This window comes from uncultured Paenibacillus sp. (assembly GCF_963515335.1).
GTDB lineage: Bacteria > Bacillota > Bacilli > Paenibacillales > Paenibacillaceae > Paenibacillus_I.
Genome location: NZ_CAUPYC010000017.1, coordinates 1 through 57,671, shown reverse-complemented (window position 1 = coordinate 57,671; position 57,671 = coordinate 1). Strand labels below are relative to the sequence as shown.

The following is a 57,671-nucleotide window of genomic DNA, read 5'->3' as shown; positions in this document are numbered from 1 at the left end:
CCGAGTATTGGCCATCTTCGCCGATGCAGGCGTTGACAGGCGATCATACGCAGCATGCGACGACGAATTCGACGAGCGGCGATATTCACTTCTGGTCGGTATGGCACGCTTCCGAGCCTTTCGAGAACTACAACCTGAATATCGGGCGCTTTATGAGCGAATACGGGTTCCAGTCGTTCCCCGAATACCGTACCGTCCGCACTTATGCGGCGGAAACGGAGATGGAGCTGGAGTCCGAGGTCATGCTCCATCACCAGCGGCACAAAAGCGGAAACCGGCTCATCAAGGAGTACTCGGATATCTACTGCAAAGAACCGAAGGATTTTCCCTCGTTTCTGTACATGAGTCAAGTTTTGCAGGCTGAAGCCATGAAGATGGCCATCGAAGCGCACCGCCGCCGCAAACCGTTTTGCATGGGCACGCTGTATTGGCAGATCAATGACTGCTGGCCGGTCGCTTCCTGGTCTAGCATGGACTACTACGGCCGGTGGAAAGCGGTCCAGTACTACGCGCGCAAAAGCTGCAAGGACGTTCTTCTTTCTATTGCGGAATCGGAAGGGGAAACGGGTTTCCATCTCATTTCGGACCTGCTCTCTCCGCTTGAAGGCAGCTTGTCCGTCCGGCTTCTCGATTTCCAGGGCCGTCTGCTGAAAGAAACCTCCCAGCCGGTGTCTATGGAAGCCAATACGGCCGAGCGGGTATTTGCGATCCCGACACAGGAGTGGATCGGCGGCGAAGCGGCGGAAAGCCTGGTGCTGGTCGCGGAATTCTCCGTTATGTCCGGCGAAATATTGGATCGGACCGAGCATTATTTCGTCCCGGCCAAGCAGCTGGCGCTGGAGGAGCCTCACATCACGGTCACGGAGAATGCCGGAGCCGCAGGCACTTTCTTCACGTTCACCGCTTCCCGCCTCGCCAAGCAGGTTTATCTGGAGACTGGAATGGAAGGCATTTTCAGCGATAACTTTTTTGATTTGGTGCCGGGCCTTCCCACAACCGTCACCTTCCGCAAACGCGACGACGGCGCCATCCCGTTCGTTCCGGCCGCTCCCGTCGGGCTTTCCGTCCGGTCCATGTTTGATTTCATCAAACGTTAATTCCATTGCAAGTACGAGAAAACCTCCCCGTGACCGGGGAGGTTTTCTGTGTCTGGGCTTCTCTTAGTAGCCGAGAGCCTTGCGGGAGTCCGCCCATTTTTTGTTCAGCTTGTCGTATTCCGCCTGCAGGTCTTTGGCTACGATCAGCGATTGGGTCGTTTTGCCTACATAGAGATCGATTGCCGCTTTGTTCGCGATCTCGTTAAATCTCGGATCGGTGGCTTCGTCCTCCAGGAACGTCGGGTTGAACGACTTGAATTCGGCCAACTGCGGCACCTGCGGCTCGACGGTTTTGTCGACCGGCATGAATCCGGACTGATCGACGTAACCGGACTCCTTCACAAAAAATTCAACCCATGCGATCGCTAGCTCCTTGTTCTTGCTGTCCTTGCTCACGCCGATGAAATAGTCCGGTCCGAGCGGGGCATTATATTTGCCGCTGTTGTCATAAGGCAGCGGAAAGAATCCGATATCGTCCGGATTGGCGCCTGCGCCGATGACTTGCGGGATGACCCAATTGCCCAGGAAATACATCGCAGCTTTACCGGAAGCCACCTCGCCCTTGGACATTTCCCAGTTGTTCGTCGCCAAATCCTTTTCTACCCAGCCCTTCTGAACGAAAGTTCGGGCAATGTTGATCATCGTGCCCCATGGACCGTCAACCTTGAAAGGAGCATCGTCGGTGACCAGTTTGTCGAACCATTTCATGTCACCGGCAACATATTTCACGGAGCCTTCCGCCCAGTTGCCGATCGGCCATTGTGCGCCATAGTTCATATAAAGAGGAATAATGCCCGCGTCCTTCAGCTTTTGCGCGGCTGCGTAAAGCTCATCCAGCGTCGTCGGCACCTTGTCGACGCCCGCTTTGGCGAAGGCCTGCTTGTTATAAACGATGCCTTGCGTGTTTACGCCGGTCGCAATCGCATAACGCTTGCCGTCAACCGCTCTGTAGTCCGCAAAATATACATTCTCGAACATCGAGTCGGGCAGCGGCTCATAATAATTCGGCATTTCGTTCAAAGCCAGGCTGGCATCGACCATATTGACGTCGCCCGCTTCGCCCGTGGTCAAGCGGACTTTGATGTCGGCCGCATAGTTGGTTAAGGCTTCAAATTCGATTTCGGCATTCGGATATTTTTCCTTAAACTTCTCTACATACTTGTCCATCGTGCCGTCATTCACATAATCCGTGCGGTGGGTCAAAACTTTGATTTTTCCGCCGACTTCGGCGGAAGCTCCGGAGCTTGTCCCGTCGGGTTCGGGCTGGGAAGCCGAAGAGGAAGCGTTCCCATTGGCGTTGCCGCCGCTGTTGCCGCCGCTGTTGCCGCCGCAAGCGGCAAGAAGAGACATGGCCAGCATGAGCACAAGAACTGCTAGAGCATTTTTCTTCATTTCATTCTACCCCCAAAATCTGATTTTCGCGTACCGGTCGAGTTTCAAACCCGTATTGGCATCGCTTACATTGTTCATTATATCTGTTTTGTTTCTAAAGAAAATGCTTTAAATTTGTTTTTATTGTCACCTAATATGATAACAATAAAATAAATTTAGGTTACAGAATTGGGGGGAGGTTAGTCTGACAGGAAACTGTACTCCTGTTTTTTCATCAATTCCAGGTTTCGGGTTATCAACTCGTAACGCTGCTCCACGCAAGCCCGGGAACGAAGCGCATCGGCCGGCGTGTGCATGCAATAATTCACCAGCTTCTCGACCGTGCTCGAAGCCACGTGCATTCGGGTATCGGAGGATGCATAATAGATAAAGACGTCCCCGTTGTCTTTTGCGATCACACCGTTACAGAAAACGACGTTCGATACATCCCCCACCCGCTCGATTCCTTCCGGCGCGATCAGGTGACCCCCTGGCGCATAGACAACTCGCTGCGGCTCCTTCAGATCCGTCATGAACGCATACAACACGTAGCGCAGACCGGCAGCCGTATTGCGCACGCCATGGGCAATGTGCAGCCAGCCATGGGCGGTGCGGATCGGCGCCGGGCCTTGGCCGTTCTTCACTTCTTTGACGGTGTGGTATTTCTTCTCGTCGACAATGATTTCCTTGTCGATCACCGCCGGGTTCATGCTGTCGGACAAGCCCCAGCCGATGCCGCCGCCTGCACCCGTATCGATAAATCCGTCCTGCGGGCGCGTGTAGAACGCATATTTGCCGTCGACGAATTCCGGATGCAGCACCACGTTTCTTTGCTGCGGGGAAGGTGTCTGCAAATCGGGAAGACGCTCCCACGTTTTCAGGTCCCTCGTGCGCGCAATGCCGCCTTGTGCCGTGGCGCTGGATGTGTCGGAAGGAGGCGCGTCGGGATCCTTGCGCTCCGTGCAGAAGAGCCCGTAGATATAGCCGTCCTCATGCTTCACCAGCCGCATATCATACACGTTGACGTCCGGATCCTCCGTTTCCGGAAGGAGCACCGGATAATCCCGGAACCGGAAGCCTTCCGTCGGGCTGTTGCTTTCCGCCACTGCGAAGAACGATTTGCGGTCGACGCCTTCCACCCTTGCCATCAAGCAGTACTTTCCGTCAAGCTCGATCGCCCCGGCGTTAAACGCCGCGTTCACGCCGAGTCTCTCCATGAGAAACGGATTGGTTTCCGGATTCAGATCATAGCGCCAGTGAAGCGGAGCATGCCCGCTCGTCAATACCGGATGCTCGTGCCGGTCGTATTGCCCGTTTCCGCCCGCCACGCGGGGATTGGGGCGGTTCAACAGCTGCTTGTGATCGGCCGCCAGTCGCTTCAGCCGGTTCATAAAATCACTCATGATTTCACTGTCTCCTTTGTGATGAAATGCTCGAGGCGCTCCATACCCTCGATGCAAGCCCGGCTGTTGTGATAGGGACACTTCCATGGATCGACCTTGGCGTACGCGGGATTGGGCACGCCTTCCCTGGATACCTGCCAATGCCATTCTCCATGCTCATCATCAATAATGAACCGCTTCGTAAACGCCCAGCTCTTGCGGGCAGCCTGCCAATAGCGCTCATCGCCGGACAATTGATAGGCGTTCAGGAACCCCACCATGGCCTCCGCTTGCGGCCACCAGTCCTTCGTGTCGTCCAGATGCCCTTGTCCGTCCGACTCATTCAGCACGCCGCCGTCGGCATCCACGCCCTCCGCCAAGGCGGCTTTCGCCATCGCAAGCGCCTCCTTGCGGACTGTGTTGAGCCGTGCCTGATCCCCCAACACCTCGGCCGCTTCACACAAAAGCCAGCTGCCCTCAATATCATGCCCATACGAGACATGCCCGGACTGAGCATTCCAATTATCGTCGAAAAACAACTGAAAGTGATGATTATCGGTGTTCACAATATATTGAAGGTGTACGTCGATCAACTCCGCCAGCTTTGCACGAAGCCCTTTCGGCTTCCAAACCCGGTACAGATTCGTATACGCCTCCAGCACATGCAGATGAGTGTTCATCGATTTTCTTTCGTTCAGGTCCTTGCCGCTGAGGGACAGGTCATCGGTCTCCGACCAATCCCTCGCCAGCGCTTCTACGTAACCGAGGTAAACCGGGTCATAAGCATGCTTTTCAAGCAAACGGTAAATCTCGATCGCCCATTCCAACGCTTCCCCGGAACGAGGCCCCTTGGCCCTGATATATTCGGCAAGCGCATAAATCACGAATGCTTGGCCGTACACCTGCTTCTTGTCCTGAGAAGGCCGGCCCGCCGCATCCGTCATCCAGTATAACCCTCCGTGCTCCCGGTCTCTGAATACACAATCAAGCGCATCAAACGCCCGCTCCGCCATCTCCAGGTATACCGGGTCGCCGTATAGTCGGTAAGCGCTGGCGAACGACCACATAATACGGGCATTGAGCACAAGCCCTTTGTCCGCATCGGGCACTCTGGTCATATCACTCTTGATTTCGCCGATGAATCCGCCGTTGCTCTCATCTTTCGCATGTCGAATCCAGAAATTCAGAATATTTACCTTCAGCTCGCGCTCCAGCTCGGACCGCCACTCCCCTGCCGACCGTTCGGTTGCGATCATTTCACTTCACCAGCCTCTCCGATTTTCGGAACACGTTCCGCGTAAAAATCGCGAACCGTCTTCATCGCCTGCTTGCCGTACATGCAATAATCATCATTCGCCGATGCCTCTGACGAATCATACAGCTTGGTCGGCCAATCCCACAACATATAACCCCTCATCCAATCCCTGCGGGAGCATGCCGTGAACATCTCTTCGTACCAGTTCGCCTGCTCTTCTTCACTTGGCTCTCCTTCCAGCGACCAGTCATTCGGCCTCAGACTCGAACCTGAGCGGCTCGGACAGCCGGTCTCCATGAAAAAAAACGGCTTATTCCAGCGATTAAGCGTATTTTCAATCCGGTCCAGTTGAATCTCCCATTGACCGGAGGGGTAATAGCCGCTCGAAGAAATGATATCGACCGCATCCCACCAGTTGACCCTGTCTTCCTGATATTTATCGCAGTTATAGGTGATCAGACCACCGTATACCTTGCGCACTTGAGCAATCAAGGACCGCCACTCCGCTTCCCTGCTGTCTGCCTGCACCATCTCGCAGCCTACGCACAGCATTTCACAGCCTTCCTGCTCGGCGATTTCCGCATAGTGCACAATGAATTCTCCATATGATTCAAACCAATCCGCCCAGCTTGGCTCACCGGGGACCTCCTGCCGGAAAAACCCGATATGCGCTCTCCAGGTTCCATTCGCGCAGTTGACCACAGGTTTCAGGCAAACTTTCATTCCCAGGCGCTTTGCATTCCGGATAGCCCAACGGACTTCGTCATCCGTCACGGTAGGCGCCTCGCGGAACGGAATCGCAGTGGATTGCGCCGTTTCCTGGACGGCCGCCAAGGCAAGCGCGATCCAGTTGACGCCGAGCGCCTTCAGTTCCGACATAGAATGCTCCGCATCCGTCCCCTGCCAGGTACCGCGGATACCCGTCCAACCCCAAGTCATCCCGTTTACCTTCTCCGACCAAGTGTTCATTCTCTCTACACTCCCATGCCGCAATTTTTGATAGCATAAAAATCAGTTTTGTTAGCAAAATAACAACATTTATTAGATAACAATTGAATTGTATCATCACAGGATTCGTTGTCAACTGTTTATTCCCGAATTTTATCCGGGTGCAATTTTCCTCACCCTATGCTTAAAAAAGCGCGCAAAAAAGCCCGCATCGGATGCGGGCTTCCTGCCATCCCTGCGTATGAGCGGGCTTATGGGGCAGCCGTCGCCGATTCCCTGATCAGAAAATCGCCGGCCAGCAAAATTTTCTCTTTAGGTCCGTCCGGATGGCCGATTCGCCGCAACAAGGTTTCCACCGCCCTTTGGCCCAGCGCTTCCTTGTTGACATGAACCGTGCTCAATGAGGGATTGGAAAGCGCAGCATCGTCGATGTTGTCAAAACCGGTAACCGAGCACGCTGCCGGTATGTCGATGTTCATGTTTATGAGCAGCCCCATGACGCAAATGGCGATCGAATCGTTCGCGCACACAAACGAGGTCGGAAGCTCTTTCCGCACCGCCATATCCTTCAACACCGGCTCAAGCACAGCCGTAATCTCAGAACGGTCGTGCCCTTCAAATTCAAGTAGACGCGGATCCTGAACGAGCGGGACCTCATTCTCTTCGAGCATCGAACGGAAACCGAGCCAGCGGTCCTGGAAGCTCCGGGAAAAACGGATGTTTCCGACAAACTGCAGCTTTCGATGTCCACGCCCGAGCAAATAGTTGGTAACCCGCCGCATACACTCATAATTGTTCATGAAAAGCACATCGGAAGGAATGAGCGGATCCTCATGGTCCACAAGCACGAACGGCAGTCCCATATTGCGGACCTCCAGCAGCTGCTGGTTTGAGATCAGACCTACGCCGACGAGTCCGAGCACCGCCTCCGGATTGATCAACTGGGCGAAGTTGTCAGCGATCTGCTCCGTAACGATCATCATGCCGAGTTCGTGCTGCTTGAGCGCGTTGGTAATGCCGTCCACGATACGGCCCCAATAGACCGATTGCCGGTTTTGATAACGGACGTTCGGCAGCAGCACGATAATGGTGTTAGGCTGCCCGGCTTGTGATTTGTTCTGTTCTGCACGGCGGGAAGCGGGCTTGTTCCTCTTCTGCGCCAAATAGCCGAGCTGCGTGGCCGCTTGAATGATCTTTTCCCGGGTTTCCGGGCTTACGCCGGGTTTGCCCGACAACGCCTTCGAAACGGCAAACTTCGAAATCCCGATATGATCTGCAATTTGTTGCATCGTCACTTTTTTCGACAATTTAAACACTCCGTCCGGATCCGAATCATAACAAATTATTTGTTATCATAACATATTGAATCCGTTAGCGGAAAGCTTATTTCACCGCGCCGCTTGTGACACCGGCAAAGATATAACGCTGCAGGAACAGGTACAGGATAACGGTCGGAATAAAGATAATCAGAATGCCCGCCGAGATCACGTTGAACTGTGCGGCGTTAGGCCCGACGAAATTGTAAATCGCAGTTGAAACGACCTGCAGCTTCCGGTCCGGCATATATAGATACGGAACGTAAAAATCATTGTAGATGCCGATCGTCTTCAAAATGACTAATGTGGCGGTTGCCGGCGCGAGCAGCGGGAAGATGACGGACCGGTAAATGTTGAACAAGGATGCCCCTTCGATCATGGCGCTTTCGTCCAAATCTCTGGGGATGCTGTTCACGAACTGCAGATAGATGACGATCTGCAGCACATCGGCACCCATATACAAAAGCATGGGGGCATACATCGTGTTGTATACGCCCAAGGCCTTGATCACCCCGAACGTTGCAACCTGAGTGGTAACCAGCGGCACAATCTGCACGATGAGATAAAGTCCCATAATCGGCTTTTTTAATTTGAAATCGAACCGTCCCAGCGCATACGCCACCATCGTGCCGATGAGGATATTGCCGGCCAGTGAGACGGCAATAATAATAAGGATGTTTTGAAATCCGAGCGCGAGCTTTCCGACCTCGAACACTTTCTGAAAGTTTTCAAAATTGAGAAAGTTTTCCGGCAGCCTCAATCCGGAGTTATAGTATTCGACCTGCGTTTTGAAAGCCCCCACCACCACGGAATAAAGCGGAAAGAGGACGATAAACACGGCAAGCGCAAGCGAAAGGTACTTGATGATCTTTACCCACAAGACATCATTCTTTTCCATGACTAGTCCCCTCCTTTAAACAGCAGTTTTCTCTGAACGAGGATGACGAGCAATACGATCGCCAGCAGGACGACCGCCATGGCGGAAGCCAGGCCGTAGTTCTGGAACTTGAACGCCGTGTCCACCGTCTGGATGACGAAGGTCGTAGTGCCGTTAGCCCCGAGCATCATGACATAAGGAATATCGAACGCCTCCAGGGCGCCGGTCAGCGTCAGGATCAGCATCAACTCGATAACCTTGCGGATGCTGGGAATTGTAATGAAACGAAAGCTTTGCCACCCGGAGGCCCCGTCGATTTTGGCGGCTTCATACTGATCCCTCGGGATGGACTGCAGCGCTCCGATAAAGATGACCATGCTCAGCCCAAAATACTTCCACATCGAAATAAAGGCCAGCGAAAAGTTGACCAGATTCGGGTTGCCGAGCCACATCTGCTGCCATGACTCGAGCCCCAGAGCACCCAGCAAGGTGTTCAGAGAGCCGTATTCCGCATGATAAACGTTTTTGAACATGATAACGGTTGCTACACTGTGCAGGATATATGGAAGAAAAAGAATGACTCGGAAGAAATAGCGGCCCCGCAGTCGCTCACTCAGAATAACCGCGAACCATAACGCAACTGCGGTCTGAATCAACCCTCCGAAGAAATAGTAGAGATTGGTCCGGAACACCGCGAAAATATCCGGCTGGCTAAAGATTTCTTTGTAGTTTTGCAAGCCGATCCATTTCATGTCGAACCCCAATCCGTCCCAATCCGTCAGGCTGAAATAAAACAAAGCCAATGCCGGATAAACGGAGAAGGTAAAGAGGAGCAGCAGAGGCACCGTTAGAAAACCGAAAAGAATCACGTATCTCTGCGCCTTGTAACTCAATTGAAACATCAGACCCTTGCCCCTTTCTTCACTTAGTGTAACTACAAGTAAGTAAACGCTTTCACTCATTATACTCCAATAGGTTAGGCATTTTAAGGGTCTGAGTTTGTTTTCATTGTCTTTATTTTAGATAATAATCACCTAACACGTTCGCGAAACTCCTTGGGTGTACAGCCCACCACTCGCTTGAACACCTTGTTGAAATACGCGGGATCGGAGTAGCCGACCTTTTCTCCGACCTCATACGTCTTCCATCCCTGCTGTTCGCGAAGCAGCGCCTTTGCCCGCTCCATTCGCACGGCAATCATATAATCCGTAATCGTCTTACCGGTTTCGGTCCTGAACAATTTGCTCAGGTAGCTTGGCGTAAGAAACACTTCCTCGGCCAGCGTGTTCAGCTCTATTTCCTCGGCATAATGCTTATGAATGTAAGACTTAACGGTATCGATGACGCGGCTTTCCTGCTTTTCGTCCCGAATGCTCAGGATCATCAGGTCCACAGCGGTCATAAAGGACTCGACGAAGGATTCCTTATCCGGGTATTGCCCAGGGTCGAGTTCCGCCGAGTCGACGCCCGCCGGACTGTGGCTCCGCAGATAAGCGATGACCGTTCCGCAACCGTTTCGGAGTTCCGGCCAAGGCGGCCTTTGTTGCACGAAGTCATCCAACCAATGCCTGACGGAAATGGACACTCGGGTAAAGTCCTGCAGAAGCAGAGCCTCCCCCGCCTCCCGGTCAAGCGCGACAAGGGATTGGGCGGCATTCCTCCTGTACCCTTCCTTCGGCAGACGACCGTAAAGCTCAAGCAGTCGTTTTCCGTCGGCATACCAGGCCTTCTGCACCGCCGCGACCGCTTGCCGGTATGCCTCGCGCAGCCGGATCGGCATCCGGTGTACCTCTCCGGCACCCACTCTGCCCCTGAATGAAGACGGCAGCCGATGGAGAAGAGTTTGCCCGAGCTCGCTTACCGTCCGGGCATGATCATGTTCGCCTATGGTTACTATCACGGCCACTTCCCGATCGCTGAGCGGTTCGGCCGTCCACTCACGTTGCCAGACACCCGCTGCGAATCGGATATCCCGGAGCAAATCGGAAGAGGAGCCGTGCACTGCGAATACGGCAAAATGATCCTGAAACAAATGCGTTTGTTCCAGAACACGGCAGGCATCTTCCTGGAGCTGACGGGGCAGGTTATCCGGATCATTGAACAACAGCAGCCGCAATTGGTCTTCCTGTCTAATCTCTCCGCCGAGGGACTCCCTTTCCAGTTCCTGCATGACTTTCAGAAGCAAACGTCCCAGTTCGCCGGTATCCACCGGTTTCAGTAAATAGTCCTCCACGCCCAAACGCAAAGCCTGCCGGGCAAAAGAAAAGTCGTCAAAGCCGCTAAGCACCGCTATCCTAAGCTTCGGCCGAAGCTTCTGAAGCTTGCCGACAAGTTCAAGTCCGCTCATGTTCGGCATTTTGATGTCGGTGATGAGCAAATCCGCTTCCATGGAATCCAGATCATCCAGGAGCTCATTTGCGCCGGAATAAACGGCAGTCACTTGATAGTCTTTGCCGGCCTGCGAAATCAGCTTCGCAAGTCCAAGCCGGATTCTTTCCTCATCGTCCACCAGCACAATTTTAAGCATCCGGACCTTCTCCTTCCTCCGTAACTGCCGGAAACCGCACGGTAACCAATGTTCCCTCGCCGGGACTGCTTGCGATCGCAATCCCGTACGTCGGCCCAAACAGTAATTTCAACCTTTCATTCACATTCCTGAGCCCGATCCCTCGGTTGCCGGACGCCGGGACGTCCTGCAGCAACCGGTGCCGAAGCCGTTGCAGGGTTGCCGGATTCATGCCGGCTCCGTTATCCCGGACAGTGAACACATGATCCTTGCCTTCGAACCGGTACGATATTACAATTTCCATGGTCGATTTGGAATGATCCAATCCGTGATAAACGGCATTTTCAACAATCGGCTGAAACAGCAGCTTCATGATGGGCATGTCCAGGTCGACCGAATCATCCGGCAGCTTGAGTATGAATTTATTGCCATAGCGGTAGTTGAGCAGCTCGACATACATGCTCAAATGCTCGAATTCCTTGGCAAGGGGCACGGTCTCCATGCCCGTTCCGATTCCGTACCGCAGAAGCTTGCCCAACAGTTGAGTCATGGAACTCACTTCATGATCGTCGTTCATAACGGCTGTCATGCGAATGGCCTCAAGCGTGTTATAAATAAAATGCGGATTGATCTGGCTCTGCAAAGCCTCCAGCTCCGCTTCTTTCTTGCGCTGGCCGGCCAAATAAACGTCCTCGATCAGCGACTTCACCCGGTCGATCATCCGGTTGAACGCGTTGCCGACCAACCCTGCCTCATCTCTCCTTTTCACCGTAAAGGTGACGTCCAGATTGCCCGTTTGCACTGCTTTCATCGCGCGCACCAGCGAGCGGAGAGGCCGGGTCAGCGTGAACGTCAGCACCAGAGAAATCAGAAGGGCAAATACGATGACGCCAAGCGACATCAGCAGCGTAAAATTCCTGTTGCGGTAGGCCTCTTGCACCAACTGCTTATGGGGAATGATCGTCAGCACTTTCCATCCTGTATTGTTCGATCGCTTGTAAATGGTCAAAACAGGCTGCCCGTCCACGACAGCACGGAAACTTCCCTCCGAACCTGTCGCGCGTCTGAGCAGCTCGCTTCTGCCGATGTTTTGGGTCAAAAATTTCTTTTCGCTGTCAAAAACAACCCGTCCCGCATTATCGATGATCAGCGTTGTACCTTGGGTCACCCGGTCCAAATCCCTGACGATGTTCTCGATGACTCCGATATTGGCATCAACCGCGATCAACCCCAGCGATTCATAGGTCGTATCGATAATCTCCCGCACCACCGTGAATACATAGCGCTTGGAGGATTGGCCGGCAACCTCTTGCGTACTGAGCAGTACGGCGGTTCCACCAGCTTCGTAGGCCGCGTTCTGCCACGTTTCGTAGATCGAATCCAGGTCTCCCCGCACGCTTTGGTTTTTAAGCACATAATAGGAATGTCCGTAACGGTCGAATAAATAAACCGTATTGGTCCCTTCTTTAATATTGTTCATAAAATAGATGCTGCCTTCGACCTGGGAGCGAATCTTCAGGCGCATGAATTCTTCACCGGTCAGAATCCCGTCTTCCGTTCCTTCCGCGTCTTTCTGCAGAGGGCGGCTTTCGTAGAAACGGTTCGACATCCGGAGTCCTTCTTTAATCGGATCTAGATAGGAGGGAATAATCGATATTTTCTTCATATCTTGCATATAATCGTCAAGCTTGCTGATCATTTTATCAGACACCTGGGACATATAGGACACGGTATTTTGCTCAATGGAGGCGGTGTAACGCTGCGCCGAGAAATATCCGAGAGCCCCGATCGGCAGAATGATCAGGAACAGAAACACCACGAACAACCTTCGTTCCATCCGTTCGGCGAACCAATCCGTTATCCGTTGAAGCGTGCGAAGAACGAACCGCATCGGTATATCCCCTTTCTCTAGACTTTTAGCTAAAAAATATATTAATATAATAACATATAAAATAGTTTGGCTAACATAATGCCCTTCACATTGTTGTCGTTGTCCGGCAAGGCCTGATTTGTCACTCCCATTTGAAAGGAAGATATCATGGTAAACATTAAAGGAAGATGGGCTCTTATTACAGGCGCCAGCCGAGGCGTAGGTTATCAGACTGCCCTTTTTATGGCCGAACGAGGGTGCAATCTCCTTCTGCACAGCAGGCATCCGGAACATACAAAACAAATAGAGAAAGAAGTAAAGGCACTTGGCGTCGAAGCGCACAGTGTCCATGCAGAGCTTGCCGACCATGAAGAGGTGGTACGCATGCTGGACGAAATTGAAGCTAAGGGAATACCCGTAGACATCATTTTTAACAATGCGGCCGTACAAATTGCCTACCGAAAGGATTACTGGCAAACGCCGATTGAGGACTTTGAAATGAGCTTTCGGATCAACTTTATTTCCATCATTACGATTTGTAACCGTTTGATTCCCAAAATGCTTGAACGGGGTTTTGGAAGAGTGATCAATACGACAAGTGGAATTAAGAATGAACCGGAGCAGGCAGGATATTCCGCCAGTAAAGCGGCCCTTGATAAATTTACAAAAGATTTGGCATCCAAGCTCGACGGAACCGATGTGATGATCAATTTAACGGATCCGGGCTGGTGCCGAACCGAATTAGGCGGCCCGCAGGCACCTAATGCGGTAGAAAGCGTGATTCCCGGAATAGCTGTCGGCGCCTTTGTAGATGATAAGAGGAGCGGACGATTTTTCCATGCACAGAAATTCACCGGCATGTCTTTGGAAGAAGCGGTTGCAAAAGCGGAAACGATGGAAGCTTCTCCTTATGTAATTTAGGCTTGCTCTTTGTCGCCATGCACACAAAAAGCTGACTCCGGTTGAAAAAAAACCAGAGCCAGCTTTCTCTTAATCGACTGCTTCTTCGCCTTATAAAACTTCTCGTTCAGCCTTCCTCGTTGCTCATAAGGTTCGTCAAGGCGCCCAGTTTCTCGATTTCGACGGTTACGACATCTCCGTCCTTCAAATAGACCTGACGCTCCGTAGGGTAACCCATGATCACGCCTTCCGGAGTACCGGTAAGAATCACATCGCCCGGTTCGAGCGTCATGTGCTGCGACAAGTAGCTGATGATTTCGTCGCAAGCAAAGATCATGTCCGAAGTATTCGAGTCTTGGCGGACTTCTCCGTTGACGATGCATCGGATGCGCAGATCGTTCGGGTTTCCGACTTCATCCGCCGTAACCAGGTACGGGCCGAGCGGGGCAAACCCGTCGCAGCATTTGCCCAGTGCCCATTGCGAAGTGCGCATTTGCAGGTCTCTGGCGGATAGGTCGTTGGCGCTGCAGTATCCGAAGACATGTTCCAAAGCCCGCTCTTTGGGAACGTATTTGGTCTGTCGGCCGATCACGATCGCCAGTTCGGCTTCGTAGTCGACTTTATCGCTCGTTCGGGGCAAGAAAACCGGATCCCGGTGAGCGCTCAGCGCGTTGTTGAACTTGTGGAAGACGACCGGATGCGCCGGAATCGGCGAATTCGTCTCTTCCGCATGACGGCGGTAATTGAGCCCGATGCAAATGATTTTGTTCGGCCGCGTTATGCAAGGGGCCCATTTCAGGTCTTTCTCGCTTAACATGACGCCCTGCGTCTCGCCGGACGATACCCCCGCCTCCGCCAGACGGCGCAGCGTTTCCATCGCGCCTGCACCACCGTTTATGACTTCCAGCGCGTCTTTGGGTACCGAGCCGAGGGCGCCATACTTCAAGGCAGCGGCTTCAACGTCCAGCACGCCTGCTTCCGTCAGCACGCCGAGCCTGGTTTGCCCATCAAGTATAAAATGAAGTATTTTCATTCCATCAATCTCCTTCCTCCGTAATGCCGGTTACGCTCCCGTCTTTATCGACGGACGATACCCCCTTCACTCCTTCGTATACGGTCGCCGTGACCTCGCAAGCCAGGGACGCGCCCGGAGCCAGAGAGGCGTGAGTCCCTTGGCGCCTGCCTTCGTTCACGCTGACCGGATAACCGGAGCAAGGCTCCAGTATCACGGTGTTCAAGCCACGCCAGCCGCCATAAGAGGCGAACAGCCAGCAATGGGGGAGCTGAGACTTGTCGTAGGAGAGTGCAAAACCGACTTCTTCCTTGGTATGGGTGATCGCGCACCAGCCTTCCCTCGTGTCGGACGCGTATTGGAATTCGCTGGCGCCCGCAGAAGCGGGCAACGCGCGGCGCATGTCGTGGCGGTTCCCCTGTTCGTCACTCGCATACGGCCATAAGTACGTTACTCCGCCCTTTCCGGTGCGCGGCGAACCGAACTCCTCCACGTAAACCTTCGAGGCAGGCAAATCAATGCGGGTATCCCTATCGACTTCCATTGCCGTGTGAAGCTTCCACAAATAAGGCAGTTCCTTGTTGCCGTTATTCACGATGCGGTGCCGAAACCGAATCTTCGGCTCTCCGGCCCGCAGAGTGACCGTTTTCTCGATCCGGCTGTTGCTGATCGGCGTCTCCGTCCACAATTTGACGACGGCCTCATCCGGCTCCGACTTCTCGACCGCAAACTGCCAAGGAAGCGTCCATATCTCTCCATGATCCGGATACGCCTCTCCCGCCAACGTCTCCGGTATGTCGTTCGGAAACAATTCGTCCCAGCCGCCGAAAAATTGATCGTCATACACGGCATGAAACGGCAGCTGCCTCGGCTTCAAACGCGGGTTCTGCCAGAGCAGGTCTTTGCCTCGCGGCTTGTAGGTAATCTGCCAAATTTTCGCGCCCAAATCCGGCATGATCACGATCTTGAGCAAATCATTCTCCATGATGAGAGTCCGAATGTCCCGGAAACTCCAATCCGTATCAACCCGCACGTTCATAAGAGCTCCTCCCTCGGTCAATGTTCGGTAATCGATGCGAGCAGATCTTCACGCAGCGGTGTAAAAATCTCCAGGACAAGGGAATCTTCCAACGCTTCCACCGAGTGGACCGCGCCGCCCGGAACATAAAGTTGCTCCCCGGCTCCGATCTCGTATACGATGCCGTTGACCGTCAGGGCCAAACGGCCGCCGACCACGTGTGTAATCTGCTCATGCGGATGCGAGTGGGCGGCTCCGGACGCGCCGGCTTGGAACTCGATCGCCATGCTCATGATACTCTGTCCCGGCGGGAAAATTTTGCGGCGAATCCCTTCGCCGGCTTGCCGCCAAACCCCGTATTCAATCAAGGCCGAGCACCCCCGGGTTTCAGCAGCACCTTTGAAACGTTTCCCGGCTGGCGGATCAGCTTGTCGAACCACGCCGAGCCTTCCTCAAGCGGAACTTCCACTACGCCTTCCGGCAACCCGATCCGGTTCCCGGCCAGCCAGCGGAGGGCGGTACGGAAGTTCAACTCGGAGTAGGCGAACGAGCCGGTCAGCCGTACTTCGCTTCGGATGATCAGGTTCACCGGCAGCGACGATTCTTCCTCGTGCAGGCCAGTCAAAACGACGCGGCCTCCCGCGGTGCAAGCCGACACACAGTGACGGCGGGTAATTTCCGCGCCTACCGCGTCCACCGCGACGTCCGCCCCGCGTCCGCCGGTGAGCGACCGGACGGCTTCCAGCGGATCGCCGTCCGCGGGACAAAGCGTTCGGGAAGCGCCGAGGCGGCCGGCCAAAGCCAGCCTGTCGCGGTTCATGTCCACCGTAATAATGGTACGCACACCGTACTGCCGGAGCGCCTGAAGCGTCAGCAGGCCGATCGGACCCATTCCGAATATCACCGCCGAATGAGACGGTTTCGCATCCGCGAGCTCGGCCGCGCGCACGGCGCAGGCCGCCGGCTCGGTCAGCGCGGCATCGCGGAGCGACAGCCCGTCCGGGACTTTGTGCACGAAAGAGGCCGGAATCTTGACGTACTCCGCGTTGCTTCCCGGAAGCGAGGCGGACAGCAATTGACGTTCAGGGCACAATTGCTGACGCCCGCTCAAGCATTTTTCGCATCGGCCGCAGGTGACCAGCGGATTGGCTGTCACGAGATCCCCGACGGCCCACTCTCCTGACGATTCCGTCCGGCTTCCCATGGCGGCAACCGTGCCGGAAAACTCATGCCCGAATATCATCGGAGGCTTTCGCAGTGCATTTTTGCCCAGAAATCCGCTCAACTCGGATCCGCAAATTCCCGAATACGCCACGCGGATCAAAATTTCATCCTCTCCGGGAACGGGCGTGTCGATCCGGCGGACGTTCATAACCGACGGACCTTCATAAACAAGAGCTTTCAACATCGCCGCCTCCTTAGAACGTGATCGATAAACCTCCGTCGACCGCCACCACCGCCCCGCACATGTAGGATGCGTCTTCGGAAGCCAGAAAAGCGATCACTCCTGCCGCTTCCTCCGGCTGCCCCGACCTCTGCTGGGGAATTTTCTTCCGGGCGACGTATATGTCGCGAAACCAGTCCGTCTCATGCTCCTTGACCCCGTCCACTACCGACATCGGCGTATCGATAAAGCCGAGCGCGACGGAGTTGATTCGGATCCCCCGGTCGATCAACTCCAGCGCGGTATTGCGGGTCAATTGATCCAATGCGCCCTTCGCGGCATTGTAATGCGAAGATTCCTCCAGCGCCCGGGTGGAGTTGATCGACGACACGTTGACGATGCGTCCCTGGACGCCTTCTTTGATCATCCGGCGCGCAGCCTCTTTTGTGCATAAATAAGCGCCGCTCACGATCACGTCGAATACCCGGCGCCAATCCTCCCAAGAAGTATCCATAAACCTTCCCGGAGTGAAAATCGCCGCATTGTTGATGAGAATATCGATCCGGTCATAAAGCCGAACCGCCTGATCCATCAGATCCCGCACCTGATTCGCGTCGGCAACGTCCGCCCGCACGAACGCCGCTTCCAGACCGGATGCGCGCAGCCGCTCCACCGCCTCGGAACCGGTATCGGCCCGTCGTCCGCCGATGACGACGCGGGCTCCCTCGCTCGCCAGCCGATGGGCGGTCGAGAAACCTACGCCCGTCGCGCCTCCCGTGATAACGGCGGTTTTCCCTTCAAATCTCCGCAATCCCTGTTCCATCCGTATCATCCCACCCAGCCTTTCGTTTCGGTCATCGAACCCGATATTGCTCAATGATTGCTTCGTTCACCGTAATCCCAAGCCCCGGACGATCCGGGACATGCACATAGCCGTCCTTGAACTCAATCGGCTCCTGTACGAGGTCCCGCGCGAGCGGAGAGGCGGAAACCGTATGCTCGATCAGGAACCCGTCCGGAATGGAGGCCGCGAAATGGGTGCTCGCCGCCACCAGGACGCCGGTCTTGAAGGCATGGGGCACCACTTTCTTGTGCCTCTCGCGTGCCAATTGCGCGATCCTGCGACCCTCCGTCAAGCCGCCGCAGCGGCCGAGATCGGGCTGGATGATGTCCAGATGCCCTTCGTCGAGCAGTCTGCGGAACGCCATACAACCGCTCTCCTGTTCCCCTCCGGCGATATACAGTCCGGTTCGGCCGGACAACTCGCGGTAACCGGAGAGGTTATCGGGATGAAGCGGCTCCTCCAGCCAGAACACCCCGTACTTTTCGTACACCTCCGCCATTCGAAGCGCGCCTTTCAAGTCCCACGCCAAGCCGCCGTCGATCATCACATCGATGTCCGGGCCGACCGTCTCCCGGATCACCCGGATTTGCTCCTCGTCGAACCTGGCGTTCCGGCCGATCGGCCCCCACCCGAACTTCATCGCCTTGTAGCCCTGCGCGGCGTAGCGCTCCGCAAGCGCCGCGGCTTCGGATATCGTATCGGGCATAAGCGAGCTTGCGTAAGCTTTCAACCGCTTGCGGTATGTTCCGCCCATCGCTTCGGACACAGGTATCCCGACATGCTGCCCGATGATATCCCATAGCGCCATGTCGATGCCGCTGATGGCATGAACAGCGGGACCGGAACGGCCGAAATAGATCGTGCCGTTGTACATCTTTTGCCAGAGTCTCTCCACTTCCATCGGGTTCTCGCCGATCAACAGGCTGCGCAATCCGGTCGCGATGGAATGGGAGGCGGGAGCTTCCACCGCAGCCTTGGCTACGAGCGGCACCGAATCGACTTCGCCGACGCCGGTAATCCCTGCGTCCGTATGGATCCGGATCAGCAGTGTGTCTTGGGTGCCGTCGCACCTGTTCGCATCCAGATCGGGAATCTTGAGGTAAATGGCTTCGATTTCAGTAATTTTCATACGGCTTCTCTCCTCTAAACCGGTCTTGTCCCGGTGACTTCAATCTTCCGGAGCAGCAGCAATTCCGATGCTTCTTCCTCCAATCCGGAGAACGCGATTCCTTCCTCCAGAAGCGAGCGTCCGCTCTTCCGGAAGACGCGTCCGCTGTCCACCGAGCGGATTTCGTAGTCGGAGGAAGCATCCAGACCAAGCATCGGAATCGTCCGTTGCGCTTCCGCGCCCGCTAGCCGGAATACACACAGCAACGCTTCTTCGGCACCCCCCATGACGTACAGATAAGCGTTCCACGAGTCGCCCGTGCCGCCGCGCAGCGTTTGCCCGGTTAAGCGGTGCATGTCGCCGGATCCGACGAACCGTCTTGCTGTCCCTTTAAAAAAATCGATCAACTCGCGCAAGCGGATTTTCGACCATTCCGGAAGCTCGGGCAGCCGGTACGAGCAGCCGAACCCGTTCAGCATATTGGCGCGGATGATGTGGTCGAATTTGTGAAGCGGCATGTCCGGCTTGATCGGATCCTTGTCCACGTTGCTGTCGTAATGGACGATGTTCTGCGACCATGAGAAATGAAAGCAGGCCGAAGGATGAAGCATCAGGGAAGCGCCCCAGAAAAGCTGCAAATGATGGCGGGTAAAGTCCGGATCGCTCAGAAACGCTCCGTGCGTATGCCGGGCCAAACCGAGATCGATACGAAGACCGCCGGAAGAGCAATTCTCCAGGTAGACGTCCGGATGCTTCTCCCGAACCCTCTCAAGCAATTCGTAGTAACCCCGGTAGTGCTCGTACAGTCCGTCGCCGTCCGCGTGACCGTGGTCCGTCCGGTTGCATCCGGCCTGCGGATCGAGATTGAAATCCAGCTTGATCCAATCGGCTTTATATTCTTCGATCAAGCGTTCCAGAACGTCGAACGCCCAATCGCGGGCGTCCGGATTGCCGAGACAAACGTAGCCGAGATGCTTCCCGTCCCGAAGCGCGGGCAGATCCGGACGCCGGGAAGCCGCCTCGGATTTGATCCCCAGAGCTTCGATTTCGCACCATAGTCCGAACTTCAATCCTTTGGCGTGCACGTAATCCGACAAGGCCGCGATTCCCGAAGGGAAACGGATCGTGTTGATCTTGTGCCAGTCTCCGCGCTTCAAGTACCAATCCACATCTTCGCTCCAGCCCAAGTGGTCGTTGCAGTGCGGATCCGGCTCGCCGAACCAGCCGGCATCCAGCGTGCACACCTCGATCCCAAGCTCCGCCGCCTCGTCGACGTTTTTCTTGAAAACATCCTCGTTGATCGCCGAATCCTCGTAAGGCCACCAATGGTTCCAGGTAACGGGCACGCTTCGGGATATCGCGTTTTCGGGGTACCAGAAACGTTTGCCCCACCGGCCGAACTCCACCGAGATCCTGTCAAGCCCGCCGTCCGCCAGCTCCGCGTACACGACAGGAACGCTTTCCAGCGTCTCTCCCGGGCCTAGAATCTTGGCAAACTGCCAATCGCTTATGCCGCCGCTGACCCGGTAAACCCCGCCGTCCTGCGGCTCAAAGCGGAAAATCCAGTTGCCGGACCAAGCGACAGCCGCACCCAGCATGCCGCCGTCGCCGGCACGCAATGTGAACCAAGGGTGCATGCCTTTGGATGAACGGCCGGCCGTCGATTCCAGCACCTTCGTTCCTGTCAGCGGCATGGACTTCGGCGTGTATTCCAGCCCGTTCGTCGATTTGAAATAATCCAGCATATATTCCATTTTCGGAAGCACGCCATGAAACGGATCAATCCTCGTGATCCGGATATTGCGTTCCGTGCGGTTGATCGCGCAAACCCGCCGCAAGATGACGGCGGATTCCGGATAGGTGACCGTAATGGAGTCCACATCCACGATCCCGTCGTGCGACACATAGGTTTCGATTTGGGCCGTCGAACCGTCCGCTTGCGGAACTACCGTTGTTTTCTTCCGGTTAAAGCCTTCTCCTTCCGATCGGCAAAAGCCGTCGTACGTAACGACGAATCCATTCATATCTTCGTGCACTCCCAATCCATGCCGTAATAGACTCTCTTTCCGTTATTCCTTCACCGAGCCGAGCGTAATGCCCGTGACGAAGTACCGTTGCAGGAACGGGTACACGAGCAGAATCGGCACAAGACTAACCAGGATTTTCGCCGAATTGACGGTACGGTCCGACAGCTTGGCCAACTGTTCAATTTGATCGGGCGTCAAATTGGTCCGGGGCTGCGAAGCCTGCACAATAATCTGATTCAGGTAAGTCTGAAGCGGGTACTTCTCGGGACTGTTCATCAGCAGCATGCCGTCAAAAAACGCGTTCCAATGGCCGACAAGGCTGAACAACGTGACCGTCGCGATCGAGGGCAGCGACAGCGGGACGTACAAAGCAACCATCCGATACCAGGGTCCCGCGCCGTCGATCAAGGCCGCTTCGTCCAGTTCCTTGGGCAGGCTCTTGAAAAAGTTCATCAGCACGATCACGTTAAATACGGGTACGGCGGTGGGAAGCACCAGAGCGGCCATCGTGTCCAGCATCTGGAGGTCGCGAATCGTCAGATAAAACGGAATCATCCCGCCGCTGAAAATCATCGTAAACACGAGCATCCACATGTAAACGTTGCGCGACCTGAATTCGGACGTCGGACGGGACAAGGCATAAGCCGTCACAATGGTGAGAACGAATTGAAGGCCGCCTCCAAGCAGCACCCGTTGAACCGATACCCAGAAAGCCCGGAAGAAGGCTTGGTCGGACATCACGGCGTCATAGGCGACGAGCGTAAAATCAATCGGGTAAAACGTGACCGCCCCGCCCGATACGGCGGTCTTGTCGCTGAACGAAACGGCCAGGATATGAATGAGCGGCAGCAATGTGCTCAGGGCGAGAAGGGACAGAACGGCCAGAATGGCGCTGTCTACAACGCGGTCGGATATCCGGTAATTTTTGACCATAGCCGCTCCCTCCTTAGAAAATTCGGTAATTGGCAAACTTGGACGCCAGGAAATAGGAGATGGTAATCAGGATAAAGCTTACGGCCGATTTCATCAGACCGACAGCCGTCCCGAGCTCATATTGGAACTCCCGAAGTCCGGCGCGGTACACGTAGGTGTCGATAATGTCGCCCGACTCGTAGACCATCGGGTTGTACAGATTCAGGATCTGTTCGAAGCCTGCGTTGAGCACGTTCTGCAGGTCCAAAGTCAGCAGCAGAATGATCGTGGCCGCAATGCCGGGCAGGCTGATATGAAGCAGTCTCTGGAACCGTCCGGCGCCGTCCATGGCGGCCGCTTCGTATAAGCTGGGGTTGATGCCCGTCAGAGCGGCCAAATAAACGATGGCGGAGAAGCCGAACTCCTGCCAGACATGCGTCCCGACCATCACGCCCTGGAACCAATCGTTGCTGCCCAGGAAGAAAATCGGGGGAATGCCGATCGCCTGCAGCGCCATGTTCACAATGCCGTCAAGCGACAGAATGTTGATGACGATGCCGCCCAGCAGAACCCACGATATGAAATGGGGGAGATAAACGATCGTCTGAACGCTTTTCTTAAAGAACATCTTTTTCACTTCGTTCAGCAGCAGGGCGAAAACTATCGCGAACATTTGCGTGAAGACAATTTTCATGACCGCGATCGATATCGTATTGTAAAAAATCTGTTTGATGTCCGGAAGCATAAACATGTATTCAAAATTGTCCCATCCGACAAACGGGGATTGCCATATTCCCCGTCCGGGCTTGAAGTCCTGGAACGCGATCATTAATCCGAACAGCGGATAAATGCTGAACAGGCCCAGGATCACAACGGCGGGAATCATCATGATGTGGTAGTGGATCGCCAGCTTGTTCTTCATCCTCAAACCTTCTTTCGACGCGGCGGGATAAGGAAAGCGCAGCGCATCACCGCGCAGCGCTTTCCGTCCGTTGCCCTGTATTCGTGACGTTTGGCTTTACTTCAACGCTTCATTGACTTCTTCCGTTATCTGGTCGCCGCCGAGCTTTTTCCACTGGGAGACGAACTCATCGAAATAGTCGAGCGGCATCTCGCCGGTAATGATCTTGATGAACGAGTCGATTTCGAGCTTGTCGAGGTTCGTCATCTTCTGTTCCATCGTTCGCGTCACACCGTAGAACTCGCTGTACAAAGGCTGGGTATTGTTTTCGATAATCGGGGCGACGCCATAAATCCGGGAAATCGGTTCACCGTAGACATCCGGGTTTTGGCGCAACCAGTCCACGCCTTTCTTCCAGTACTCGCCCTGGGTGCGGTAGTTTTGCAGCGTCGCCTCCCCGACCTTCGGCAGCTCTTCACCCTTCGAAGCGGCGAGAATGCCGTTGTGGTCGAGGATTACGGAATCCGCACGCCACAGTGCCATCGGCACCGGCAGCGTTTGCCAGTTCGGCAGCGGAAGCCCTTGGTAAGGATCGCCGCCCACCACGCTCGGATCGTCCAATTGCACTTGGTAGCCGTAGTTGATCATTTTGATCATCGCTTCCGGATATTTGAAGCCTTTTTTGACGACCGCGATGGCACCGACCGGCATCTCCTGCTTGGAGACCGATTTGCCGTCTGTATCCAGCAAGGTGTATGCCCGCCAATCCGCCGTGGGGTCGTTGCGGATGGCGTCATTAAGCGGACTCCAGCCGGCCCACCAAGGTCCGAAGAAAGCGCCGGCTTTATTGGAGATGACTTTCTCCGCCGCTTGTTCAAACTTCAAGATGGCGAAGTCCTTCGGAATTAAGCCCGCCTTATACATTTCGTTCAGCTTGGCCAGCGCGTCCTTCGTCTGCGGCTGCACCGAACCGTATTGGACAGTGCCGTCTGCCGCTTTAACCCATGTTCCCGTATACGACTTGTACGCGTCGAAAATGGCGTCGTAGCCGAACATGGCGGGGGTGGCCTTCTCAAAGTCCGCAACGCCGGGAAGACCGATCGTATCGTTCTTGTTGTTGCCGTCCGGATCTTTCTCCACGAAGGCCTTGAGGATCGCCACCAAGTCATCGGCCGTCTTGGGAGGCTGCAGCCCGAGTTTGTCCAGCCAGTCCTTCCGAAGCCAGAGCAGCGGGTTCGAGTTGTGCAGGGTACCCATCGTCGGGATGCCGTACAGCTTGCCGTCAACGGTCGCCAACTCGAGGGCTTTGCCGTTGTCGGTCTGCAGCACTTCCTTCAGTTGCGGACTGGCAAAGTCGTTGTAGGCTTGCGTCAAATCTTCCAGCATGCCGTTGTCGACCATCTGCACGTACTCTTTGTAACCGACGATCATAACGTCCGTGATATCGTTGCTGGCGATCATGAGATTGCCTTTTTCCCGTCCTGCGGCGTCGCCTTTCACGACGACGGGGAATTTCACCTCAAGGTTGAACCGCTCGTTGATCTCCTTGATGTAGCGATTGTCCGTAATCGTCTCGCCTTCCGGCAAGGCGAGGAACTCAGGGCCGCCTTCGGGTTCTACCTTGAAAATATTGACGGTCGTCTTCTCCGGAAGAGGTCCGAAAGGATCTTTGGCCTCCTGTGAAGCGGTCTCGCTTGTCGAGGGACTTTCGGCCTGGCCGGCCGACGGAGAGCTTTTTTCGGAATTGTCCCCGCCCGAGCACGCGGTCACAACGAGCAGCAAGGCCGACATGACAGGCAGCGAATACTTTCTCCACTTGGATATGCGCATGCGACTAACCCCTTTGCGAGTAATGTTTTTTGAAAACCCTTACACTTTGAATTGTAAAGGAGTGCCCACAGAGGCCGATAGGCATTGGTGCGACCGGTTCGGTCGATTCTTGTAACCGGTTGCGCATACATTATTCACACCTGCCGCGCACCAAAATCGCACAACAGGCCTGCGGCTATTCCACAGAGCCCGCCTTCCGAAAATCGGTCGGCAGTTTTCCGGTATAATCCCGGAAAACCCGGCTGAAATGCCGGTAATCGCTGAAGCCGCATGATTCGGCCACCCGCGTGATCGGCTCGTCCGTGCGCAGGATCATCTCTTTGGCCCGTTCAAGCTTAATGAGACGGACGTACTCGCCGTAGGATTTTCCCGTCACTCTCTTGAAACTTTTGCTGAAATGGCCCCGGCTCATATTGACGGCCTTGGCAATATCGGCCTCGCTCGCTTCGGAGTCGATCGCCGACCGCATCAGCTCGATGGCGCGAAAGACAGTGTCCGCGATATGCCGGGTTGCATTCCTGCCGACCGTTCGCCGGATCTCGTTCCGGAACCCGCGCAGCCAGGACTCCCATTCTCTCCAATAGAGCCAGTCGTCGGCCAGGACGAGAAGCGTCTTCAAGGCACCGGAATCCAGGAGCCGTTCCCATTCCAACGCCGCCGGATAGAGCATGTTCCTCAGTTCCCCCGCATCCATGCCCGCTTCCGCCGTGCGTCGAAGCAGAGACTCGAAGCGGTCGTCGCTATATACCCAATCCGGAGCGTTCCAATCGTTCCGGATGCGCGCGACGGTTTCATCATCGTACGGCTTCGCCTCGGAAATCGCCGTCCATTCCCATACCTGCACCGGATCCGCCGGACGATAGAACAGAACGCGCCTTCGGAACCCTTTGAGCTTGGCGATCGCCGCTTGGCCGTCATCGTTCCCGATTCCGGATATCCGAACGCAAGTCCATGACCCGGTCTCCAGGGCAGCCGAGATTCTCGCCATCAGTCGATTCGCTTCCGCTCCGTTCACTCGAAGCAGCCAAGTCGCGGCATCCACTTCCGCCAGGCGCCCGATCCATCCTTCCCGGTTGTCCAGGCCCAATAGTTCGACCGGCGCGCTCGATCTGGCAGGCCCGCATAGCAGGAGCCCCTCCTGCGCCGGTCCCTCGGACACGTCGCCGGTTGCCGCCCCCCTGCCCGTCTTCTTCCCGCTCTCCAGCTTGCCGGCGATCCGCATTAACGTCTCGTCCACCACTTCGTCCTCGATTTCCGTCTTGACGATATAATCGAGCACTCCCAGCCGCATCGCCTCTTGAATGTATTTGAAATTGTCATGGCAAGTCAGAATGACGACCGGCAAATCCTCGCGAATCTTCCTCGCCCGCTTGATCAGCTCAAGCCCCGACATGCCGTTCATGGCCAGATCGGTGACCAGCAGGTCGATGTCCTCCCGCGCAAGAAGCTCCAGCGCCTTCTCGCCGCCGCCTGCGTCGCAAGCCACCTCGAAGCCGTGCCTCCCCCAAGGAAAGGTTGTGATAATGCCTTGCCTGACAAGCTTCTCATCATCCACAACCAATACTTTATTCATTCCGGACAACCTCCCCTTCGCATTTAATCGAACGGATGTATGCCACGATTCCCTCGATATTCATGGCGCTTTCCCAAGGACGGGCGCGGCAGCAATCCGCCGGGCGGTCATCATCGTAATATTCCGCCCATGCGCCGGTCGGGTCCAGCAGACCCAGCACCTTTTCCAGAAGCTGCTCCTTGATCGGTTCGTTCAGAACCACTGCGTTGTATAGCATAAGTCCGTAATCGTAGCCGAGTGAACGGGTGCCCCCGAGGTCCGAGGGAATCTTCCCGCTGCGGCGGAACCATTCGATCCCGGATTGCATGATGGCCGCCGCTTCCTTCAACGTGAACAAATCGCTGCCGAGATACAACGGGAGAAGGTTGACGGAATTCAGCTCGTACAGCTTGCCGGGATCAATCTCGGGATCCGGCATTGATCTGCCCTTGCACTCCGCGCACAGGTAGTAGCCTTGCGCTTGCAACTCCAGCCAGCGATTCACCAGTCGGCCATCCAGTTTGCCGTGCGCATCGCAAAACCCGAACTGAAATCGCGGCTTGCCTGCGGCTTGCTCTCTCCTCGGCTGGTTGGCGTACAGCACGCCGTCCGGCATGAAATTGCTCTTGAAAAGACCGGCAGCTTTGTCGAGCTGCGCGCGGTAACGCCTTAGCTTAGTGCCGGACCAACGGCCGCGCCGCTCGGCCCAATCGGCCAGTTTGTTGCCTCCCGTTACGAACATCAGGGTGGATTCCGCCGAGCCTTGGAACATCAAATGACGGGGAAAGACGCCGCCCGCGATATAGGTCTCGTCGCTGCTGAATTCGGTCATGCCGCCCTCCAAATGCGGCAATTGCACGGCAAACGCCCAATCCATCATCGGCCACAATTCTTCGAGAACAGACTCATCATTCGTTTGCTCGTAATATTCGAAAGCGCACAGGATCACGTACGCGGGAATCTCCACCTCGTTGTTTCCGCCGCTCAGCCGGACCGAATCATCGCCCATGCCTTCGGCGTTCTGCAGATTGCCGAAGCGCTCCCATTTTCGTTTCCAGAACTGCAAAATCGCTTTCGCTTCACCAGGGTAACCCAATGCCAGGAGCCCGCGAAGAACGCCCGCCATATCCCGCACATACGCCATCGGGCTGTACCGGTGTCCGGCCATCATGCCTCCCGATGAAGATTGCTGGCACTTCACAAGGACGGATACGCTGTCGATCGCCTTCAGCATGGCAGCACGATGCGGATGTTCGCGCGCGATCAGGGCGGCAAAATCCGGGCGGCCGGCGGAAAATCGCCTCCAATATGCCCCGGTTTCCGCCAAAAGCCTTCCGTCGCGCTCGGCCAATACGGCTGCCGTATCCCGCAGCAAGTCAGGAAATCTCGGACCGGCGGCGAACAGGAGCCGACTCCGTCCGCTCCGAACACGCACGCATAAGCTGCCCTCCGCCGCATGCTCGACATCGGCCCGGCCTTGCGTAGTGATGAGCAAGTCAACTTCTTCCGTCACCGGATCGTAGGCCAGGAACGTCGGACCGTTCGTGCAGCTCAAGAGGACCGACGTAACGTCGGGATGAGTTTGGCCGAAATCGTTCCGTATCCCGTTCGCCCGCCGGATACCGGGAGCCGGATCGATTCGAAATCGAAGCTCCGAGCATGCGTCGATTTCCCGGATAAACACATTGCGCGCGGGCAGCATGTAATCGGTCATATGTGCCGCCAGGACGCCTTTCGGACCGTAAATCCGGTGGCTCCATATGGCCGTCCCGTCCTCCCGTTCGGAATCGGATCGGATTTCCGCGCCATCCGTCTCGATTGCCAAACCCAGAAACGGAGGACTGCTATAAGGCGGGCCATACAAATATTCGATGTTAGGTCCTACCCCATAAACAAGCATTTCTCCGTTTCCGATCACGTGACGGCTTCCTTCGTCCATTCCGCCGCCGTTCCAAATTCTCATGCGTTATTCCCCCTCAATTTCAGGAACGGTAAAACGGTAAGTGGTGCCGCCCCCCGATACGCTCTCGATCGACAGCTTGCATCCTTCCCCGTAATGGACTTCCAGCATTTTATTGACATAACTGAGGCCAATGCCGAGCCCGACGTCATTGCGCCCTCCCTCAAGCATGTATTGCCGCTGCTCCTCCGACAATCCCGCTCCGTTGTCCCGGACTTCTACAGCAACGAGATTAGGAGCTTCCTGTTCGATCCGCACGACGATCGTGCCTTCGCCCTCATTTAAGCCGTGGTAAATCGCGTTTTCAACGAGGGGCTGCAAAATAAATCGTGGAATGGCAACGCCCGTCACTCCCTCGTCCACCTCGAAGAGAACCTCAAACTGATAGTCGTTGCGAATGAGCTGAAGGGAAACGTAATCCTTGAGCGCCGACACTTCTCGCTCAACGGTGACGACGGAACCCTCCTTCCCGAGATTGTATCGCAGCAGCCGGGTCAACTCTGCCACCAGTTTGACGATCTTGGCCTGCCCCTCCGCCTTGGCGATCCATTGAACCGTATTCAGCGTATTATACAGAAAATGCGGGTTGATTTGGGATAACAGCTTGTCGACCTCTAACTGTCTCTTATCAAACTCCTTTTGCTTCACTTCCACCAGAAGCGATTGGATCCGCTCTTTCATCAGATGGAATTCCTTCAGAACCTTATCGAATTCCGCTACGTTCGTCCGTTCGGCACCGGTGTCGAACTGGTTGGACGCCAGAAAGCTGATTTCTTTCTTGAATATACGGATCGGAACGTATACGGTGCGCCACACCATATAACCGAGAAGCAAGCTGACCAGCATGAGCCCGATGCCGAGCATCGCCATTCGGAAAGCCCAATTGCGTATCTCCATATTGAAAGCGCTTTTGTTGAACGCGGCCACAAGTCTCCATCCGTAGCGGCTTTCACTCTCGAACACGTAATCATCGGATATGTTTCGAATATCCCCGCGGTACTCGGATCCCCTTGTGAACATATTGGCAAGCTCGCTGTACACCACTCGCCCGCCGTCGTTCACAATCGCGTAGGCAACCGGCATGCCGAGCTGCTCCGTTTTCAGATTTCGCGGCAATGTGGCCGGGCTTGATTCCAGGTAAAGTTTGAGGCTGTAGTCTCCCATTATGTTTACCGGACGTGACAGGGAGATCACCATGTCTTCCGGAGCGCCTGACAAGGACGGATGAGGGCCGTAAAAGGCAAACAGCGTTTGATTGGTCAACAAAGGAAGGCCCTCCAGGCTAAATTCTTTGTTCAAACGGCCATTCGCGAACAGAGTCTCACGGGAATCGGACCGGTAATAGAAATGGAGGCCGGCGGTCGGATTCGTATAGTCGATCAGGTTCAAATAGGTATTGATATTGTCGTAATGGGTTCTCTTGCTGGAATAGCTGTCGGTGGAAAGAAAATTTGCCAGATCGTTCGAAACGATTCCGCCGTAACTGAGCTGGGCGGAAACGGACAACAAATTGTCCATGGCCAAATCGATATCCCGGGACACCTGGTCCAAGGTAAGCTGGATGTTTTTCTCTATCTTGTTATAAAGGATAGAATAAATCGTGTAGTAGGATGCGGCGCTCACCAGTACGAACGTAATCATGGAACTGAGCAGGAAGACGGCCGTCACCCGATTTTTCAAAGAATAGAAAAGCTTATGCTGCCGGATCGACGTCAGAAACGCCGCGCCGAGAGGACCCATCATCTCACCCCGGTTGCTCTGTCTTGGTCATTCTTCTGTAAATCTATTATAAAACACAGGAGATATTTTCGGGTACGTTTCTTGAGATAAAAGGCTTTCCACATACAAGAAAGCGGCCCTCTTACTTGAAGAAGCCGCTTTCTTGTCAATCTTCTTTAAAAACCGGCATAACCGACAATTCGAAGTGAAAATGCTTTTCCCGAAGCCGGTATTTCTCCGCGAGTTCCGGCCCGCATGAATTCGAGCCGACTCCGCTCATGCAAAAATCGAGGTGAACGATCGTCTCCTTTCGTTTCACGAGTTCATAGTGATGAGCGGCCAGCGTCAAGTCCTCCGGCGTATAATGCGCCGCGTTGAACGAAAAGGCTTCGGGTCCCTCGAACCGCAAGCCCATGCCTAGCTCATTCGACACGATCGCCCATTCCGTCCCGAAGCGGGAACCGTTTTCCTGCGGCATGATATAAGGCTCGAGAAGCTCGTCAACCGCACTAAGGAAACGCCCTCTCTTCACGCTCTGACGCTTATCGATATAGCTCTCGTGAGGTCCGTAGCCGAAGTATTCGACCTCCTCGTTGTTCTCCGGCATCGTTAGCTGCAGGCCGAATCTCGGCAAATAAACGAGCCCTTCCCGGACATCGACGTCCGTTGTGAGCGTAATCTCCCCTGTGCCATCGACCGACCAAACCGCCATGCCCCGCAAGATCGGAAACCGGGAGTAACCCGCCAGCGCGAACGAGACGGTAATCTCCACGCGAGACGGCGTCAACTGGCGCCACTCGCAGCCGTATACCTTCATCTCCGCGCGGTCGTAACCTTCTTCAATCCACTTTTTCCGGATATGCATATCGTTATCGGCGGGCGCCCGCCAGATCTGAAAACGCGTCGGAGCTGCCAGCATAGGGATGCCGTGCTTGGCGATTTGCGTAAAGGCTCCGCCCATCAGATCGAAGGTATAGGAAAAATCGAAACCCCGGACAACAAGGCGCCCGTCGCTTTCGGTTGCCGTAACCGTCTCGCCTGCCGATAGAGCCGGAGGAGCCGACAGCTTCGCGGCCGACAGCAGGAACTGACCGAAAGCCGCCTCGTATCCGGGCTCCGCCCACACGGTTTCTTGCTTGCAGCGGCAGGAGAGAGTCAATACAAGGGAGCCCGCGGCCTCCCCGGGCAGCTCGTAAGGCAGCGTCACGGTTGCGCAGCTCTGGGGCTCCACAGTCAACTCCGCCAGCGAGCCCTGCGCCAGAATCGCGCCATTCTCCTCAAGTTTCCAATACAATGCAAGGTGGGACAGATCTTGAAAATCGTAACGGTTATACAGCTTGACGCTGCCTGCAGCCAGGTTCACCGCTTCGAACCATACGGGCGCGAGCACCTGTTTGAGCTCCAACAGCCCCGTATGCGGCTGCCGGTCCGGCGCCACCAGGCCGTCGATGCAGAAATTGCCGTCGTTCGGCTGATCCCCGAAATCTCCGCCGTAGGCGTAGAAGGAACGGCCGTCGGACGTTTGTGCCGCGATTCCGTGATCGCACCATTCCCACACGCATCCTCCCATAAGCTTCGGATAGCGGTAGATCACATCCCAATAGTCCTTCAGGTCACCCGGGCCGTTGCCCATCGCGTGGCTGTACTCGCACAGGAATAACGGCTTCCCGTTGCTGCCGTTGCGGGCGTACTGTTCGATATCGTCCACCGATGCGTACATTCGGCTCTCCACATCCAGACACGCCGTGTCGGGATTCCCTTTATAGCCGGATGCAGCCCCTTCATAATGAACCGGTCGGGACGGATCGCGGCGCCTTGTCCACTCCGCCATGGCGATATGGTTATCTCCATAGCCGGCTTCATTGCCCATCGACCACATGATGACGCACGGGTGATTCTTATCCCGTTCCACCATCCGGACGGCGCGATCGACGAAGGCTTCTCTCCAATCCGGATGAACGGAAAGCCGATGGAACGCTCCATCCTCCCAATTGCCCGCACTTCCCATTCCATGGCACTCGAGATCCGCCTCGTCGACGACATAGAAACCGTATTCGTCGCAAAGTTCCAGGAAACGCGGATCGTTCGGATAGTGCGAAGCACGAATCGTATTCACATTGTGGCGTTTCATCAGGTTCAAATCTTTTTTCATATGGTTGACCGGGATCGTTTGTCCCAGCTTCGGATGGGAATCATGACGATTGACCCCTTTGAGCTTGACGGCTCTGCCGTTGATCCGGAACACGCCGTCCACGATCTCGATATGTCTGAGTCCGACAGGGAAACGCAGCACTTCCTCTCCCGCGTACACAAAAAGCTGGTAAAGATAAGGCTCTTCGGCACTCCACAGCCGGGGCCGGTCCACCTGAAGGCGAACGGTCCCTTGTCCCTGTACAAGAAGGCTCCCGGCGTCTACGGCTGCTCCTTGCGCGTCGATCAGCTCCGTTCTGATCTCCTGCGTTCCGCACATATCGAGTTCGATCTCAAGCTCCGCACGCGTCAGATCGGATGACAGCCGCTGCTTGACCTCCACATCCCGCACGTGCGCTTGATCCCGCGCCAGCAGATATACATCCCGGAAAATCCCGGAGTATCGCCACAAATCCTGATCCTCCAAATAGGTGCCGTCGCACCACTTGAGCACCATCACCGCCATCCGGTTATTCCCGCTGCGAAGATAAGGCGTCAAATCAAACTCCGCGGGCACCCGGCTGCCTTGGCTGTACCCGATGAAAACGCCGTTGACCCACAGGTAGAAGCACGAATTGACCCCCTCAAAGACAACGTACTTCGCTTTATCTTTCCAACGCTCGGATACGTTGAAGTCCCGAATGTACAATCCCGCCGGGTTCCGGTCGGGCACATAAGGCGGGTCGCAGGGTATCGGATAATTTAAATTGGTATAATGCATCTGATCGTATCCGTTCACCTGCCAGCATGCGGGAACAAGCAGTTCCTTCCATGAATGGGCGTCATAGTCCTCCAGATAGAACGGTTCGTTTACCTGCCGGACGCTTTCCTTGTATTCGAATTTCCAGGCGCCGTTTAACGTTTGATAGAACGGGGAGCTGCCCCGTTTGCCTCTCTTGGCCTCCGGCCGGCCGGCAAAGGGAATATAGTACGCGCGCGCGCGCTCCCGATTGACCTGGAGAACGCCGGGATTTTCCCATAAAGGTTGGATAGGTATCAAGGATCTCACTCCATGTCGCGTTATTTGATCACTTTTTGTTCGCACGATATCCGAGCGTGAGGATTTCGAAAGGACGAACACCGATCTCGAAGCGGCCGTCGGCACCGACGGGTTCCAGGCGGTCGTCAAGCATTTCCTCAAGCACGTTACTCTTATACCAATGAGCTGCGGGGTCGCCCGCAGGCATCGCAATCACCAATCGCGTTTCCGCACTCGACATGTTGTACCAGCGCAGGATCACGTCTTCCGTTTGTTCGCTCACTTTCGCAGCCGTCAAAGCCAGGCCGGAACCTTCCCATCCCAGCAGAGCATACCGGGGCGGAATCGTTCCGGCGTGGACGTCCGTTTGCCGGGCCGTCCAAGGAACTTGGAATTGATAAGCCAATGTTGCCGCTTCACAACGGTCGTTTGAACCGTGATAAGGAATCAGGGCTAACTCCATGATATGGGTTCCCAAACACTGGGCTTCCGGCGTCGGGAAAACGCCCCAATCCCCCAACTCGCCGACGGCCCGGAGCAGCGTTACCGCTATCGTGTTTCGACCATCTCGCAGCACCTCATATTCGTTCAAGCCGCAATTGGCCACCATCAACCCTTCCTTGTCGTTGTCCACAGCCACAAAAGCCTGCTGGTGCTGACAATTGCTCGGATTTTTCCATTCCGGCGCCGGCGCGTTCGGTCTTTCGGCCAATTCAAAAATCGAATCGGCATAATGAACACCGGCATGAATGTCAGTCGGAATCAATACGCGAAGACGATGGTCTCGGGCTTGGTTATCGAACGAAACCGCAATCTTGACCAACCTCGCATCTTTCTCCAACATGACCCGGGTGCGGAGGACCAGCGGCACCTTCTCCGTCCCTCGTTGCGCCGTTCGGTCGGTAAACGGAACGAACGCTTCCATTTCTTTGGCAAGCAGAGCCTCGGCCGCGCCCGGGATTTCCCATTCGTGCGTGATTTCCAAGATGGCCCGGAACGGACTGTCCTCGACTACCTGAACGTCCGCTTCCAAACTTTTTGTAGTCAGAGGCTTGTCGCCGTCCGGTTGCCGGAACATATATTCGTTTCCGACATCGCCGGCATCCTCGTACTCGCACAAACCGGAATAAGATCGGCCGCTGCTTTTGTCCAGCAGCGTTAATGTTCCGTTACCGGCAACGCTGACGCGGAGATGCTCGTTCTCCATCGTACCGGCGCCCGTCAGCAGAGAAGTTTCCGGCGGGCCGGATTCGGTCTTGACGGGCACCCAAGCATAGGTAGCATATCCCAGCGCCGGTATATCCGCGACGTGCAAATGAATCCTGATTACCCGGGCCCAATAAGGCTGACGAAAACGGTCGTCGGGCAGCTCGTACCCGAAGCGGACTCCCAGGTCCTCCATTTTGCAATCGATGGGTTCGCCCTTCGCATTGATGACTTGGCCATCAACAGCCAATTCCGCCAACGCAGCTTTACATTCGGAAGAACCGTCCTGCAGCAAGAACCGCCCCACCTCCAGCTCGACGCTGAGCGTTCCGCTGCGGCTCCGCCCGGACGTGTTAAAGACGACGAACGGACGCGCTCCGCGGTATGCCGCATAAACCGACGTATCCACGGCAGAAACGACCGATCGGCTGCTTTCCTCCACCAAAGCTTCCGTCATGTGAAGGCTTTTGGCAAAGCGGGTCATCATTTCCCGGTGAACCTCATCCACACTGCAGCCGCAAATGCTATCATGCGGATGATTCTGCATCAAGGTTTTCCATGCATAGCCGAATAAATTATGGGGATAGGGGACACCATGCGTCCCGGCCAGCGTGGCCAATGGCTCCGCTACCTTCTCCAGCAGGGTCTGGCATTTCTGATTCTCCTGCTTGATATACACCCGGGCCGAAGCCGTATTGACCAACGTTCCCCAGCCGTCGGTGCGCTGGCTGCGCAGTTCTCCCTTCACGACGGCCAAGTCCTGTCTCAGGGTTCGGCTCAAGGTTTGTGCGTATTCCGGGAAATTGGAATGAATGAATGCATAATCCGGAAACAAATTGCGGGCTGAGGACAGAGCGTCGGAAATGTCGGTCTGGACCGGTTGATGGTCGCAGCCGTTCATCAGAAGCAAATGACACGTCGAAGCGTAGCGTTCCGCATCGGCGATCTTCGTTTGCCAAAACGCCTTTGCCTTCTCGGGGTCGGAAGGAATCTCCATCCCGTTGTGGTACCAATTCGCAAACAGGATGCCCAGCACTTCCGAACCGTCCGGCGATTGCCAAATCATCTCCGAGAAGGGGGACTCGTAGTGCTCCGCGTCCGCGACCGAATTGTTAAAGCCGGTAGGCTTGACTCCCCGGCCGAAAACGGCGGTTCTGATTCCTGCCTGACTCAGAATTTGCGGCGCCTGTCCGATGTTCCCGAATGAGTCGGGAAAATAGCCGATTTTCGTAACGCCTCCATAGCGTATGGCATCCCGGTGACCGATCAGCAAGTTTCGGATATTGGCTTCGCTGCTCGTCAGAAACTCATCCTGCAGAATATACCAGGGACCGATCCTCAGCCTGCCGTCGATGACATGGCGGATGATCCGGCTCCGCCGTTCGGGATGAATCTCGAGATAATCGTCGAGAATGATGGTCTGGCCATCCAAATGGAAGCTTTGAAACTCGGAGTCCCGCTCGAGAACCTCGAGCAGGTCGTCCATTAACTTGACCAAGCGGATATGGTGTTTTTCGTAGGGCAGATACCATTCCCGGTCCCAGTGAGTATGCGAAATCACGTGTACGATCTTGTTCAATAGCCGCCACCCGCCAAATCTATATCTTTTAAACAAGTCAAGTATACCAACTATTTACGCCTATCATAAGCGATGAATCCGATTCTGTAAACGTTTTTTTATAGAGCAGCATTGTTGTATTGCTTTTTTCGGAAACTTTTTTTATACTCCCCTTAATGGTTGTATATTGGTTATATAAATTGTATTTTCATCAGAATGGGGAACAAGGATGAATAAACGTTCGAAAAGAATCCCGCTTTATTCCAGAATCCATGAATATGTGCGGGACCAAATAAGCAACGGCGTTTGGCGGCCGGGAGACCGCCTGCCGTCCGAGAATGAATTGGCCCAACAATTCCAGGTCAGCCGGATTACCGTGAAGCAAGCGATGTCCGCTCTCGTAAAAGAAGGAATGATTTACAGAATTCAAGGAAAAGGTTCGTTTGTTTCCCGGGGCGAAGAGGGCGAACCAGCCGTTTTCCCTCCACGGGTACAGCCCGATTTTATCTTGAATTGGGTCGCCTTTCTCCTGCCGAGCCTGGATTCGAGTTATACCACCCATCTTCTGAAGGGCGTGGAAGGTGCTCTGGCCCATGCCGGGTACAGGCTGATGTTCTGCAGAACCTCGGAATCGCCCGAACGGGAGAGCCGGCTGATCGCTGAAATGGTACAATCCGGGGCTAAAGGCATCATCATTTATCCGGCAGAAGGAGAATCCTACAATGAAGAAATTTTACGGTTGACGCTTAACCGCTATCCCATTGTAGTCATCGACCGGTATTTGAAGGGAGTGGAAACCAATTGCGTCTGCTCCGACCACTTTGGCGGCGCCAGCCGGGCCACCTCCCATTTGCTCCAATTGGGCCACAAGAAAATTGCTTATTTGACGACCCCCTATGCCGACACGAGCAGTTTGGAAGACCGGCTGGAAGGCTACAAACACGCGCTCGCCGAGGCTATGCTTCCGGTTGAAAAAAGGTTGATCGTCACGGATCTCGACAAGCCGCGGTTGGTTCGTTTCTTTCATCAAAACGCTGACGTTACAGCCGTGTTTGCGGCGAACGCCGGGATCGGGTTAAAAGCGATCGATGCGATTGAAGAAGCTGGCCTGCGTATTCCCGATCAGATATCCATCGTCTTTTTCGATACTTTTGAATATGCGGCTTACGCTCGGGTCCCCCCCACTTCCGTCGTACAGCAGGAAGAAGAAATCGGCCGTCAAGCCGCCGAGCTTCTTCTGTCGGTCATCGAGGAGCCGTACCGCGAACGTCAAAAAATCATATTGCCGCCGAAACTCGTCCTCGGCCGCTCGACCGGTGCTCCGCTTAAAAAACCGTAAGGCAAGTAGAAGCAGGATGCCGCCCCGCCTGTTCCTTCAGGTATAACAGCAACTTTTGTTGTTTATTAAGCAACTATTGCTATAGCTTAGAGTGATTGCATCCTATAAAATCGAATTAAATCAACCGAATGGGGGAATTGAAAATTGAATCTTCATGAACTTTCCATTGAGCAAAAATTAGCGTGGAATTGCAACGGATACTTGGTGTTGGACGGCTTCTTGTCCGAGAGCGAATGCGATTTCTATAACGCCCGGATGGATGAAGCATTCACGCGTTGGAGAGCGGACGGCGGCGCGAATCCGGAGCTCGGACAGCTGAGCCACGTCGAGCAAATTTGCGGGATCATCGAACACGACGACGCCTTCCTTGAGCTGATGGAGCATCCGCGAATGATGGGCATCATGCGCGATCTGATCGGCGACTCCTTCGTCATGATCGATAACGATGCGATGCTGAAGCCGCCACGTAAGGAAGCGCACACCGCTTGGCACCGCGACACCTCCAGTTGGTTAACGGTCAACGAAAAGCCTGTTCCGTTCATGGTCAAAGTGTTCTACTTCCTGTCAGATGTCGGAAACGACGGCGGCTGTCTGGCCTTCCTGCCTGGAAGCGTCAACATGACCAACGATCAGCTGCCCAGGGTCGGCAAGCAAGAGGATATGCCGGGCCACGTACGGATGGCCGTGAAGAAAGGCACGGCCGTCGCGTTCCACGGCTATACGTATCATTCGGCGCTGAACAATTATTCCGATGACACGCGCCGCTCGCTTATTTACAATTACGCTCCATCCTTTGTACGTACCTGGCCGGGATACGAGCCATCCGAAGCGTTACGCGCAAAAGCGACGACCAACCTGCGCAAAATGCTGCTCGGAGTGACAGCGTGGGTATCGAATCCGAAAGCGTTCGAAGACCCGGCGGCTGTAACATGACGCAAATTCGGCGAATTGAATATGTAAATTCACCGAGCGGGTTCGCCCGCTCGCGTCTTTTTTTCGCTTTGATCGGCGGCATCGAGCAGATGGCGCCTACGTTTTCATTTGAAAGGGAGCAATATAACGCATTCGAGATCATCTACATTACGTCCGGCAGAGGGTGGTTTCGGTACGGAACCGAATGGATCGCGCTCGAACGCGGCGACGGACTCGTCTATAACATGCGGGAGCCGCACGCGTATCGTTCGGATCCGGAAGACCCGTACGAGATGAAGTATGTCGTCTTTCACGGCAGCGAGTTGGATCGGCTGTGGCATTCGTGGTTCGACGCTCCTTATTTGCTGTTGCCCGGGGCGGCGGATGACGAGCCCTATGTGCGCACGCTGCAAAGCGTTTTGGATTGGATGTCGAAGGAGGGCCCCGAAAGTGAACCGAACATTTCCGCTCTGCTGTATCAGCTACTGATGCAGCTGCTGCTTCGAAACCTTCTAAACCCTTCCGAACGAAAGGAGACGAAACCCGCCGCTTTAGAACGCGGGCGTCTTTATTTGGAGGAGCGTTACGCGGAATCGGCGGACATCCACGGGGCGGCGGGAGCCGCCGGCTTAAGCTACTATCATTTCATTCGCCAATTCAGGCGATATTATGGTTACGCGCCGAAGGAGTATTTGACGAAAATTCGCATCGGCCATGCAAAGCATCATCTTCTGCATTCCGATATGCCGATCGCCGAGGTGGCGGACTCGGCCGGCTTTGGCAGCTATAATGCTTTCTTACATTCGTTTCTACAAAATGAAGGCTGCTCTCCCACGCTTTACCGCAAATTGTGGAAACGCAGCCCATTGGAGTGAACCTCCCCACCTTCGGGGCTTCCGCAGTTCCCGGATCACATGGCGGAGGCCGATATGAGGGTACCGCCCGCCCGATCGAATAAAGTAAGCCCGATCTCGTTCGTCATGAGCGTATGCGCCTTCCTCTTACGGTGATTGCAGCAATGCGTTGATCTCCTTCTCCGCTTGGGCCAGCGCATCCTGCACCGATCCGTTGTTGAGGAAGATCTCGTCCTGCATCGGCACAAGGTACTTGTCGTACGCTTCTCTCCACTTGATGTGGTAAATGTCGCCGATCATGCCGTCCTTCATCCATTCGAAACGAGCCTCCTTATAGCCCGACGGCGTCCAGTCCGGCAGCTTCGCCGCTTCGCGGGACGGATTGTGCACAGCGATCCAGGATTGCTGGCCCGCGAGCGTCTTCTGGTTTTCCGTCATCGTCCACTTAATGAATTCCCAAGCTTCTTCCGGATACTTCGTGTTTTCCGCCATGACGTAGCCGCCAACGAAATACGGCGTCGCCCGCCCGTCCTCCCATTTCGGGAGCGGAGCCATATCCCATTCGAAATCGGTAATTTCCTTCAGCGTCCCCAAATCCCAGTCGCCGCCCGCGTACATTGCGATTTTGCCGGTTTGGAAGTTCATGCCGAGCGAATCCTTCGTCGCCACGTCCGGCGACACCTTATACTTGTAGATCATGTCCTGCAAAAACTGTAGCGCATTGGTCGTTTCCGGCGTGTTGAGCGTAATCGCCTCCGGCTCGTTGATGTCCTCGGCGATTTTCCCGCCTTGAGCCGCGCTGAGTGACATCCATGCCCACCATGTGCCGAAAGCGGTTGCGTCGAAACCGTATTGCGTGACTTGGTCGCCTTCTCTGACCGTCAACTTCTCCGCAGCCGCACGCACGTCTTCCCACGTCCAATCCCCCGTTGGATAGTCAAGCCCCGCTTGATCGAAGGCCGTTTTATTATAGTAGAATACCAGCGTCTGGTAATTTTCCGGGGCGACGAACATGTTCTCCCCGTCGAATTTAAACGGCTCGAACAGTCTCGCGTCGTAATCGTCCATGTTCAAGTCTCGGTCGAAATACGGCTGCAGGTTTTTAAACAATCCTTTCTTGTACCATGCATAAGCCGGAACGTCCCAATAGAACAAGTCGACCGGGTTGTTGGAGGCGAGAGACAGCTCGATCTTCCGGAACGTTTCATCCCAAGGCAGCAGCGTCATCTTGACTTCGATGTTCGGTTGGCTCTCGTTGAACCGTTTGACTTTGTCCTCTTCCTCTGCATCGAGCGCCGGACCGTTCGACCAACGGATGAACTCCAGCGTCACCTTTTGGCCGGATGCTGCATCGCCCGATCCGGAATCCTCCGGCCCGGGATCGTTCACGCTCCCTGACCTCTGCGAACAACCCGCCACGACGATGATGAGCATCGACATCACGATCAACAACATCCAAACCGCTTTGTTTTTCCTCATTTTCCTTCGACCTCCCTCATGGTACTAGCCTTTAACTCCAGTAAATACGATCCCCTTGACGAACACCTTCTGACTGACAAAGAACAAGAGAACGCATGGAATGATGGAATAGATCGTCGCCGCCATCAACAGATGCAACTCCGGAGACGAACGGGCCGAGCCTTGGAAATACGACAGTCCCAAAGCGATCGTCCGCTTCTCCTCGCTCGTCAAATAGATGAGCGGACCCATAAAGTCGTTCCACGTCCACATGAAGGTGAACACCGCCACGGTGGCGAGCACCGGCTTCGTCATCGGCATCATGATGCGGACCCACGCGGAATAGGCGTTGCACCCGTCAATTCGGGCGGCGTCCTCCAGCTCTCTGGGCACGCCCATATAAAACTGGCGCATCAAGAATATGAAGAACGCGCTCCCAAAGAACGACGGCACGATCAGCGGCAGGAACGTGTCGATCCACCCCAGCCGATTGAACAGCAAGTATAAAGGCACCATTGTCACGGCCGTCGGCAGCATCAACGTGGACAACAGGACGATGAAGATCAAATCTTTGCCCGGCGCCCGGAGGCGCGCGAAGCCGTAAGACGAGAACGAACAAGACAGCAGCGTGCCGATCAGCACGAAGATGACGATCGTAAAGGAGTTAAGCGTATAAAGCGGAAACGGGAACGTCGTCAACGCGTCCCGGAAATTGCTCCACATGACGGGGTCCGGGATCCATTCCGGCGGAAACACATAGACATCGATCTTCCGCTTCAGCGATGTGGATATCATCCACAGGAGCGGCGCCATAATCACGATGGCGCCTGCCCCGAGCAGCAGGTACGAAACGAGCGTCGTCAGCTGCCCGCTCAATCTCTTGCCCATTCTTCGGCGCGTCCGCGCGACGCCCTCGCTGCCACTTCCGGCCGGCACCGTCATCGAACATTCCCCCTTGCCTTCGTTTTTGGTTTGCTCTTCTGCTCCTCATAAAACACCCACATCGGCGATGAGCGGAACACAAGCAGCGTCAACGTCAGGATGATCAGGAACAACACCCATGCCATGGCCGACGCGTAGCCCATCGATAAATAGTTGAACGCGTTGCGATAGAGGTACAGGACGGCGAATAACGTCGAGTTGTTCGGTCCGCCGGACGTCATGACGTAGCCTTCCGTAAACACTTGAACGGAGCCGATAATGCCCATCACCAGATTGAAAAAGATAACCGGAGACAGCATCGGAATCGTGACGCTCCAAAATCGTCGAATGCGGTTCGCCCCGTCGATCTCGGCCGCCTCGTAGAGCTCGGACGGGATGCCTTGCAGACCGGCCAAATAAATCAGGATGCTGCCCCCGATGCTCCATAGGCTCATCAGGATAATGGACGGCAGGGCCCATGTTTCACTGAATATCCACAAGGGTCCCCGGATCCCGAACAAGCCGAGGAACCAGTTCAACAATCCGAATTCGGGGTTGAAAATCCATTTCCACAACAGCGCGACCGCGACGCCCGAGATGACGGCCGGCAAGTAATAGATCACTCGAAAGAGATAAATGCCCTTAAGATTTTGGTTCAACAGCATGGCGAGCAGCAAGGAGACGGCCAGCCCGAGCGGAACGCTGACGCCGGCGTAGACGAATGTAACTTTGAGCGACAACCAGAAGAACGGGTCGTTCACGAGATCGATGTAGTTCTGAAGTCCGATCCACCGCGGCGAACCCAGGATGTCATAATCGGTAAAGGAAATGTAGGCGGAGAAGACGATCGGGCCCAGCATAAACAGCAATAGGCCAACGACGGCGGGGCTAATGAATACGTAACAATCCAGTGCTTCCTTCTGCGTTCGCGACAGCCATTTTCTTCGGATTAAAGCCATCTTGCCATCCCCCCTCAAGCCTTGAAGCGGGCTTCGATTTGCGGATCGATGTGAATCCCTAGTCCTGGACCCTCGGGGAGAATGACGTAACCGTTTTCAAAACGCACCGGGTTTTGCACCAAATGTCTGGCGAGCGGCGATTCGGAGACGGTGTATTCGAGCAAAAAGCCGTGGGGCATGCTGGCAACGTAATGAGTGCTGGCTGCGACGAGAATTCCGGTTTTAAAAGCGTGCGGGACAACTTTCTTGTTGCGGTCATAAGCCATGTACGCGATTTTCTTCCCTTCGGTTAGTCCGCCGCATCGGCCCAAGTCCGGCTGCAGAATATCGATGCGGGCATCCCGCAGCAGCCGTTCGTATGCGTTTCGTCCAGCCTCCTGCTCGCCGGCGGCAATATACACGTCCACCGAATCGGCCAAATGCGCGTATCCTTGGTGATCGTCCGGCGGGAGCGGCTCCTCAATCCAAAACACCCCGTATTCCTCAAACCGTTTCGCCATTCGAATCGCCTGCTGCGCGTCCCACGTGTGTCCGATGTCCACCATAAGGTCGATATCGTTGCCAATGACGGAGCGCAGTGTCTTGATCGCGTTCACATCAAACCGATCGTCCCTGCCGAGCGGCCCCCATCCGAACTTTATTGCCCGGTAGCCTAAACCCATGTACTTTTCCGCTAGGGCGGCGGCCCCCTGGATCGTGTCCGGCATCACAAGGCTGGCATACGCTTTGATCTTGTCGCGGAACGTTCCACCCAGCATCTGGGCTGTCGTGCGCCCCGTCGCTTTCCCGATAATGTCCCATAACGCGATGTCGATCCCGCTCATCGCATGAAGGGCCGGGCCCGATCTACCGAAATAAAGCGTTCCTTGGTACATCCGGTGCCAGAGCCGCTCGATGTCGAAAGGATCCTCGCCGACGAGAAGCTCCTTCAATCCGTTCGCAATCGAGTGGGACGCTTGCGTCTCCACTACCGCTCTTGCGACGGCCGGAGACGAATCGATTTCGCCGATGCCGGTAATCCCATTATCCGTATGTACTCGAATCATGAGCGTATCTTGCGTGCCGTCGCAACGAGAAGCGTCAATAATCGGCAGCCTCAAGTAAACGACTTCTACATCCGTTATTTTCAACGTGTGATCCCCCTAGCGTGAAGAAGTAATTAAAGATGTTAATTAATAAAGCGCTTACATTTATGTATTCAAAATATACCTTGCCTGATTGTAGATTGTCAACAATGTATTGTTGACGTTATTTTGCCGCAAGATATACACTATGGATATCCAACATAAAGGGTGGGAGGGGTATTATGCCGCCTTTTCGCTTCACGGAACAAAAAGCCGTCTCTCTTCGCCACCGGATCGCCGACGACATTCGCCGAGCTATCTTGGAAGGCAAGCTCAAGCCTGGGGACCGTTTGGTAGAGCTCGAGATGTCGAAACAAATGGGCGTTAGCCGCGGACCGATCCGGGAAGCCCTCCGCGTTTTGGAGCAGGAAGGCTTGCTGCATTCGCAGCCTTTTAAGGAAACCGTTGTCGCCGAATTTTCAACGGAGGAAGTCGTCAACGTCTTGATTCCGATCCGTTTGACGGTGGAAACCTACGCCTTGCGGAAGGCGCTTCCGGCGTTTGCTCAGGAGGACTTCGCCTTCTTGGAGCAATGCTTGGAGAATATGCGCAAGAGCGGAGAATCGAACGATGTAGTAAACTTGGTGGAAAGCGATCTGGCATTTCATGAATATATCGTCGTCAAATCGCAGTTGTCGAATTTGATGAACATTTGGTCCAGCATTTTCAATCGCATCCGGCTCCACTTCTTTATGCAAGATGAGAAATACGAGGACATCACCCGCGTGTGGGAGCAGCATCGGCCGCTGATCGATACGATGCGAACCGGGCAAATCGAGCTCGCCGTCACGGAGTTGACCAAGCACATTTACGACATGAACTTGCTGTCGCTCGGTTTGCCGATGCACCGGAAATGACAGGCCAATGCTAGGGGAAAGGGGTTGCCTCCCCTAGCATTGTGAGATGTAACTTACGATTTCTTCACAATCGAAGATCATATCGGACGTATTTGCGTGTTGTCTTACCTCACCGTTGAGAACAAAGTTTTCAACGGCCCTCCCCCGCCGTGCGATCTGCGGTTCTCTCGTACACGAAATCGACCAGATGTTTGACTTCCATTCGAGAACCGCCCTCGTGCCGCTTGACGCCAAGCTTCATCTGCAGCAGACATCCCGGATTGCTGGTGAGCAAGTAGTGGGCGCCGGTTGAATTGACGTGTTCCATCTTGCACTTCAACAGCTGGCCTGACATGTCCGGCTCCGTGATATTATAGATGCCCGCCGATCCGCAGCAGCGGTCTGCTTCCTTCAACTCGATGAACTTGACGTTTGGCACCAGCTTCATCAATTGCCTCGGAGCGTCGGAACTCTTCATGACATTCCTCAAATGACAGGAGTCCTGATAGGTGATCGTCACCGGCCCGCACGTATTCGCTGTCGGATCGGCAAATGACGGAATTCGTCCTCGTTCGACCAGCAATCGGCTGACGTCGATCACGCGGGAGGCAAACCACGCCGCCGTTCCCCGGAGTTCCGGGTAATCCTTCACCAAATGATCATATTCCACAAGCATCGCGCCGCATCCGCCGGCGTTGGAGACGATATATTCAATACCGGCTTCTTTGAAAACTTTAAGATTGATAAGCGCAAGATCTCTGGCCAAATCCATCTCGCCGCTATGGGCATGAAGGGCTCCGCAGCATACCTGCTCGTTCGGAATGACCACCTCGAATCCGGCTTCCGACAACAGCTTGACCGTGTTTACGTTCGTTTCGGCAAACAGCACATCCATCATGCACCCCCGAAACAGAGCAACGCGTGCAATCAATTCCCCTTTGGCAGGATAAACGGTACCGATCCGCTCCACCACGCCTCTTGCGGTCGCGTCCGGTAGAATTAACTCCATTTCACGCATATGCCTCGGAAGCAGGCGCATCATGCCGCTTCCCCTGACGATCTGACGCAAACCGGATTTTTGATAGAAGGCGAGCGATCTGCCCAGCCATTGCAGCCTTTTACGATGCGGGAATATCCCCTTGAAGAACAGCTTGCGAATGCCCGTTACGGGAACGCTGTGATCCGCATGATCTTCGACCGCGTCACGGGCCTGCTCAATCAATTGCCCATACTTGACATCGGCGGGGCAAGCCGGTTCGCATGCCCTGCATCCGAGACAATGGTTCATTTGATCTTCAAAGGCCTGGTCCGGTTCCATGATGCCGTCGGCGACTGCTTTCATCAGGGCGATTCGTCCGCGCGGGGACTCCGGCTCAAGGCCCGTTTCCCGGAAGGTGGGACAGGCAGGCAGACAAAACCCGCAGCGCATGCAATTGGTTAATTGATCGTAGTCCAGCTTGGCCAGCAGCGATTTGGACAGCGGGTTGCTGTGCTCGATTGCCGGCTTCTTCTGGGTTTGGGTCGCGGCATTGGCATCAAGCACGGTCAATCACCACCCTTTTTCGCGTTTGTTCGGCAAAAATCTTACCCGGATTCAGCAAGTTATACGGGTCGAATGCCTGTTTTATGCCGCGCATGACCTCCATGCCGGCCGTACCGATTTTCCATTCAAGGAACGGAGCCTTGACCAATCCGACACCATGTTCCCCTGTGATCGTACCGCCAAACTCGATCGCCGCTTCGAAAATCGCTTCAAACGCCTGCTCCACTCGATGAATCTCCTCATGGTCCCTTGCGTCGGTCATGGCCGTAGGATGAAGATTTCCGTCTCCCGCATGGCCGAAGGTGGCGATCGAAACCTCGTATTGTCGCGCAATTTCATTGATGCGGAGCACCATATCCGCGATCCGGGACCTTGGAACCGTTGCATCCTCGAGAATCGTTGTGGGTCGAAGTCTCGCCAACGCGGTAAAAGCGCTGCGCCTTGCCGTCAACAGCTTTTCGGCCTGCTCCCGATTTTCCGCGACGTCAATTCCGTCCGCCCGCTCCAACTCGCATATCTCCCGTATGCGTTCGATGTCACGCGACACCGTTTCCGGATCGCCGTCCTGTTCGATCAGCAGGATCGCCTCCATATCCCGTGGGAGACCCAACTTGGCGAAATCGTCTACGACACGAATCGTCGGATTGTCCATGAACTCAAGCGTAGCGGGAATGATCCGCATCTCGATAATCCGGGATACGGTTCTGGCCGCGCCATACAGATCCTTGAACATCGCCAGCATCGTCTTCTTGCTTGCCGGCGGAGGGATCAGCTTCAAGGTCGCCTCGGTAATAATGGCGAGCGTACCCTCGGAACCTACCAGGAGCTTGGTCAGATCGTAGCCGGCGACGTCCTTCATCAGCTTTCCGCCTGTTCGAATGATTTCGCCATTGGCCAATACCGCTTCCAAGCCAATCACATAATCCTTGGTTGTGCCGTATTTCAACCCGCGCAAACCGCCTGAGCATTCGGCGATATTACCCCCGATCGTCGAGATTCTCATGCTGCTCGGATCCGGCGGGTAGAACAGTCCCAACGATTCGATATGGGCTGTAAATTCAGCCGTGATGATACCGGGCTGCACGGTGGCCGTCAAATTTTCCAGATCGACTTCCAAAATCCGATTCATGCGATGCATGACCATCACGACCCCGCCTTGCGCCGGAACCGTGCCGCCGCATAGATTGGAACCGGAGCCACGGGACACGACCGGCACCCGATGTGTTGCAAGGGCTTTCATGATTTCCGAAACCTGGCGCGTGTTTTCCGGATAAATCACACCATCAGGCAAGCTTTGGAGCATCGGGGTCCCGTCATAGGAATGCGCAACCAATGCCTCCCGGTCATCGCGGTAATTTCTGTCTCCGACAATGACCCGCAGCTGTCGCGTTAAACCTTCATCCAGCATCGAATAGTTCCTCTCCCGCTATATTGATCAGGTCATCTGATGATTTTGTCCATATTATAGGCTATACTTATATTGTTGTACAGTACTAAAATAAACGGGACGATAACCGTTACTGCAGGAGGCCCTGATGAAAATAAATACACCGAAAGGCCACGAATTGGTTGCAGATGACATTCTTCGTAAAATCCAAGAAGGAGAATGGCATCCTGGCGGAAGGCTCCCATCCGTCGTCGAACTGGCCGAAGCTTACGGAGTCGGGCGCTCTACGATCCGGGAAGCCGTAAGCGCACTCAAAGCCATGGGCTGGCTTGATGTGCGCCAAGGAGGAGGGATCTTCGTGAAGCCGGTGCTTCCGAGCGACACAAAAAACGGGACCGATCTGTTATTCCAAGATGCCGATTCGCTTATCGAGCTCTTGGAAGTGCGAATGACTTTAGAAATCGGGGCCGCTTCCCTGGCCGCCGAAAGGCGCAGCTCCGGCGATTTGCTTCGGCTGCGCGAATTATTGGTTGTAATGGAGCAAGGACTTGACCGCAATGATACGTCGGAGGGTGAGCGCGCCGATGTTGAGTTTCATATGGCGATCGCGGCCGCATCCGGAAATTCCCTCCTCATTCAACTGATGGAGTCCCTGTCCGACCGGTTTACCAACTCGATCCGACAAACCCGGGAACTTTGGTTTTACCGGGAGAAAGCAACCTCGTCCCGCTTGCTGCATGAGCACCGTATCATATATGAGGCGATCGAACGTCAAGATAAGCAACTGGCCGGGAAGCTGGTTGCCGATCATCTATCTAAAGTGATGCAGGTTCTTCGCGAGGCATTAAACGTATAGCGCGGCTTTTTAGGAAAAAAGCAAGCTGACCACCGATCGAAACAACCGGAGCCAGCTTAACGTTGGAGAAGTATTTTGCTTCCGACTACTCATGACGCGGAGTCATGCCTCTTTCCGGCGCTTAATCCGTCCGGGACTTCTCCAATATCTGTGCAAGTCGCCGCAGTGTTTCCCGCCAATTCGGTTCCCCCTGCTTCTCCAGGAGGGCAAGCAGCGCCCGTACGATGACGCGATGCGGGGCTGCCTTGTTCAGTTCCGCCTTGATAAGCGCAATTGTCTCCTCCGCATCCGTGCCTTTGGCCAGCTCTTTCAGCTCGTTCAATACGGCATGCGCATGCTCTTCCTCCTGCTCCGCCAATCCAAATGCGATCATCCGGCGGATGCCGGAGTGCCCCATGATCGGCGGTTCACCCGCTTCGAGCATCCCCCGCATCACGTCGTCCAGCCGGCGGACCAAAAAGCCGGACAGCCGGACATCATCGATTGCTTCACGGTCGATCATGATGCCCTCCATAAACTGGTGCATCATGCCGCCGAGCAGCAGGACGCCGTCCGCCCAATAGCGTTTCGCTTCAGATCCATAAATGGCCTGGATTTGCCGGTACAGCCAATTCAGATACCTGCTGCGAAAGCGGAAGGCCAATGTCCTGAGCTGCTCTTGATGGACGCCGGACAGCGGTTCCTTGATCATCATTTGGATAAATTCCGCATGTTCCTTCATGAACCGGAACTGCCGCTCCAGCTGCAGGCAAAGCCGCTGCCTGGCCGCCAAGCCTCCCTCCCCCGGGTGCTCAGCCGTCGCGTTGTACAATTGCTCGCCGTAATACTCGAAGATCGAGACGAGCAGCTCGTCTTTCGATTTGAAATAAAAGTAGATAGAGCCTTTCGCTATGCCGACCTCATCCACAATTTCCTGAATGGACGTCGCGTGGAACCCTTGGCGGGCGAAGAGACGGACGGCCGCCTCTAAAATCTGCTTTTTTTTCTTCTGCAATAGCCGCCCCTCCTTGCTTATGCCTCTGCGCGGTTAGGCTTCCGCCGCAGCTTCATCAGAGTCTCGTACACAATCGGGACGATAATCAGCGTCAACATGGTGGAGCTGATCAACCCGCCGATCACGGTCACTCCAAGCCCGCGGGAGATGATGCCCGCTCCTTCCAGGCCGAACGCCAGCGGAAGCAGCGCTCCGATGGTCGCCAGCGCGGTCATCAGAATCGGGCGCAGTCGAGTGCCGGCGGCTTCGAGCAGCGCTTCGCGGGTCGACAGCCCTTCTCTTTCCATGTGGATGACGCGGTCGATCAAGACGATAGCGTTCGTGACGACGATGCCGATCAGCATCAGGGCGCCCATCAGCGCGGAGACGCTCAGCGTCTCGCCGGCCACCCAGAGCGCAACCAAGCCGCCGATGACGGCGAACGGAAGCGAGAACATGATCGCAAAAGGAGCGAGGGCGCCTCCGAACGTCAGTACGAGTACAAGATACACGATCGCGATTGCAGCGGCCATGGCGAGTCCGAGCTGAGTGAATGTGTCATTGATTTGCTCGGTGACGCCGCCCGCCTTGATTTCCACGGAAGCCGGCTTCTCAAGCTTGCCCAGTCTATCCAGGAAGTCGGAAGATACTTTCGCGACATCTTTCTCGGTAATGTCCCCGCTGACGGTGACGACCATGCGGCCTCCCTCACGCGAAATGCTGTTCGGGGACGTCCCTTCTTCAATGGCGGCCACGTCTCCGATCTTTACCTGAATGCCGGCCGGAGAAGCGATCGTCTCGTTTTTGATGTCTTCAACCGTTTTGTATTCAGCCTTGTTCACTTCCACATACACATCGTACGTTTTATCCTCGACCTTCACCTGCGTGAGCACCGGCCGCGTACGCACCGGACTTAGCTTCATCGCGATTTGGCCGGCGGTAAGTCCGTATCGGCTGAGCTTCGCCTGGTCCGCCGCGATCGTAAACTGACCGTACGCCTTGGACAGACTCGTATCGACTTTCTCGAACGAATCGTCGCTGCTCATCATGCCCGCGATCTCGTCGACGACCGGTTTAATATCTTCAAGGCTTTCACCGTATACGCTCAAGCTGAACCTGCTGCCGCCGATGCCGCCGGCTCCCATGTCCAGCTCGGCCCATTCCCCTTGGGGAACGGCCTCTCGCATCTTGGTGAGAAGCTCTTCTTTCTTTTGGTTGAAATTGTCTGTCTCATCCTTATATTGCAGGAAGAACAATCCCGATTGGGAAGGGCCGGGCCGCAGCGGGTTGGAGCCTCCGACCGAATATTGCAGATTGAGCAGCTCCGGATCCTTGGCATCCAGAATCGCTTTCTCGGCCAGAAGCGCCCGCTGTTCGACGTCTTCAATCCGATCGCCGGGTGCCGGCGTGTAGGTAATCATCGTATACTTCTGTTCTTCCTCCGGAAGGAAGCTGGAGCCGATAAGCGGCACAAGCGCGAAGCTTCCGAGGAGAAGAATGACCGCCAGCCCGAAGGTGACCGCTTTGTGATTCAGCGTCCAGGTCAGCGCTTTGCGATACCCGCCGGCCAATGCGCCCGGTTTCTCTTCGTGATCGTGTTTCTTGCTTTCCTTGATGCCGTTGCGGAACAGCATATGGCCGAGCATGGGGACGACCGTAACCGCCACAAGCAGCGAGGCGAACAGCGAGAATACAATCGTCAGCGCGAAAGGGAGGAACAGTTGGCCGACCATTCCCGTCACGAGTCCGAGCGGCAGGAACACCGCAACGGTGACGACGGTCGAGGACATGATCGGCATGAACATTTCACGGGTTGCTTCGACGAACAGTTCTTTGCCTTTCAGTTTCTCGCCCTTGAGCGACATACGCCGGTAAATGTTCTCGATGACGACGATGGAGTCGTCGACGACCCGGCCGATCGCGACCGTCATGGCCCCGAGCGTCATGATGTTCAGGGTGATATTGAACTCCCTCAGCAGCAGCACCGCGATAATGAGCGACAGCGGAATCGAAACGATGGAGATCATCGTCGTCCGGACATTCCGCAGGAACAGCAGGATGACGATCACGGCGAACAGCGCGCCGAACCATGCTTTTTCGAGCATCGTTTGGACCGACTTCTCGATCGGCTTTCCTTGATCCAGCATCACATCCAGCTTCAGCCCATCGTACTTCTTCTCGAAAGTGCCGATCTCGCCCTTAACCGCATTGACGACGTCGACCGTATTGGCGTCATTCGCCTTCACGATCTGGATGCCGATCGATTGCCGGCCGTTCGTGCGTGAGATCGATTCGGCCTGGCCTGCCAGTTTGATCGTTGCGATATCGCTAAGCTTAACGGTCGGAATGCCGGCCGCCGCGGCGGGATTGCCGGCCGATACCGTCGACGGTGCCTCGCCGGATCCACCTGCAGAGACAGCCCCGCTGCCGCCGGCTTCCCCATTCGGTACGCCGGTGCTGCCGGTTCCCGGCATGCCTGTCCCCACTGTGCCGCCTGCATTCGGAATGACCGGTATTTCCACATTTTCCAAATCATCCAGCGTCGTAACCCGGCCGTCCACGACCACCGCTTTCTCCGACCGGTCAATCTCGAACAGGCCGAGCGGCACCTTCACGGCCGATCCCTGCACGATCCCTTTGACCGAATCCCGGTTCAGCCCGAGCTCCGCCATCTTGGCGTCGTCGAACGCAAGCCGCACTTCCTGCACGTATTGTCCGGCAATCTGAACGGAAGCCACGCCGTCGATGCCTTGAAGAGCCGGCGCAATGTCGTCCGTTACGATTCGCGTCAGCTCCTCAAGCCCCTGATTATTGCTGTCGCTGACGCTCAAAGAGATAACCGGGAATGAATTGAACGAGAACCTGGAGATATCCGGGGCCTGCGCGCCTTCCGGAAGCTTGACGTTCGCAACCGCCTCGCGAATCTCGGCAACCGCCTTGTCCATGTCCTGCCCGAAATCGAATTCGATCATGATGTTCGACACGTTCTCCATCGAAGAGGACGTGACGTTCTTGATGGACGATAAACTTGTAAGCCGTTGTTCCAGCGGTTCCGTCACCTGCTTGACCACACCGTCCGGAGACGCCCCCGGGTATACCGTCGTGACGTTTAAGAACGGGAACGACAGATTCGGCAGGCTCTCCTGCTTCATGCTGAGGCCCGAATAGAGCCCGGCGACTACAGCGATCAGCGTGATCATCCATAACGCAAACTTGTTTTTTAACGAAAAACCGATGATGCTCCGCAATGTCATTCCCCCCACTTTTCAAACCACTTCATTATGTACCGATTTTATCGAACGATCGGTCAAAATTCAAATGGCTATTCTCGTAACTATTTACGATGAACCTTATATACTAGTTTCATCATTCTCGAACAACCGGTCAAATTATGCTGAAGACAGTACCCGATCAGGAAAAATCCGTACGATTTGAATCGTTGGCCTCTCGAACGGATCGACTGTGTTAAACATATTTTATTATCTCTATTGATTTCAGAGGTATGCTCGGAAGAAGAGTGTGGTATAGTGGAAAAGGAAACCAATAAGCCGCACCGTATTTACATCGGTAGCCGCATGGACGAGGAGGAAGTGTAATGAGCGTAAGATTGAGCCCCTATTTGGTGTTTGACGGAAATGCGAAGGAAGCGGTCAGCTTTTATCAACAAGCATTGGACGCCCAGTTGGTCAGCATCCAGACCTTCGGAGAGCTGCCGGAAGACTCCGGGCATCCGTTGCCGGCGGAAGCCAAGAATCGGGTGATGCATGCCTTGCTGAAGGTTGGCGATACGGATCTTATGATCTCCGATACGTTTCCCGGCACACCTTATCAGGCAGGCGACAATGTGAACATTACCGTTATTACAGACAACGCTGAACAAACGAATGTCTTTTACGAAGCCCTTAAACAAGGCGGCGAAGTTAAGATGCCGTTGCAAGAGACATTTTGGAGCCCTGCTTACGGCATGGTGAAGGACAAGTTCGGCGTAACGTTCCAGCTATCGACCGAAGAAAGAAACCGGTAAAAAAAGAAGTCGCCCCAAGGGAGTCCTTCTTACGAAAAAGCAAGCTGGCTCCGGTTTGAAAAAACCGGAACCAGCTTGCTTTTATCATTATTTCCAACAGAACCATGAAGGCCCTATACCGTTATTTTCACTACGGCAGCATTTAATGCATCGACAACTTTATCGCACCAGACATCAAATTCCTTATCCTCCGGCTGATGTTCAGGATGGGCTAAAATGTATTCAACCGTTTGCCTGATGCCCTGGTCAAACCGAGTAGTTGCAACGAATTCCGGGACAAGCCTTTTCAGCTTCGAATTATCGAAAACGACGGAATTAGCCTTGTCTCCCAACAATCCGCCCCTGTAATCCTCTTGGCTGCATGCAGCCAAAAATTCCGATGAAACATGGACCGCATGGAGTTTCACGCCAAGGGCGGCAGCAATTGCTTCGTAGATTTGATTCCAGGTAACCGTCTCATCTGAAGTGATATGGACAGACTCACCGATCGCATGAATATTGCCCATTAAACCGATGAAGCCTTTAGCAAAATCACTATTGTGCGTCATTGTCCACAGGGAAGTGCCGTCTCCATGAATGATCACCGGTTTGTTCTCCAGCATCCGCTTGGCAACCTGCCAGGTTCCCTTGCTTCCATGCACGCCAAGCGGAATGGAACGCTCATCATAGGTATGGCTCGGTCTTACGATCGTAATCGGAAAGCCGTCCTCACGATACTGCTTCATCAAATAATCTTCACAGGCAATCTTGTTTCGGGAATACTCCCAATATGGATTTGATAAAGGAGTGCCCTCTGTAATTCTGTAATCGGACAGAGGCGTTTGGTACGCAGAAGCAGAGCTGATAAATATAAATTGATTCGTTTTACCCTTGAATAAGCGATAATCTCTCTCCAATTGAGCTGGTTCAAATGCTATAAAATCAGCAACGACATCAAACTGCAAGTTTTCAATAAGCTTGGATACCCGGTCTTCGTCATTAATATCCGCTTGGATAATGTTTACCCCGGACGGCAAAGTCTCATTTCTCGTGCCCCTATTCAGAAGATATAGCTCACATCCTTTTTCTAACAACTGCCTTGTGATTGCAGAACTGATCGTACCCGTCCCTCCGATAAAAAGCGCTTTCATAATCCACCTCCGTTAATATTGTACGGAATCAAAGGCCGTGCTTCTGTACGAGAGAAACAAAATGCTGCCTCCTGTTCCTTACGATAGCATGCTTTCCTTACGAATACAAAGCTTGTTGCCTTCTCAGATCAGTGTCATAACGACAGGTTCATCGCGCAGCAGGTGTCCGCATCTTCCTTCGGTATTCGCGTGGAGAGACGCCGGTATAGCGCTTGAATTGCTTGTTGCAGGCGCTCAGCGACTGGAACCCGGCGGATTCCGCGATCTCGATGACCGGCAGATCGCCGGTACGGAGTTGATCCATCACATCCTGCACTCGCAGGCGGTTGACGAAATCATGCGGCGACGAGCCGGTGCTTTGCGGATCGCGCGGGCTTGCGGCGTGCTCCCCGGAATGAGCGGCTCGAGCCCTTCATCACCGTAGAAAGGAAGCAGCAGCCGATTTCCGTCCGGCATCGACCGCACGGCGGCGGGCGTAAACAAGACGAGAATGCTCTCGAACGGCCGCCCCGGCATGGCATAGCTCCAATGCGGCTCGAAGGGTCGGCAAAGAAAGACATCCCCGGGCTGCCCCCGATAAATACGGTCTCCGAACCGATAGATCAATTTTTCGTTCAGCAGCACGCCGATTTCCAAAAGGTCATGCACATGCAGGTCATGGTCCTCCTCCGAACCCCACACCCGGACAAAGGCAAACGAGCGCCTTAATCGCAGCTGGTCCACATACATCCGTCATTCACCTCCACCCCATTATAGCCTGCCTCCATCCGCGGACAAAATGACAAGTTTGAACCGTTCCGGGCGGAGAATTCCGGCCATGTCATGTGGTAGTGTAAGCGTATTACAAGGTGCAGAGAGGTGGAACCCGAATGAGAATCTATTTGATCGGCGCCGGCGTTATCGCAAGGACGCATGCGCTTGCCGCCGCCAAGCTTCCGGAGCCTGTCGACTTGAGAGCCGCCGACCCGAACCCTGCCGCGCTCGCGGATTTCCAAAGTCAATTCCCCGGCGTTCCGACCTACAAGGATGCGGCCGAGATGCTGAACGCGGAGACGCCTCTGGACGACGACATTGTCATCGTAGCTACGCCGCCCAGCCTTCATCTTGGGCCGACCAAGCTCGCCCTCCAATCCGGCCGGCATGTGCTGTGCGAGAAGCCGCTTGCGATGAATCCCGTCGAAGCCGAGGAGATGCTGCGGACGGCGGAACGCCACGGACGGCTGCTCGGCTGCTGCAGTGTCCGCTTCAAAGGGATGCCGCACATGGAAGCGGTGAAACGGCTCATCGCATCGGGCGCGCTGGGCGACATCTATCACGTCACCTTCGTCAACAAATGGGAGCGCAGCCGCTCGGGCATCGAATATCAGCCGGGAAGCCGCTGGTTTCTGGATTCCGGCAAGAGCGGCGGCGGCGTGCTCATGGATTGGGGTCCGTACGATTTCGCGACGCTGAACGATATTTTGCAGCCGTCCTCCATTGAGGTCGCCGGTGCCTGGACGGCCAAGCCGACAACCGCTGCCGATCCGACCGACGTCCCGTTCGACGTCGAAACACATGTCGGCGCGTTCATGACGTTCCACGGCGGCCACCGACCGATCCACGTCCACTACGAGCGGGCTTCCTGCGCGCACGGCGAAGAATATGTACGGGCGGAAATCGAAGGCACACGGGGCGCGCTGCGCTGGATGCCGTTTGATTCCCGGCAGCCGGTGTTCCTGCGGCTCGATAAGGACGGCACAATCGACGAGGAGCAGGTCGAGACCGGCCCGCGCGGGCCATTCACGATCATGGACAATCCGATCGTCCATTTCCACCGCAAGGTGCGCGGGCTGAATTCGCAGGCGAACACCGGCCGGTACGCGGTCGATATTTTCCGCTGCATCTCAGCCCTGTACGAATGCGAGCGGACCGGCGTGAAGCAAATCCTGGCGATGAACCGCGAAGGGGGCGGAGGGCATTGAGCGTCAAAGGATTTTCCACGGGTGTTTACGGATGGATGGAGCGGTGGCGCAGAGACGGCCGGGAGCTCGACTGGAACGGCATTTTCCGGGCGTGCGCCGAATCCGGTCTCGACGCGGTCGAGATCAACGCCCAGCCGGAGCGTCTGGGTCAAGCCCGCGCGCATGGTCTTGCCGTATCGGCAACGTATGTAGGATTTGCTTGAAGGCGATCTCGATATCGCCGCCATCGTCAAGACCGCCATGGAGGCCGGATACGACGGGCTGGCTGTCGCTGGAGCTGTGGCATCCGGACAGCATGAATCCGAAGCGCTCTATGACCGAGGATACGAAGCGGTCGATCGGGTACTTGCGGGAACTGTTACAAGCATGAGAGTGCCGGGAAGCGCATCGCTTCCGGCTTGTCTGGCAAGCCGGCGAGAATGCTAAAAAGTCATATCCTGCGCATAAAAATAAAAAAACTGACCCGGTCTAAACCGAAATCAGCTTTCTCAATTTCACTTCTTCACTTTATAAAACTCATGATACAGCTTCATCAGCGCCCTCTTCTCTATGCGAGACACATAGCTCCGCGAGATCCCCAGCTCCTTTGCGATCTCCCGCTGCGTCCGTTCCTCCCCGCCCGTCTCCAACCCGAACCGGCCGACGACGACTTCCCGCTCCCGGTCGTCCAAAATATCCAGATTCCTGTAGATCTTCGACTTCTCGATCTTCAGCTGCACCTTATCCACGACATCGTCGTTCTCCGTCCCGAGGATGTCGATCAACGTAATTTCATTCCCTTCCTTGTCCGTTCCGATCGGGTCGTGAAGCGAGACGTCCTTTCGCGTTTTCTTCAAGGAGCGCAGATGCATCAGAATCTCGTTCTCGATGCACCGAGCCGCGAACGTCGCGAGCTTCGTTCCTTTTCCCACCTGAAAGCTCTCGATCGCCTTGATCAACCCGATCGTGCCGATGCTGATCAAATCCTCCAAATCCTCGCCGGTATTGTCGAACTTCTTGAGGTTGTGAACACGAACCGATGTCATCCTCATGCTGAATAAATTGTTGGCGTTTTAACTCATCTAGTGCTCCGACTGCAGTAATCTGTACTTCGTTCCCGTCGTAGCGAATAATAACTTCATCAACCAGGGTCTCCAGGATATGTCGCTTCTCCTCAAGGGTAAGCTCGTCGCCGGCGCTCTCGATAAAGTTTCGGACAGCCTTGGAGACCTCGGCAATCCGATTGGCCGATATTTCCTTCTCCGCTTGTTCTGACAACTGCTTTTCGTACCCGGCAAGCTCTTGCTCCAACGACTTTAGTCCGGCATTAATCTTTTGCATTTCGGTAAGCATCTCCTGCTCATCAATGACCTCCCGCTTGAACATGATTTTGATTTTTTCCTTTTCCTTCTCCTTCTGCTCCAGCTGACGTTTGATGTGGTCCGCGGCGGATTGAAGTTCCAGGTTAATCTCATTCGATTTGCTTTGCAGCCGCTCCATATAATCATCGGGATTAGACAATGTCTCCAAAATGAGCTGCCAGACGTAATGATCCAACATATCGGCGCGCAACGTTTGAGTTGGGCACTTCTCAACTCCTTCACCATACTTCTTTGGGAAGAGGTTTGGACATCTGTAGCAGGTGTAACGGATCTTTTCTCCCGTTTCTTTATTTACCCGGCCTGTATAAGTA

47 protein-coding genes and 1 pseudogene (1 of these 48 running past the window's edge) are annotated in these 57,671 nt (G+C 55.0%); 11 read left to right on the top strand and 37 right to left on the bottom strand.

Translation table 11 applies throughout. The features are described from left to right. Nucleotides 1-1,097: the 3' end of a glycosyl hydrolase 2 galactose-binding domain-containing protein gene (locus tag RWM61_RS08265; protein ID WP_313999424.1), read on the top strand. It extends 1,447 nt beyond the left edge of the window; 1,097 of the gene's 2,544 nt are visible here — the last part of the coding sequence; the start codon falls outside the window, past its left edge; it ends in the stop codon at nt 1,095-1,097. A 63-nt stretch (nt 1,098-1,160) separates the two neighbouring features. Here the strand turns inward: RWM61_RS08265 and RWM61_RS08260 are convergent, their stop codons facing one another. The 9 genes from RWM61_RS08260 to RWM61_RS08220 all read right to left on the bottom strand — a co-directional run bounded on the left by RWM61_RS08260 (nt 1,161) and on the right by RWM61_RS08220 (nt 12,643). Then, nucleotides 1,161-2,489, bottom strand: a complete 1,329-nt coding sequence (locus tag RWM61_RS08260) for an extracellular solute-binding protein (RefSeq protein WP_313999422.1) — start codon at nt 2,487-2,489, stop codon at nt 1,161-1,163. Nucleotides 2,490-2,668: 179 nt separating this feature from the next. Beyond that, nucleotides 2,669-3,871: a glycosidase gene (locus RWM61_RS08255; protein ID WP_313999419.1), complete on the bottom strand. Its 1,203-nt coding sequence runs from the start codon at nt 3,869-3,871 to the stop codon at nt 2,669-2,671. Beyond that, on the bottom strand, nt 3,868-5,106 hold the full coding sequence (locus RWM61_RS08250; protein WP_313999416.1) for an AGE family epimerase/isomerase: 1,239 nt from the start codon (nt 5,104-5,106) through the stop codon (nt 3,868-3,870). The genes RWM61_RS08255 and RWM61_RS08250 overlap by 4 nt, the downstream gene beginning before the upstream one ends. Then, nucleotides 5,103-6,074 carry a glycoside hydrolase family 113 gene (locus tag RWM61_RS08245; RefSeq protein WP_313999414.1) on the bottom strand — a complete coding sequence of 324 codons (972 nt, stop codon included), beginning with the start codon at nt 6,072-6,074 and terminating at the stop codon, nt 5,103-5,105. Before RWM61_RS08245 ends, RWM61_RS08250 begins: the two co-directional genes overlap by 4 nt. A 230-nt stretch (nt 6,075-6,304) precedes the next feature. Continuing rightward, nucleotides 6,305-7,360: a LacI family DNA-binding transcriptional regulator gene (locus RWM61_RS08240; RefSeq protein ID WP_313999412.1), complete on the bottom strand. Its 1,056-nt coding sequence runs from the start codon at nt 7,358-7,360 to the stop codon at nt 6,305-6,307. 76 nt (nt 7,361-7,436) lie between these two features. Then, nucleotides 7,437-8,267, bottom strand: coding sequence for a carbohydrate ABC transporter permease (locus RWM61_RS08235; RefSeq protein ID WP_313999410.1), 831 nt, complete (start codon nt 8,265-8,267; stop codon nt 7,437-7,439). Between the two features lie 2 nt (nt 8,268-8,269). Then, nucleotides 8,270-9,148, bottom strand: a complete 879-nt coding sequence (locus RWM61_RS08230) for a sugar ABC transporter permease (RefSeq protein WP_313999408.1) — start codon at nt 9,146-9,148, stop codon at nt 8,270-8,272. Between the two features lie 128 nt (nt 9,149-9,276). Next, nucleotides 9,277-10,773: a response regulator gene (locus tag RWM61_RS08225; RefSeq protein ID WP_313999406.1), complete on the bottom strand. Its 1,497-nt coding sequence runs from the start codon at nt 10,771-10,773 to the stop codon at nt 9,277-9,279. Continuing rightward, a complete protein-coding gene (locus RWM61_RS08220) occupies nt 10,766-12,643 on the bottom strand; it encodes a sensor histidine kinase (protein ID WP_313999404.1) in 1,878 nt (625 codons plus the stop codon). Before RWM61_RS08220 ends, RWM61_RS08225 begins: the two co-directional genes overlap by 8 nt. 147 nt (nt 12,644-12,790) lie before the next feature. On the opposite strand from RWM61_RS08220, the gene RWM61_RS08215 reads away from it, so the two are divergent. Beyond that, nucleotides 12,791-13,543: an SDR family oxidoreductase gene (locus RWM61_RS08215; protein WP_313999402.1), complete on the top strand. Its 753-nt coding sequence runs from the start codon at nt 12,791-12,793 to the stop codon at nt 13,541-13,543. A gap of 106 nt (nt 13,544-13,649) precedes the next feature. On the opposite strand, the gene RWM61_RS08210 is transcribed toward RWM61_RS08215, so the two are convergent. The 15 genes from RWM61_RS08210 to RWM61_RS08140 form a co-directional block, all read right to left on the bottom strand. Further along, complete coding sequence (locus RWM61_RS08210) at nt 13,650-14,555, bottom strand: fumarylacetoacetate hydrolase family protein (protein WP_313999400.1); 906 nt, start codon at nt 14,553-14,555, stop codon at nt 13,650-13,652. Between the two features lie 4 nt (nt 14,556-14,559). Next, a complete protein-coding gene (locus RWM61_RS08205) occupies nt 14,560-15,573 on the bottom strand; it encodes a DUF4432 family protein (protein ID WP_313999397.1) in 1,014 nt (337 codons plus the stop codon). Between the two features lie 17 nt (nt 15,574-15,590). Then, nucleotides 15,591-15,920 (bottom strand): cupin domain-containing protein, encoded by a 330-nt coding sequence (locus RWM61_RS08200; RefSeq protein WP_313999395.1) that lies wholly within the window; start codon nt 15,918-15,920, stop codon nt 15,591-15,593. Further along, complete coding sequence (locus RWM61_RS08195) at nt 15,917-16,960, bottom strand: galactitol-1-phosphate 5-dehydrogenase (RefSeq protein ID WP_313999393.1); 1,044 nt, start codon at nt 16,958-16,960, stop codon at nt 15,917-15,919. The genes RWM61_RS08200 and RWM61_RS08195 overlap by 4 nt, the downstream gene beginning before the upstream one ends. A gap of 10 nt (nt 16,961-16,970) precedes the next feature. Beyond that, nucleotides 16,971-17,759 (bottom strand): SDR family NAD(P)-dependent oxidoreductase, encoded by a 789-nt coding sequence (locus RWM61_RS08190; protein ID WP_313999391.1) that lies wholly within the window; start codon nt 17,757-17,759, stop codon nt 16,971-16,973. Nucleotides 17,760-17,790: 31 nt separating this feature from the next. Continuing rightward, complete coding sequence (locus RWM61_RS08185; protein WP_313999388.1) at nt 17,791-18,909, bottom strand: mandelate racemase/muconate lactonizing enzyme family protein; 1,119 nt, start codon at nt 18,907-18,909, stop codon at nt 17,791-17,793. Between the two features lie 14 nt (nt 18,910-18,923). After that, nucleotides 18,924-20,912: an alpha-galactosidase gene (locus RWM61_RS08180; RefSeq protein ID WP_313999386.1), complete on the bottom strand. Its 1,989-nt coding sequence runs from the start codon at nt 20,910-20,912 to the stop codon at nt 18,924-18,926. 45 nt (nt 20,913-20,957) lie between these two features. Further along, on the bottom strand, nt 20,958-21,848 hold the full coding sequence (locus RWM61_RS08175) for a carbohydrate ABC transporter permease (RefSeq protein WP_313999383.1): 891 nt from the start codon (nt 21,846-21,848) through the stop codon (nt 20,958-20,960). Between the two features lie 13 nt (nt 21,849-21,861). Then, the gene (locus RWM61_RS08170) at nt 21,862-22,749 is read right to left on the bottom strand and encodes an ABC transporter permease subunit (RefSeq protein ID WP_313999381.1); all 888 of its coding nucleotides are present in this window, start codon (nt 22,747-22,749) and stop codon (nt 21,862-21,864) included. 96 nt (nt 22,750-22,845) lie between these two features. Continuing rightward, on the bottom strand, nt 22,846-24,558 hold the full coding sequence (locus RWM61_RS08165) for an extracellular solute-binding protein (protein WP_313999379.1): 1,713 nt from the start codon (nt 24,556-24,558) through the stop codon (nt 22,846-22,848). Nucleotides 24,559-24,733: 175 nt separating this feature from the next. Next, the gene (locus RWM61_RS08160) at nt 24,734-26,131 is read right to left on the bottom strand and encodes a helix-turn-helix domain-containing protein (RefSeq protein ID WP_313999377.1); all 1,398 of its coding nucleotides are present in this window, start codon (nt 26,129-26,131) and stop codon (nt 24,734-24,736) included. Then, nucleotides 26,124-28,073, bottom strand: a complete 1,950-nt coding sequence (locus RWM61_RS08155) for a hypothetical protein (protein ID WP_313999375.1) — start codon at nt 28,071-28,073, stop codon at nt 26,124-26,126. The genes RWM61_RS08160 and RWM61_RS08155 overlap by 8 nt, the downstream gene beginning before the upstream one ends. A gap of 3 nt (nt 28,074-28,076) precedes the next feature. Continuing rightward, nucleotides 28,077-29,810, bottom strand: coding sequence for a sensor histidine kinase (locus RWM61_RS08150; protein ID WP_313999373.1), 1,734 nt, complete (start codon nt 29,808-29,810; stop codon nt 28,077-28,079). A 145-nt stretch (nt 29,811-29,955) separates the two neighbouring features. Next, on the bottom strand, nt 29,956-32,988 hold the full coding sequence (locus RWM61_RS08145; protein ID WP_313999371.1) for a glycoside hydrolase family 2 TIM barrel-domain containing protein: 3,033 nt from the start codon (nt 32,986-32,988) through the stop codon (nt 29,956-29,958). 19 nt (nt 32,989-33,007) lie between these two features. After that, nucleotides 33,008-35,743 (bottom strand): alpha-mannosidase, encoded by a 2,736-nt coding sequence (locus RWM61_RS08140; protein ID WP_313999370.1) that lies wholly within the window; start codon nt 35,741-35,743, stop codon nt 33,008-33,010. 208 nt (nt 35,744-35,951) lie between these two features. Between RWM61_RS08140 and RWM61_RS08135 the strand changes: the two genes are divergently transcribed. From RWM61_RS08135 to RWM61_RS08125, 3 genes are all read left to right on the top strand, one after another. Beyond that, nucleotides 35,952-37,061 carry a GntR family transcriptional regulator gene (locus RWM61_RS08135; RefSeq protein WP_313999368.1) on the top strand — a complete coding sequence of 370 codons (1,110 nt, stop codon included), beginning with the start codon at nt 35,952-35,954 and terminating at the stop codon, nt 37,059-37,061. Between the two features lie 144 nt (nt 37,062-37,205). After that, on the top strand, nt 37,206-37,994 hold the full coding sequence (locus RWM61_RS08130; protein WP_313999366.1) for a phytanoyl-CoA dioxygenase family protein: 789 nt from the start codon (nt 37,206-37,208) through the stop codon (nt 37,992-37,994). Then, the gene (locus RWM61_RS08125) at nt 37,991-38,848 is read left to right on the top strand and encodes an AraC family transcriptional regulator (RefSeq protein WP_313999364.1); all 858 of its coding nucleotides are present in this window, start codon (nt 37,991-37,993) and stop codon (nt 38,846-38,848) included. Before RWM61_RS08130 ends, RWM61_RS08125 begins: the two co-directional genes overlap by 4 nt. A 126-nt stretch (nt 38,849-38,974) precedes the next feature. Here the strand turns inward: RWM61_RS08125 and RWM61_RS08120 are convergent, their stop codons facing one another. The 4 genes from RWM61_RS08120 to RWM61_RS08105 are packed head-to-tail and all read right to left on the bottom strand — an operon-like array spanning nt 38,975 to nt 43,295. After that, the gene (locus tag RWM61_RS08120; RefSeq protein ID WP_313999361.1) at nt 38,975-40,306 is read right to left on the bottom strand and encodes an ABC transporter substrate-binding protein; all 1,332 of its coding nucleotides are present in this window, start codon (nt 40,304-40,306) and stop codon (nt 38,975-38,977) included. A gap of 24 nt (nt 40,307-40,330) precedes the next feature. Beyond that, nucleotides 40,331-41,227 (bottom strand): carbohydrate ABC transporter permease, encoded by an 897-nt coding sequence (locus RWM61_RS08115; RefSeq protein ID WP_313999359.1) that lies wholly within the window; start codon nt 41,225-41,227, stop codon nt 40,331-40,333. Further along, a complete protein-coding gene (locus tag RWM61_RS08110; RefSeq protein ID WP_313999357.1) occupies nt 41,224-42,165 on the bottom strand; it encodes a sugar ABC transporter permease in 942 nt (313 codons plus the stop codon). The genes RWM61_RS08115 and RWM61_RS08110 overlap by 4 nt, the downstream gene beginning before the upstream one ends. 14 nt (nt 42,166-42,179) lie before the next feature. Beyond that, nucleotides 42,180-43,295: a mandelate racemase/muconate lactonizing enzyme family protein gene (locus RWM61_RS08105; RefSeq protein WP_313999355.1), complete on the bottom strand. Its 1,116-nt coding sequence runs from the start codon at nt 43,293-43,295 to the stop codon at nt 42,180-42,182. Between the two features lie 176 nt (nt 43,296-43,471). Between RWM61_RS08105 and RWM61_RS08100 the strand changes: the two genes are divergently transcribed. Next, nucleotides 43,472-44,146, top strand: a complete 675-nt coding sequence (locus tag RWM61_RS08100) for a GntR family transcriptional regulator (RefSeq protein ID WP_313999353.1) — start codon at nt 43,472-43,474, stop codon at nt 44,144-44,146. A gap of 39 nt (nt 44,147-44,185) precedes the next feature. Here the strand turns inward: RWM61_RS08100 and RWM61_RS20250 are convergent. From RWM61_RS20250 to RWM61_RS08090, 3 genes and pseudogenes are all read right to left on the bottom strand, one after another. Continuing rightward, nucleotides 44,186-44,269: pseudogene (locus tag RWM61_RS20250) on the bottom strand (fumarylacetoacetate hydrolase family protein); the annotation flags it as partial. 7 nt (nt 44,270-44,276) lie between these two features. Continuing rightward, entirely contained in the window at nt 44,277-45,668 is a 1,392-nt protein-coding gene (locus tag RWM61_RS08095) for a (Fe-S)-binding protein (protein ID WP_313999351.1), read from the bottom strand. Next, a complete protein-coding gene (locus RWM61_RS08090; RefSeq protein WP_313999349.1) occupies nt 45,661-47,076 on the bottom strand; it encodes an FAD-linked oxidase C-terminal domain-containing protein in 1,416 nt (471 codons plus the stop codon). Before RWM61_RS08090 ends, RWM61_RS08095 begins: the two co-directional genes overlap by 8 nt. A 127-nt stretch (nt 47,077-47,203) precedes the next feature. Between RWM61_RS08090 and RWM61_RS08085 the strand changes: the two genes are divergently transcribed. After that, nucleotides 47,204-47,911 (top strand): FadR/GntR family transcriptional regulator, encoded by a 708-nt coding sequence (locus RWM61_RS08085; protein WP_313999347.1) that lies wholly within the window; start codon nt 47,204-47,206, stop codon nt 47,909-47,911. 121 nt (nt 47,912-48,032) lie between these two features. Here the strand turns inward: RWM61_RS08085 and RWM61_RS08080 are convergent, their stop codons facing one another. Then, entirely contained in the window at nt 48,033-48,905 is an 873-nt protein-coding gene (locus tag RWM61_RS08080; protein ID WP_313999345.1) for a helix-turn-helix domain-containing protein, read from the bottom strand. Nucleotides 48,906-48,922: 17 nt separating this feature from the next. Next, entirely contained in the window at nt 48,923-52,132 is a 3,210-nt protein-coding gene (locus tag RWM61_RS08075) for an efflux RND transporter permease subunit (RefSeq protein WP_313999343.1), read from the bottom strand. A gap of 347 nt (nt 52,133-52,479) precedes the next feature. On the opposite strand from RWM61_RS08075, the gene RWM61_RS08070 reads away from it, so the two are divergent. Then, entirely contained in the window at nt 52,480-52,908 is a 429-nt protein-coding gene (locus tag RWM61_RS08070; protein ID WP_313999341.1) for a VOC family protein, read from the top strand. Between the two features lie 113 nt (nt 52,909-53,021). Here RWM61_RS08070 and RWM61_RS08065 read toward each other — a convergent pair whose 3' ends face one another. From RWM61_RS08065 to RWM61_RS08055, 3 genes are all read right to left on the bottom strand, one after another. After that, nucleotides 53,022-54,038 (bottom strand): SDR family oxidoreductase, encoded by a 1,017-nt coding sequence (locus RWM61_RS08065; protein ID WP_313999339.1) that lies wholly within the window; start codon nt 54,036-54,038, stop codon nt 53,022-53,024. Nucleotides 54,039-54,186: 148 nt separating this feature from the next. Continuing rightward, the gene (locus RWM61_RS08060; protein ID WP_313999430.1) at nt 54,187-54,342 is read right to left on the bottom strand and encodes a helix-turn-helix domain-containing protein; all 156 of its coding nucleotides are present in this window, start codon (nt 54,340-54,342) and stop codon (nt 54,187-54,189) included. Then, complete coding sequence (locus tag RWM61_RS08055) at nt 54,342-54,767, bottom strand: AraC family ligand binding domain-containing protein (protein ID WP_313999337.1); 426 nt, start codon at nt 54,765-54,767, stop codon at nt 54,342-54,344. Before RWM61_RS08055 ends, RWM61_RS08060 begins: the two co-directional genes overlap by 1 nt. 140 nt (nt 54,768-54,907) lie before the next feature. On the opposite strand from RWM61_RS08055, the gene RWM61_RS08050 reads away from it, so the two are divergent. Next, the gene (locus RWM61_RS08050; RefSeq protein ID WP_313999335.1) at nt 54,908-55,999 is read left to right on the top strand and encodes a Gfo/Idh/MocA family oxidoreductase; all 1,092 of its coding nucleotides are present in this window, start codon (nt 54,908-54,910) and stop codon (nt 55,997-55,999) included. Next, complete coding sequence (locus RWM61_RS08045) at nt 55,996-56,202, top strand: hypothetical protein (RefSeq protein WP_313999333.1); 207 nt, start codon at nt 55,996-55,998, stop codon at nt 56,200-56,202. Before RWM61_RS08050 ends, RWM61_RS08045 begins: the two co-directional genes overlap by 4 nt. A 291-nt stretch (nt 56,203-56,493) precedes the next feature. Here RWM61_RS08045 and sigK read toward each other — a convergent pair whose 3' ends face one another. Further along, nucleotides 56,494-57,030: an RNA polymerase sporulation sigma factor SigK gene (sigK, locus tag RWM61_RS08040; protein ID WP_313999331.1), complete on the bottom strand. Its 537-nt coding sequence runs from the start codon at nt 57,028-57,030 to the stop codon at nt 56,494-56,496. 283 nt (nt 57,031-57,313) lie between these two features. Between sigK and RWM61_RS08035 the strand changes: the two genes are divergently transcribed. Continuing rightward, a partial coding sequence (locus RWM61_RS08035; RefSeq protein WP_313999329.1) for a hypothetical protein occupies nt 57,314-57,671 on the top strand: 358 nt, incomplete at its 3' end.

Coding starts and splice junctions, on each gene's coding strand:
- RWM61_RS08260 (WP_313999422.1), bottom strand. CDS start 2,489: ATGAAGAAAAATGCTCTAGCAGTTCTTGTGCTCATGCTGGCCATGTCT.
- RWM61_RS08255 (WP_313999419.1), bottom strand. CDS start 3,871: ATGAGTGATTTTATGAACCGGCTGAAGCGACTGGCGGCCGATCACAAG.
- RWM61_RS08250 (WP_313999416.1), bottom strand. CDS start 5,106: ATGATCGCAACCGAACGGTCGGCAGGGGAGTGGCGGTCCGAGCTGGAG.
- RWM61_RS08245 (WP_313999414.1), bottom strand. CDS start 6,074: ATGAACACTTGGTCGGAGAAGGTAAACGGGATGACTTGGGGTTGGACG.
- RWM61_RS08235 (WP_313999410.1), bottom strand. CDS start 8,267: ATGGAAAAGAATGATGTCTTGTGGGTAAAGATCATCAAGTACCTTTCG.
- RWM61_RS08230 (WP_313999408.1), bottom strand. CDS start 9,148: ATGTTTCAATTGAGTTACAAGGCGCAGAGATACGTGATTCTTTTCGGT.
- RWM61_RS08225 (WP_313999406.1), bottom strand. CDS start 10,773: ATGCTTAAAATTGTGCTGGTGGACGATGAGGAAAGAATCCGGCTTGGA.
- RWM61_RS08220 (WP_313999404.1), bottom strand. CDS start 12,643: ATGCGGTTCGTTCTTCGCACGCTTCAACGGATAACGGATTGGTTCGCC.
- RWM61_RS08215 (WP_313999402.1), top strand. CDS start 12,791: ATGGTAAACATTAAAGGAAGATGGGCTCTTATTACAGGCGCCAGCCGA.
- RWM61_RS08210 (WP_313999400.1), bottom strand. CDS start 14,555: ATGAAAATACTTCATTTTATACTTGATGGGCAAACCAGGCTCGGCGTG.
- RWM61_RS08205 (WP_313999397.1), bottom strand. CDS start 15,573: ATGAACGTGCGGGTTGATACGGATTGGAGTTTCCGGGACATTCGGACT.
- RWM61_RS08195 (WP_313999393.1), bottom strand. CDS start 16,960: ATGTTGAAAGCTCTTGTTTATGAAGGTCCGTCGGTTATGAACGTCCGC.
- RWM61_RS08190 (WP_313999391.1), bottom strand. CDS start 17,759: ATGGAACAGGGATTGCGGAGATTTGAAGGGAAAACCGCCGTTATCACG.
- RWM61_RS08185 (WP_313999388.1), bottom strand. CDS start 18,909: ATGAAAATTACTGAAATCGAAGCCATTTACCTCAAGATTCCCGATCTG.
- RWM61_RS08180 (WP_313999386.1), bottom strand. CDS start 20,912: ATGAATGGATTCGTCGTTACGTACGACGGCTTTTGCCGATCGGAAGGA.
- RWM61_RS08175 (WP_313999383.1), bottom strand. CDS start 21,848: ATGGTCAAAAATTACCGGATATCCGACCGCGTTGTAGACAGCGCCATT.
- RWM61_RS08170 (WP_313999381.1), bottom strand. CDS start 22,749: ATGAAGAACAAGCTGGCGATCCACTACCACATCATGATGATTCCCGCC.
- RWM61_RS08165 (WP_313999379.1), bottom strand. CDS start 24,558: ATGCGCATATCCAAGTGGAGAAAGTATTCGCTGCCTGTCATGTCGGCC.
- RWM61_RS08160 (WP_313999377.1), bottom strand. CDS start 26,131: ATGAATAAAGTATTGGTTGTGGATGATGAGAAGCTTGTCAGGCAAGGC.
- RWM61_RS08155 (WP_313999375.1), bottom strand. CDS start 28,073: ATGAGAATTTGGAACGGCGGCGGAATGGACGAAGGAAGCCGTCACGTG.
- RWM61_RS08150 (WP_313999373.1), bottom strand. CDS start 29,810: ATGGGTCCTCTCGGCGCGGCGTTTCTGACGTCGATCCGGCAGCATAAG.
- RWM61_RS08135 (WP_313999368.1), top strand. CDS start 35,952: ATGAATAAACGTTCGAAAAGAATCCCGCTTTATTCCAGAATCCATGAA.
- RWM61_RS08125 (WP_313999364.1), top strand. CDS start 37,991: ATGACGCAAATTCGGCGAATTGAATATGTAAATTCACCGAGCGGGTTC.
- RWM61_RS08120 (WP_313999361.1), bottom strand. CDS start 40,306: ATGAGGAAAAACAAAGCGGTTTGGATGTTGTTGATCGTGATGTCGATG.
- RWM61_RS08115 (WP_313999359.1), bottom strand. CDS start 41,227: ATGACGGTGCCGGCCGGAAGTGGCAGCGAGGGCGTCGCGCGGACGCGC.
- RWM61_RS08110 (WP_313999357.1), bottom strand. CDS start 42,165: ATGGCTTTAATCCGAAGAAAATGGCTGTCGCGAACGCAGAAGGAAGCA.
- RWM61_RS08100 (WP_313999353.1), top strand. CDS start 43,472: ATGCCGCCTTTTCGCTTCACGGAACAAAAAGCCGTCTCTCTTCGCCAC.
- RWM61_RS08090 (WP_313999349.1), bottom strand. CDS start 47,076: ATGCTGGATGAAGGTTTAACGCGACAGCTGCGGGTCATTGTCGGAGAC.
- RWM61_RS08085 (WP_313999347.1), top strand. CDS start 47,204: ATGAAAATAAATACACCGAAAGGCCACGAATTGGTTGCAGATGACATT.
- RWM61_RS08070 (WP_313999341.1), top strand. CDS start 52,480: ATGAGCGTAAGATTGAGCCCCTATTTGGTGTTTGACGGAAATGCGAAG.
- RWM61_RS08065 (WP_313999339.1), bottom strand. CDS start 54,038: ATGAAAGCGCTTTTTATCGGAGGGACGGGTACGATCAGTTCTGCAATC.
- RWM61_RS08060 (WP_313999430.1), bottom strand. CDS start 54,342: ATGGATCAACTCCGTACCGGCGATCTGCCGGTCATCGAGATCGCGGAA.
- RWM61_RS08055 (WP_313999337.1), bottom strand. CDS start 54,767: ATGTATGTGGACCAGCTGCGATTAAGGCGCTCGTTTGCCTTTGTCCGG.
- RWM61_RS08050 (WP_313999335.1), top strand. CDS start 54,908: ATGAGAATCTATTTGATCGGCGCCGGCGTTATCGCAAGGACGCATGCG.
- sigK (WP_313999331.1), bottom strand. CDS start 57,030: ATGAGGATGACATCGGTTCGTGTTCACAACCTCAAGAAGTTCGACAAT.